This window comes from Bacillus sp. R45, from assembly GCF_021729365.1.
GTDB classification, from domain to species: Bacteria; Bacillota; Bacilli; order Bacillales; family Bacillaceae; genus Bacillus; species Bacillus velezensis.
The window spans coordinates 2,844,177-2,901,348 of the sequence record NZ_CP091421.1; the positions used below are offsets into that span (position 1 = coordinate 2,844,177).

Annotated in this window: 59 protein-coding genes, 1 pseudogene and 2 other annotated features (2 of these 62 only partly in view); of the genes and pseudogenes, 22 read left to right on the top strand and 38 right to left on the bottom strand. The window is 47.8% G+C overall.

From position 1 onward, the window contains the following. Together L3V45_RS13895 and L3V45_RS19535 are read left to right on the top strand one after the other, a co-directional pair. Positions 1-256: the 3' portion of a type 1 glutamine amidotransferase domain-containing protein gene (locus L3V45_RS13895; RefSeq protein WP_003152401.1), read on the top strand. The gene continues 254 nt to the left of window position 1, outside the view; only the last 256 of its 510 coding nucleotides appear in the window; its start codon lies off the left edge, out of view; it ends in the stop codon at positions 254-256. A gap of 146 nt (positions 257-402) precedes the next feature. After that, on the top strand, positions 403-531 hold the full coding sequence (locus tag L3V45_RS19535) for a hypothetical protein (protein ID WP_003152400.1): 129 nt from the start codon (positions 403-405) through the stop codon (positions 529-531). Positions 532-546: 15 nt separating this feature from the next. On the opposite strand, the gene L3V45_RS13900 is transcribed toward L3V45_RS19535, so the two are convergent. The 4 genes and pseudogenes from L3V45_RS13900 to L3V45_RS13910 form a co-directional block, all read right to left on the bottom strand. Continuing rightward, positions 547-1,299 (bottom strand): SGNH/GDSL hydrolase family protein, encoded by a 753-nt coding sequence (locus tag L3V45_RS13900; protein WP_024085691.1) that lies wholly within the window; start codon positions 1,297-1,299, stop codon positions 547-549. Between the two features lie 178 nt (positions 1,300-1,477). Continuing rightward, positions 1,478-1,723 carry a hypothetical protein gene (locus L3V45_RS13905; RefSeq protein ID WP_139886877.1) on the bottom strand — a complete coding sequence of 82 codons (246 nt, stop codon included), beginning with the start codon at positions 1,721-1,723 and terminating at the stop codon, positions 1,478-1,480. A 47-nt stretch (positions 1,724-1,770) separates the two neighbouring features. Then, positions 1,771-1,821, bottom strand: a pseudogene (locus L3V45_RS19680) (hypothetical protein); the annotation flags it as partial. A 170-nt stretch (positions 1,822-1,991) separates the two neighbouring features. Next, positions 1,992-2,861 carry a cation diffusion facilitator family transporter gene (locus L3V45_RS13910; protein WP_003152397.1) on the bottom strand — a complete coding sequence of 290 codons (870 nt, stop codon included), beginning with the start codon at positions 2,859-2,861 and terminating at the stop codon, positions 1,992-1,994. Between the two features lie 222 nt (positions 2,862-3,083). Here L3V45_RS13910 and L3V45_RS13915 point away from each other — a divergent pair, with 222 nt between their 5' ends. The 3 genes from L3V45_RS13915 (at position 3,084) to L3V45_RS13925 (ending at position 5,014) form a co-directional block, all read left to right on the top strand. After that, a complete protein-coding gene (locus L3V45_RS13915) occupies positions 3,084-3,890 on the top strand; it encodes a TrmB family transcriptional regulator (protein WP_003152396.1) in 807 nt (268 codons plus the stop codon). Positions 3,891-3,962: 72 nt separating this feature from the next. Then, complete coding sequence (locus L3V45_RS13920) at positions 3,963-4,694, top strand: AzlC family ABC transporter permease (protein WP_003152395.1); 732 nt, start codon at positions 3,963-3,965, stop codon at positions 4,692-4,694. Further along, positions 4,691-5,014, top strand: a complete 324-nt coding sequence (locus L3V45_RS13925; RefSeq protein WP_003152394.1) for an AzlD domain-containing protein — start codon at positions 4,691-4,693, stop codon at positions 5,012-5,014. The genes L3V45_RS13920 and L3V45_RS13925 overlap by 4 nt, the downstream gene beginning before the upstream one ends. Positions 5,015-5,054: 40 nt before the next feature. On the opposite strand, the gene sr7p is transcribed toward L3V45_RS13925, so the two are convergent. The 3 genes from sr7p to acsA all read right to left on the bottom strand — a co-directional run bounded on the left by sr7p (position 5,055) and on the right by acsA (position 8,614). Beyond that, entirely contained in the window at positions 5,055-5,174 is a 120-nt protein-coding gene (sr7p, locus tag L3V45_RS19685) for a small protein SR7P (protein WP_003152393.1), read from the bottom strand. A 119-nt stretch (positions 5,175-5,293) separates the two neighbouring features. Next, entirely contained in the window at positions 5,294-6,559 is a 1,266-nt protein-coding gene (tyrS, locus tag L3V45_RS13930) for a tyrosine--tRNA ligase (protein WP_025853300.1), read from the bottom strand. Between the two features lie 50 nt (positions 6,560-6,609). Next, positions 6,610-6,842: a binding site (T-box leader), on the bottom strand. Between the two features lie 53 nt (positions 6,843-6,895). Further along, the gene (gene acsA / locus L3V45_RS13935; protein ID WP_003152391.1) at positions 6,896-8,614 is read right to left on the bottom strand and encodes an acetate--CoA ligase; all 1,719 of its coding nucleotides are present in this window, start codon (positions 8,612-8,614) and stop codon (positions 6,896-6,898) included. A 158-nt stretch (positions 8,615-8,772) separates the two neighbouring features. On the opposite strand from acsA, the gene L3V45_RS13940 reads away from it, so the two are divergent. Genes L3V45_RS13940 through L3V45_RS13950 form a run of 3 tightly spaced genes read left to right on the top strand, consistent with a single transcriptional unit; the run spans position 8,773 to position 11,237 of the window. Then, positions 8,773-9,405, top strand: coding sequence for a GNAT family N-acetyltransferase (locus L3V45_RS13940; protein ID WP_003152390.1), 633 nt, complete (start codon positions 8,773-8,775; stop codon positions 9,403-9,405). A 24-nt stretch (positions 9,406-9,429) separates the two neighbouring features. After that, positions 9,430-10,074, top strand: a complete 645-nt coding sequence (locus L3V45_RS13945) for an acetoin utilization AcuB family protein (RefSeq protein WP_003152389.1) — start codon at positions 9,430-9,432, stop codon at positions 10,072-10,074. After that, positions 10,071-11,237: an acetoin utilization protein AcuC gene (locus L3V45_RS13950; RefSeq protein WP_032857321.1), complete on the top strand. Its 1,167-nt coding sequence runs from the start codon at positions 10,071-10,073 to the stop codon at positions 11,235-11,237. Before L3V45_RS13945 ends, L3V45_RS13950 begins: the two co-directional genes overlap by 4 nt. 9 nt (positions 11,238-11,246) lie before the next feature. Here the strand turns inward: L3V45_RS13950 and motS are convergent, their stop codons facing one another. The 12 genes from motS to L3V45_RS14010 all read right to left on the bottom strand — a co-directional run bounded on the left by motS (position 11,247) and on the right by L3V45_RS14010 (position 22,857). Then, a complete protein-coding gene (motS, locus tag L3V45_RS13955) occupies positions 11,247-11,936 on the bottom strand; it encodes a flagellar motor protein MotS (protein ID WP_058906287.1) in 690 nt (229 codons plus the stop codon). Continuing rightward, positions 11,926-12,741 (bottom strand): flagellar motor protein MotP, encoded by an 816-nt coding sequence (motP, locus tag L3V45_RS13960; protein ID WP_003152386.1) that lies wholly within the window; start codon positions 12,739-12,741, stop codon positions 11,926-11,928. Before motP ends, motS begins: the two co-directional genes overlap by 11 nt. 68 nt (positions 12,742-12,809) lie before the next feature. Beyond that, entirely contained in the window at positions 12,810-13,814 is a 1,005-nt protein-coding gene (ccpA, locus tag L3V45_RS13965; protein WP_003152385.1) for a catabolite control protein A, read from the bottom strand. Positions 13,815-14,093: 279 nt separating this feature from the next. Beyond that, on the bottom strand, positions 14,094-15,170 hold the full coding sequence (locus tag L3V45_RS13970) for a bifunctional 3-deoxy-7-phosphoheptulonate synthase/chorismate mutase (RefSeq protein ID WP_003152383.1): 1,077 nt from the start codon (positions 15,168-15,170) through the stop codon (positions 14,094-14,096). Between the two features lie 235 nt (positions 15,171-15,405). Continuing rightward, on the bottom strand, positions 15,406-15,732 hold the full coding sequence (gene ytxJ / locus L3V45_RS13975) for a bacillithiol system redox-active protein YtxJ (protein ID WP_003152382.1): 327 nt from the start codon (positions 15,730-15,732) through the stop codon (positions 15,406-15,408). Positions 15,733-15,757: 25 nt separating this feature from the next. After that, positions 15,758-16,171 carry a YtxH domain-containing protein gene (locus tag L3V45_RS13980; protein ID WP_003152380.1) on the bottom strand — a complete coding sequence of 138 codons (414 nt, stop codon included), beginning with the start codon at positions 16,169-16,171 and terminating at the stop codon, positions 15,758-15,760. A 32-nt stretch (positions 16,172-16,203) separates the two neighbouring features. Beyond that, positions 16,204-16,626: a DUF948 domain-containing protein gene (locus tag L3V45_RS13985; protein WP_003152378.1), complete on the bottom strand. Its 423-nt coding sequence runs from the start codon at positions 16,624-16,626 to the stop codon at positions 16,204-16,206. A 155-nt stretch (positions 16,627-16,781) separates the two neighbouring features. Beyond that, positions 16,782-18,080: a UDP-N-acetylmuramate--L-alanine ligase gene (gene murC, locus L3V45_RS13990; protein WP_003152377.1), complete on the bottom strand. Its 1,299-nt coding sequence runs from the start codon at positions 18,078-18,080 to the stop codon at positions 16,782-16,784. A 240-nt stretch (positions 18,081-18,320) separates the two neighbouring features. Continuing rightward, positions 18,321-20,921, bottom strand: coding sequence for a DNA translocase FtsK (locus L3V45_RS13995; RefSeq protein WP_236837041.1), 2,601 nt, complete (start codon positions 20,919-20,921; stop codon positions 18,321-18,323). Between the two features lie 167 nt (positions 20,922-21,088). Then, positions 21,089-21,694, bottom strand: coding sequence for a YtpR family tRNA-binding protein (gene ytpR, locus L3V45_RS14000; protein ID WP_003152375.1), 606 nt, complete (start codon positions 21,692-21,694; stop codon positions 21,089-21,091). A 14-nt stretch (positions 21,695-21,708) separates the two neighbouring features. Then, entirely contained in the window at positions 21,709-22,518 is an 810-nt protein-coding gene (locus tag L3V45_RS14005; protein ID WP_012118213.1) for a DUF1444 domain-containing protein, read from the bottom strand. 15 nt (positions 22,519-22,533) lie between these two features. Next, a complete protein-coding gene (locus L3V45_RS14010; protein ID WP_003152373.1) occupies positions 22,534-22,857 on the bottom strand; it encodes a thioredoxin family protein in 324 nt (107 codons plus the stop codon). Between the two features lie 197 nt (positions 22,858-23,054). Between L3V45_RS14010 and L3V45_RS14015 the strand changes: the two genes are divergently transcribed. Further along, positions 23,055-23,501 carry a YtoQ family protein gene (locus L3V45_RS14015; protein ID WP_003152372.1) on the top strand — a complete coding sequence of 149 codons (447 nt, stop codon included), beginning with the start codon at positions 23,055-23,057 and terminating at the stop codon, positions 23,499-23,501. Positions 23,502-23,908: 407 nt separating this feature from the next. On the opposite strand, the gene L3V45_RS14020 is transcribed toward L3V45_RS14015, so the two are convergent. Continuing rightward, complete coding sequence (locus L3V45_RS14020) at positions 23,909-24,982, bottom strand: M42 family metallopeptidase (protein ID WP_043867352.1); 1,074 nt, start codon at positions 24,980-24,982, stop codon at positions 23,909-23,911. Positions 24,983-25,140: 158 nt separating this feature from the next. Between L3V45_RS14020 and L3V45_RS14025 the strand changes: the two genes are divergently transcribed. After that, positions 25,141-25,458 (top strand): PepSY domain-containing protein, encoded by a 318-nt coding sequence (locus tag L3V45_RS14025; RefSeq protein ID WP_003152366.1) that lies wholly within the window; start codon positions 25,141-25,143, stop codon positions 25,456-25,458. Positions 25,459-25,513: 55 nt separating this feature from the next. Here L3V45_RS14025 and L3V45_RS14030 read toward each other — a convergent pair whose 3' ends face one another. The 3 genes from L3V45_RS14030 to trmB all read right to left on the bottom strand — a co-directional run bounded on the left by L3V45_RS14030 (position 25,514) and on the right by trmB (position 28,847). Beyond that, positions 25,514-27,211: an NAD-dependent malic enzyme gene (locus tag L3V45_RS14030; protein ID WP_003152363.1), complete on the bottom strand. Its 1,698-nt coding sequence runs from the start codon at positions 27,209-27,211 to the stop codon at positions 25,514-25,516. A gap of 78 nt (positions 27,212-27,289) precedes the next feature. Further along, positions 27,290-28,135, bottom strand: a complete 846-nt coding sequence (locus L3V45_RS14035; protein WP_003152361.1) for a YtnP family quorum-quenching lactonase — start codon at positions 28,133-28,135, stop codon at positions 27,290-27,292. A 58-nt stretch (positions 28,136-28,193) separates the two neighbouring features. Continuing rightward, on the bottom strand, positions 28,194-28,847 hold the full coding sequence (trmB, locus tag L3V45_RS14040) for a tRNA (guanosine(46)-N7)-methyltransferase TrmB (RefSeq protein ID WP_003152359.1): 654 nt from the start codon (positions 28,845-28,847) through the stop codon (positions 28,194-28,196). 185 nt (positions 28,848-29,032) lie between these two features. Here trmB and L3V45_RS14045 point away from each other — a divergent pair, with 185 nt between their 5' ends. Further along, positions 29,033-29,311 carry a YtzH-like family protein gene (locus L3V45_RS14045; RefSeq protein WP_003152357.1) on the top strand — a complete coding sequence of 93 codons (279 nt, stop codon included), beginning with the start codon at positions 29,033-29,035 and terminating at the stop codon, positions 29,309-29,311. Here the strand turns inward: L3V45_RS14045 and L3V45_RS14050 are convergent, their stop codons facing one another. The 4 genes from L3V45_RS14050 to thpR form a co-directional block, all read right to left on the bottom strand. After that, positions 29,312-30,109 (bottom strand): phosphotransferase family protein, encoded by a 798-nt coding sequence (locus L3V45_RS14050; protein ID WP_003152355.1) that lies wholly within the window; start codon positions 30,107-30,109, stop codon positions 29,312-29,314. Between the two features lie 271 nt (positions 30,110-30,380). Next, the gene (locus tag L3V45_RS14055) at positions 30,381-31,310 is read right to left on the bottom strand and encodes a YegS/Rv2252/BmrU family lipid kinase (RefSeq protein ID WP_003152353.1); all 930 of its coding nucleotides are present in this window, start codon (positions 31,308-31,310) and stop codon (positions 30,381-30,383) included. Positions 31,311-31,362: 52 nt separating this feature from the next. Next, positions 31,363-32,289 (bottom strand): hypothetical protein, encoded by a 927-nt coding sequence (locus L3V45_RS14060; protein WP_024085700.1) that lies wholly within the window; start codon positions 32,287-32,289, stop codon positions 31,363-31,365. Positions 32,290-32,315: 26 nt separating this feature from the next. Beyond that, positions 32,316-32,867 carry an RNA 2',3'-cyclic phosphodiesterase gene (gene thpR / locus L3V45_RS14065; protein WP_003152349.1) on the bottom strand — a complete coding sequence of 184 codons (552 nt, stop codon included), beginning with the start codon at positions 32,865-32,867 and terminating at the stop codon, positions 32,316-32,318. 89 nt (positions 32,868-32,956) lie between these two features. Between thpR and cysK the strand changes: the two genes are divergently transcribed. Continuing rightward, positions 32,957-33,928: a cysteine synthase A gene (gene cysK, locus L3V45_RS14070; RefSeq protein WP_014305602.1), complete on the top strand. Its 972-nt coding sequence runs from the start codon at positions 32,957-32,959 to the stop codon at positions 33,926-33,928. Between the two features lie 37 nt (positions 33,929-33,965). On the opposite strand, the gene pepV is transcribed toward cysK, so the two are convergent. Continuing rightward, the gene (pepV, locus tag L3V45_RS14075) at positions 33,966-35,357 is read right to left on the bottom strand and encodes a dipeptidase PepV (protein ID WP_014305603.1); all 1,392 of its coding nucleotides are present in this window, start codon (positions 35,355-35,357) and stop codon (positions 33,966-33,968) included. Between the two features lie 95 nt (positions 35,358-35,452). Between pepV and L3V45_RS14080 the strand changes: the two genes are divergently transcribed. Further along, entirely contained in the window at positions 35,453-36,757 is a 1,305-nt protein-coding gene (locus L3V45_RS14080; RefSeq protein ID WP_014305604.1) for an NCS2 family permease, read from the top strand. 32 nt (positions 36,758-36,789) lie between these two features. Here L3V45_RS14080 and L3V45_RS14085 read toward each other — a convergent pair whose 3' ends face one another. Then, the gene (locus L3V45_RS14085; RefSeq protein WP_015387835.1) at positions 36,790-37,950 is read right to left on the bottom strand and encodes an ABC transporter permease; all 1,161 of its coding nucleotides are present in this window, start codon (positions 37,948-37,950) and stop codon (positions 36,790-36,792) included. After that, positions 37,947-38,651, bottom strand: a complete 705-nt coding sequence (locus L3V45_RS14090) for an ABC transporter ATP-binding protein (protein ID WP_015387834.1) — start codon at positions 38,649-38,651, stop codon at positions 37,947-37,949. Before L3V45_RS14090 ends, L3V45_RS14085 begins: the two co-directional genes overlap by 4 nt. Before the next feature lie 282 nt (positions 38,652-38,933). On the opposite strand from L3V45_RS14090, the gene L3V45_RS14095 reads away from it, so the two are divergent. Then, positions 38,934-39,155 (top strand): DeoR family transcriptional regulator, encoded by a 222-nt coding sequence (locus L3V45_RS14095; RefSeq protein WP_003152337.1) that lies wholly within the window; start codon positions 38,934-38,936, stop codon positions 39,153-39,155. Positions 39,156-39,282: 127 nt separating this feature from the next. Here the strand turns inward: L3V45_RS14095 and L3V45_RS14100 are convergent, their stop codons facing one another. Next, the gene (locus L3V45_RS14100; protein ID WP_069013296.1) at positions 39,283-40,002 is read right to left on the bottom strand and encodes a pseudouridine synthase; all 720 of its coding nucleotides are present in this window, start codon (positions 40,000-40,002) and stop codon (positions 39,283-39,285) included. A 56-nt stretch (positions 40,003-40,058) separates the two neighbouring features. Continuing rightward, entirely contained in the window at positions 40,059-41,696 is a 1,638-nt protein-coding gene (locus L3V45_RS14105; RefSeq protein ID WP_003152313.1) for a putative polysaccharide biosynthesis protein, read from the bottom strand. Between the two features lie 205 nt (positions 41,697-41,901). On the opposite strand from L3V45_RS14105, the gene L3V45_RS14110 reads away from it, so the two are divergent. Together L3V45_RS14110 and opuD are read left to right on the top strand one after the other, a co-directional pair. After that, positions 41,902-43,167, top strand: coding sequence for a BaiN/RdsA family NAD(P)/FAD-dependent oxidoreductase (locus L3V45_RS14110; protein WP_003152311.1), 1,266 nt, complete (start codon positions 41,902-41,904; stop codon positions 43,165-43,167). A gap of 176 nt (positions 43,168-43,343) precedes the next feature. Then, positions 43,344-44,879 carry a glycine betaine transporter OpuD gene (gene opuD / locus L3V45_RS14115; protein WP_236837042.1) on the top strand — a complete coding sequence of 512 codons (1,536 nt, stop codon included), beginning with the start codon at positions 43,344-43,346 and terminating at the stop codon, positions 44,877-44,879. 35 nt (positions 44,880-44,914) lie between these two features. Here the strand turns inward: opuD and L3V45_RS14120 are convergent, their stop codons facing one another. Continuing rightward, entirely contained in the window at positions 44,915-45,097 is a 183-nt protein-coding gene (locus tag L3V45_RS14120) for a sporulation protein Cse60 (protein ID WP_003152309.1), read from the bottom strand. 200 nt (positions 45,098-45,297) lie between these two features. On the opposite strand from L3V45_RS14120, the gene L3V45_RS14125 reads away from it, so the two are divergent. The 5 genes from L3V45_RS14125 to melA are packed head-to-tail and all read left to right on the top strand — an operon-like array spanning position 45,298 to position 50,692. Further along, complete coding sequence (locus L3V45_RS14125) at positions 45,298-46,323, top strand: LacI family DNA-binding transcriptional regulator (RefSeq protein WP_015387832.1); 1,026 nt, start codon at positions 45,298-45,300, stop codon at positions 46,321-46,323. 41 nt (positions 46,324-46,364) lie between these two features. Continuing rightward, on the top strand, positions 46,365-47,642 hold the full coding sequence (locus L3V45_RS14130) for an ABC transporter substrate-binding protein (protein WP_015387831.1): 1,278 nt from the start codon (positions 46,365-46,367) through the stop codon (positions 47,640-47,642). Next, positions 47,639-48,553: a carbohydrate ABC transporter permease gene (locus L3V45_RS14135; protein WP_003152306.1), complete on the top strand. Its 915-nt coding sequence runs from the start codon at positions 47,639-47,641 to the stop codon at positions 48,551-48,553. The genes L3V45_RS14130 and L3V45_RS14135 overlap by 4 nt, the downstream gene beginning before the upstream one ends. Beyond that, the gene (locus L3V45_RS14140; RefSeq protein ID WP_025853350.1) at positions 48,550-49,371 is read left to right on the top strand and encodes a carbohydrate ABC transporter permease; all 822 of its coding nucleotides are present in this window, start codon (positions 48,550-48,552) and stop codon (positions 49,369-49,371) included. The genes L3V45_RS14135 and L3V45_RS14140 overlap by 4 nt, the downstream gene beginning before the upstream one ends. Before the next feature lie 22 nt (positions 49,372-49,393). Next, complete coding sequence (melA, locus tag L3V45_RS14145; RefSeq protein WP_003152304.1) at positions 49,394-50,692, top strand: alpha-galactosidase MelA; 1,299 nt, start codon at positions 49,394-49,396, stop codon at positions 50,690-50,692. Positions 50,693-50,728: 36 nt separating this feature from the next. Here the strand turns inward: melA and L3V45_RS14150 are convergent, their stop codons facing one another. The 4 genes from L3V45_RS14150 to L3V45_RS14165 all read right to left on the bottom strand — a co-directional run bounded on the left by L3V45_RS14150 (position 50,729) and on the right by L3V45_RS14165 (position 54,893). Continuing rightward, the gene (locus tag L3V45_RS14150) at positions 50,729-51,205 is read right to left on the bottom strand and encodes a GNAT family N-acetyltransferase (protein ID WP_079005010.1); all 477 of its coding nucleotides are present in this window, start codon (positions 51,203-51,205) and stop codon (positions 50,729-50,731) included. A gap of 84 nt (positions 51,206-51,289) precedes the next feature. Beyond that, positions 51,290-51,601, bottom strand: a complete 312-nt coding sequence (locus tag L3V45_RS14155) for a rhodanese-like domain-containing protein (RefSeq protein WP_003152299.1) — start codon at positions 51,599-51,601, stop codon at positions 51,290-51,292. Between the two features lie 116 nt (positions 51,602-51,717). Continuing rightward, positions 51,718-54,132 carry a leucine--tRNA ligase gene (leuS, locus tag L3V45_RS14160; RefSeq protein ID WP_025853355.1) on the bottom strand — a complete coding sequence of 805 codons (2,415 nt, stop codon included), beginning with the start codon at positions 54,130-54,132 and terminating at the stop codon, positions 51,718-51,720. Between the two features lie 109 nt (positions 54,133-54,241). After that, positions 54,242-54,455: a binding site (T-box leader), on the bottom strand. A gap of 102 nt (positions 54,456-54,557) precedes the next feature. Beyond that, the gene (locus L3V45_RS14165; RefSeq protein WP_015418038.1) at positions 54,558-54,893 is read right to left on the bottom strand and encodes a DUF4257 domain-containing protein; all 336 of its coding nucleotides are present in this window, start codon (positions 54,891-54,893) and stop codon (positions 54,558-54,560) included. Between the two features lie 389 nt (positions 54,894-55,282). On the opposite strand from L3V45_RS14165, the gene L3V45_RS14170 reads away from it, so the two are divergent. Further along, positions 55,283-56,068, top strand: coding sequence for a YtvA family blue-light photoreceptor (locus L3V45_RS14170; RefSeq protein ID WP_003152294.1), 786 nt, complete (start codon positions 55,283-55,285; stop codon positions 56,066-56,068). A 40-nt stretch (positions 56,069-56,108) separates the two neighbouring features. Here the strand turns inward: L3V45_RS14170 and L3V45_RS14175 are convergent, their stop codons facing one another. Further along, a protein-coding gene (locus L3V45_RS14175) for an MDR family MFS transporter (RefSeq protein WP_014305612.1) crosses the window boundary here: on the bottom strand, positions 56,109-57,172 show its 3' portion. The gene runs 121 nt beyond the window's last position; 1,064 of the gene's 1,185 nt are visible here — the last part of the coding sequence; its start codon lies off the right edge, out of view — the gene reads right to left on this strand; it ends in the stop codon at positions 56,109-56,111.

Below are 57,172 nucleotides of genomic sequence, written 5' to 3' on the forward strand. Positions count from 1 at the left end.
GGGTGAATTCACTAAATCATTCGTGGAAAATCAGAAACCCGTTTTCGCGATCTGCCACGGCCCGCAGCTGCTGATTGATACCGACCTTCTTAAAGGAAAAGATATCACGGGATTCCGCAGCATCCGCAAAGACTTAATCAATGCCGGCGCACATTATAAAGATGAAGAAGTCGTCGTGAGCCATAACATCGTAACGAGCAGAACGCCTGACGATTTGGAAGCCTTTAATCGTGAATCATTGAACCTGCTGAAATAAGCGAATAAAAATGCACAGACCCGTTCAGTCTGTGCATTTTTTTATGGATTGATAAAGAAACACCAATAGTTAGACCTATTCTCTTCCCCATCCATAATAAGTAAAATAAAGAGTGGGTTTTTCAACACTCGACGGGAGGTTCACTTATGTGGATGATCATTTTGCTGCTGATCATTTTAATCGGTTTTACCGGTAATATCATTTCGCTTTTGAGAGCGCAAAAACACGCATCTCAAAGAATAATTGAGCTTTTAGAAAAGCAAGGCCGAAAATAATCATGCAGCGCTGTGTTACCCGTAATAGTAATAATAATTCCGGCAGATTTCCTGAAAAATGATTTGATGCCCTTTCTCGTTCGGATGAAGACCTTCTGACATGCACATGCTGCGGAAAGCGGGATTATACGGGTCGATGAGATCTGTATCAAACAGGTCGGCATACGGTACAGAGAGGAGTGTGCAGGCTTCTTTTTGGGCTTTCACATAGTCAGCCAGCTTCAGGCCCAGTTTATTTTTATCAGTATCACGGCGGACGATTTTTCCTTTTGATATTTTTGCTTGTCTCGTTGGGGTCACCACAATGATGCTCGCGCCTTTATTTCCGCTTCGCAGCTGCTGAATCACTTGACAGAAGCCTCCGTAAAATGTGGTGATATCCTTTTCATCTGTGCCGATGGGAATGTGGTTGCACCAATCATCATCTGTTCCCTGGACAATGATGACATCATGTCCCTTTGTTTTAAGCGCTTGCTGATAAATGTTATCGCTTCCGTGGTTGCTCATATTAACGCCGCTGACAGACAGATTGGTTATTTCAGCGTCTGTCCGGTCTTTCAGAATGTCACCAAAGCCGTATTCCGCGCGCAGCCCCCGGGCGACGCTGTCACCTAAGATCGCGATTTTTGAAGCCTTCCGCAGCCTGCTTATGCTGATGAAGTCAATGCTGATATGCCCGCTGTCCGTGATATGCAAAAGCTTGCTGCTTATGTTTTGCGAAGAGACTGTCTTTCCTTCAGAGTCATAAAATTCCTCATTCAGCTTCATTCGGCGTCATCCCTTCCTTTTTATCCTCCGGCATCTTTTTTGACATAAAAAACGGACACGAACAAACAGCGCCATGTTGTCAGTTCAGTGTCCGCAGATGATGATACCGGATCTTTTATGCAGTTCTCTTGCCATTATAGCAGATCTCCATTACTTGTAATAGAGTCTGCTTCAGCATTTAAAACAGCGCTTGCGGGTACGTTTTTGATGTGACCGTCTGCTGCGGGAACGGTGTGTCCGGCGATGCGTCCGTCTTCTGCTGCGGGAACGGTGTGTCCGGTGATGCGTCCGTCTTCTGCTGCGGGAACGGTGTGTCCGGTGATGCGTCCGTCTTCTGCTGCGGGAGCGGTGTGTCCGGTGATGCGTCCGTCTTCTGCTGCGGGAACGGTGTGTCCGTTTTCTGCTGCGGGAACGGCGCGAACATTTTTTGGAAACCGGTTCTTGGTATAAATACTCCCCTAAACCTTCTCTTTCCGCAACGGCAACTCCATGTTCAATTTCTTTAACAGAAATAGCGTTCAATTCTGTTCACCTCCCTTTTTCTTTACAACATAACGTATGAAATGTACCCCTCACGTGTATAAGCTTCTCTCTCATATGAGCGAGAAATAGTCATTTATACAACAAAAAGACCCGTGGAAACGGGCCTTTTGCAGGCATTTTGCCGGGAACAAACGCAAACTTAAGATCGATTATTTCTTCCTCTCGCTCTCCGGCTCGGGGTGAATCATTACCTGTGCTTGTTTGAATTCATTCGTAATATCTCTTTCAATGCGGTCACACAGGTCGTGCACGTCTTTAATCGCCACGTGAGAGGCTACGACCAGGTGAAAATCAATATACTCCTGGGGGCCGGAGCGTCTTGTACGAAAATCGTGAATTTCAATAAATTCCTGTTGAAATGTTTCGATAATCTTTAAAATTGTTTTTTCTTCCTCTTCCGACAAACGGGTATCAATCAGCGGCGGGAATGCTTCTTTCATTAACTTAAACGCTTCATATATGATATACACCGCCAGCACCATACCTATAATGGGATCAAGTATGTACCACTCCGTTAAGGTAACGACCAAAAGGCTTGCCGCTACGCCTAATGATGTGTACACGTCAGTCAGTAAATGCAGGGCATTCGATTTCATTGCCACGGAATTAACCTTTTCGGCTTCTCTTTTTACGAACTTCGAAACGATCAAATTAATGAGAGCCCCCGCAAGCATCACAACGATTCCCAATACGGGCAGATGAACCGGAGCCGGGTTGACCAGTTTTTGAACGCATTCATATATCATCCAAATCCCTGCCGCAAAAATCAGCATCGTCTCGATGGTCCCCGACAGATTCTCGACTTTTCCATGACCGTACGGATGCCCTGTATCAGCCGGCTTTTTTGAAATCCTGACGGAGATAAAGGCGATGAAGGCGGCGATCAAATCTAAAAAAGAATGAATGGCTTCTGAAAGTATCGCGACAGATCCGGTTATTATCCCCACCACTATTTTGAGCATGACAACCAGGGAATTGCTTATAACCGATAAAAAAGCGATTTTAGAGGTGTTTTCCACCGTGATCCTCCTCTTTTTGACTTCTTGTATTTATCGTATCAAACGGCATTCGTGTGGGTCTACGGCAACGTTTTTCACAAAAGCCATACATGTAACTCACTATAAACTAAGTTGGAAAGCGACAAAACAGGCGAACCTTTCTTTCAGCACTCAAGTCCCATTGACAAGATATAACCGCTTACATTATAGTAGTTTCATGAATAACCACTACGGAGGATGTTTATGGATGATGTTCTGAAAGAATTACAGAAGTTTGGATTTTCTCAATATGAATGTAAAGCATATATCGGCTTGTTGAAACACTCGCCTGTTACCGGATATGAAATCAGCAAAAGGTCAGGCGTCCCCCGCTCAATGATCTATGAGGTATTGGGGAAATTAGTTGATAAAGGCGCTGTCCATATTGTGCCGTCTGATCCGGTTACATATGCCCCGCTGGCCGGAAAGGAATTAATCGACCGGCTCCGGCACGATTTCGAGAGCTCATTCGGCTACCTTGAGGAAAAGTTATTGGCGCTGGAAAGCGAGCAGGAGATGAATGTCATCCGCCGCATCAGCACGAATGATCATGTCATCAATGAGATGAAGGAAATGATTGAAAAAGCCGAGGAAGAGTTGTGGCTGTCTGTCTGGGAACAGCAGATTCCCTTTATTCAAGAAGCCGCTAATAAACGCGCCGCCGAACAATTGCCCGTCTTTTCGATTGTGTTCGGCCCTCCGGAAGTGAAGCTCGGAAATACGACAAATCATAATATGTCTCCTGAAGTGGCGGAGAAACGGATGGGCGGAAGATTAACGATAGCTGCCCGAGATAATAAAGAAGTCTTAATCGCCAATTTTTCTCCGCAGACGAATGCCTGGGCCATTAAATCAGAAGACCCCGCTCTCGTTCTCGTGGCCATGGAATATATGAGGCACGATCTGATGTTCGCGGAGCTTGTGAAAGAAGTCGGGGCTGAAAAAGTTGAAGGCCTGATGAAACAAAACCATTCGTTATTTCATGTCGTCACCGGAAATCGGTTCATATAAATGTGAACCGTATTTTCTTTGATTTTTTCATTAGTCGTTATCATTATAATCTCTATGAAAGGAGTATAAAAAATGATTAACACAGAAGTGCAAAAAACCGCCGTTTCCCGGGAAATGAACGATACGTTTTTACAGGGGGTGCGGGATTGTGTGCCTACGCTGCTGGGCTATATGAGCATCGGTTTTGCTTTCGGCATCGTCGGGGTTGCCTCTCATCTAAGCATTCTTGAAATCTGTTTGTTATCCTTGTGTGTCTATGCCGGCGCCGCCCAATTTATTATTTGCTCGCTCCTTGTTTCCGGGAGTCCGATTTCCGCCATTATTTTAACGACGTTTATCGTCAATCTGCGGCACCTTCTGCTGAGCCTGACTATCGCGCCGTATTTCACGAAATACTCTCTGGCGAAAAATATCGGCTTCGGGGCTCTGCTTACTGACGAATCTTTCGGAGTAGCGGTGAACAAAGCGGCTCAGAACGGCAGGTTATACGATAAGTGGATGAACGGCCTCAATATAACCGCTTACATGTGCTGGGTTATTTCCTGCGTGATGGGCGGGCTTCTCGGACAATGGATATCTGATCCTTACGCTCTCGGCCTGGACTTTGCTTTGCCCGCTATGTTTGCGGCGCTGCTTGTGCTGCAATTGCAGTCGTCCGCTTCGGAAAAGCTGAAGCACAGCCTCTCCTTAATTCTCTATATGATCATTTTTATGGTCTTGTTATCGTATTTCGTCCCGTCACACATCGCGGTCATCGTCTCAACCGTGATTGTGGCAACGATCGGGGTGGTGACGGACAAATGAGCATCAGCACACAAATGATCTGGATTATACTCGGCTGCATGATTGTTACACTTGTGCCGCGCATTGTTCCGTTTATATTTGTCCGGAACATTCAGATGCCTGAATTGGCTTTAAAATGGCTCTCCTTTATTCCGCTTTGCATTTTGACGGCTCTGGTAACGGAAAGCATGATTGTGAAAACAAACAGCGCTTTGACCTTTGATTGGAAAGCAATGATCGTTCTCATCCCGACATTGCTTTGCGCGATGCTGACAAAAAGCTTATCCATCACGGTCATCACGGGAGTCGTGCTGATGGCCGCCGTCAGGCTGATATGGTGACAATCAAAAGCCTCCATTCCATAGAATGGAGGCTTTACCTTTATGATGTCGGATTTTCTTCTTCCGTCTCTGATTCCTCGGCTTCGGCGTTTATGCTTTGCTGCTGTTCCCAATGATCCCGCTGCAATCTTTCTTTGGCGATGGTAAACATGAAATTCACGGCGCAGCACCCCTTCCCTGTTTTGCTTTTACTATGTACTGTACTCATTTCCCCGTGCAGTATTCACAAAACATAAAAAAGCAGCCTGCCGCATGGAGCGGCCGGACTGCTTTTTATTTTCAGTACGTGATCAGGAAGTATTTTTTCTTTCCGCGGCGCAGTACGGTAAATTGATCTTCAATGCGGTCTTCCGCAGTCAGAAGATGCCCGATGTCCGTCTGGCGCTCGCCGTTAATGTAAACAGCTCCGTTTTGAATGTCTTCGCGGGCCTGCCGTTTTGAAGGCGACAATTTAGATTCCACTAGCACGTCTACTAAAGACAGTTCTTCAGAGCGGTCTTTTTCAAACGAAGGTACATCTTTAAATCCTACCTTGACGTCTTGAGCGGAAAGCTCTTTAATATTGCCGCTGAACAGCGCCTGGGAGATATGAACGGCCTGCTCAAGCGCTTCACGACCGTGTACAAGAACCGTCACCTCTTCAGCGAGACGTTTCTGCGCTTCTCTTTTCTCAGGAGCCGTCTCCGTTTTTTCAGCATAAGCTTCGATTTCCTCTTTTGACAAGAAAGTAAAGTATTTTAAGTATTTGACGACGTCGCGGTCATCAGTATTGATCCAGAACTGGTAGAATTCGTACGGCGATGTTTTTTCTTTATCAAGCCAAATGGCGCCGCCTTCCGTTTTGCCGAATTTCGTGCCGTCAGCTTTTGTGACGAGCGGAATGGTAAGACCGAAAGCTTTCGCCCCTTCTTCTTCTGATTTTCTGATCAGTTCAAGACCGGCCGTGATGTTGCCCCACTGGTCACTGCCTCCGATTTGGAGTTTACAGTTCTTTTCTCTGTACAGATTCAGAAAATCGTAGGATTGCAGGATCATGTAGCTGAATTCCGTGTAAGAAATTCCGGTTTCAATTCTTGAGCTTACAGTATCTTTCGCAAGCATGTAGTTAATTCCGAAGTTCTTTCCGACGTCGCGGAGAAATTCAATGATGCTCAGCTTTCCGATCCAATCAAAGTTGTTCGCTATGACAGCGGGGTTTTCTCCCGCCTCGAAATCTAAAAATCGGGAAAGCTGATTTTTAATTTTTTGCGACCATTCGACAACGATATCCTGAGTGTTTAACGTACGCTCCGCTTTTTTTCCGCTCGGATCGCCGATCAGTCCCGTCGCGCCGCCTACAAGCGCAATCGGATGGTGGCCTGCAAGCTGGAAACGGCGCAGTGTCAATATCGGCAGAAGGTGTCCGATGTGCAGGCTGTCAGCCGTCGGGTCAAACCCTGAGTATAAACGGATTTTTTCTTCGCTCAGCTGTTTATTCAGTCCTTCTTCATCCGTCATTTGCTGGATTAAGCCGCGGAATGATAAATCCTCTAATAAGTTAGTCATTTTGTCTGCTCCTTTGTTTATGAAAATAAAAAACGCCCCTTCGTTTAAAACGAAGGGACGATATAATCGCGGTACCACCCTACTAATAAAAACATAAAAAAGCTTTTATCACTCTTTTTGATAACGGACCGTGTCCGTTCTTTCACTACTGAAAGCCTTGGAATAGCTTTGTTCGCAAAAGCGGTTCATGAGTGTATTCGGCATATCTTATGTGCTGATTTTCACCGGCCATCAGCTCTCTGGAACAATCAGATATCCTACTTGTCTCAATCAAAACCTTTTCGTATGAAGCTTACTCATTTTTAACATAAATAAAATACGATGTCAACGCCGTCTTTAATCTTCCATTGTTGACAGGTCGCCTGCCGGCAGGTTCAGCTCCCATGCCTTCAGCACACGTCTCATGATTTTTCCGCTCCGTGTTTTCGGAAGTTTATCTTTGAATTCAATTTCCCGCGGTGCGGCATGCGCGGCAAGCCCCTGTTTTACAAAGAGGCGAATGTCCTCCTTCAGCTGATCGGATGGCTCATGCCCTTCTCTGAGCGCGATAAACGCTTTAATAATTTCTCCCCGGACAGGGTCCGGCTTTCCGATGACGCCGGCTTCGGCAATCGCCGGATGTTCAACAAGTTTGCTTTCGACTTCAAACGGGCCGACGCGCTCGCCGGATGTCATGATGACATCATCGACTCTGCCTTGGAACCAAAAATAACCGTCTTCATCCATATAAGCAGAATCTCCGGAAACATACCAGCCGCCCGGCATAAAATAAGAATCATATTTCTCTTTGTTGTTCCAAATGGAATCCATCATCGACGGCCAGCCCTTTTTAATGGCGAGATTTCCCATTCGGTACGGCGGAAGCTCATTTCCCTGATTGTCAACGATCGCCGCTTCCACTCCCGGAATCGGTTTCCCCATTGAGCCCGGCTTGATCTCCATGCAAGGATAATTGCAGATGAGCTGTCCGCCCGTTTCTGTCATCCACCACGTGTCGTGGATGCGCTTGCCGAATACTTTATGTCCCCACTTGATGACCTCGGGGTTCAAAGGTTCTCCGACACTCAGGACGTGACGAAGTGAAGTAAGGTCAAATTTGGATGCCATTTCATCTCCGGCGCCCATAAGCATTCTGAAAGCCGTCGGAGCGCTGTACCAGACACTGACACCGAGCTTCTCAATCGTGCCGTACCAGTTTTCCGGACTGAATCTGCCGCCGACGATCACATTCGCCGCTCCGTTCAGCCACGGCGCAAATATCCCGTACACCGTCCCGGTCACCCAGCCCGGGTCCGCAGTGCACCAATAAATATCGTCTTCTTTAAGATCAAGCACCCACTTGCCGGTCTGGTATTGCTGAATCATGGCTTCATGAACGTGGAGCACACCTTTGGGCGTTCCGGTAGATCCTGATGTGTAGTGAAGCAGGTAGCCGTCTCTTCTGTCCATCCATTCAATATCAAGTCTCGTGCTTTCTCCCTCAGCCGCTTTATCATAATGAATGATTTTATCTCCCGCTTCTTTGCTGCCGCCGACAATGAAAATATGCTCGAGGTCGGGCAGGCTGTCCGCCGGAATCCGTTCGGCCAGTTCAGGTGTCGTCACGACAACCTTTGCCTGGCTGTTCAACAGGCGGTCTTTGACGGCGCCTTCCATAAACGCTTCAAATAAAGGGCCGGCGATCGCACCGATTTTAATTGCGCCGAGCATGATAAAGTACAGCTCCGGCGAACGCGGCATGAAAATAAAAACGCGGTCCCCTTTTTCCACGTTTCCATACCGTCTCAGTACATTTCCCGCCCGGTTCGATTCCTCCATCATTTCTTTAAATGTGTATTTTTCATTCCGATTTGCGTCCTTGTAATACAGCGCTACTTTGTTTTTTCGAAATGATTCGGCATGACGGTCAATTGCTTCGTACGCCGCATTCAGCTTCCCCGTCTGATGCCAGGAAAACTCCGCTTCGACCTCTTTCCAATCGAAGCTGCGGTACGTTTCCTCATAATTTCGCAGATGATAATTCCCCTTTTCCGCCGGCAACGCTTTCAAATTCATGCAACATCCCCCTTTGCTTATCTATAGACTAATTATAGTAGATGTTCACAGTTTTCTCAATTTTTAAAATATAAATTACAACACTATTGAAAACGCTTTATATTTTGTTATGCTTAAGAGAGATGTGTTTTTATTAAGAACCGACAGGCGGTGAATCAGTGAAACATCATAAAACGTACCATTCTTCATCAATTCAGACAGCAGCCGGCCCTCTATTGGTAGAAGGGCCCGTTCCTCCAAAGGACCTAGCACAGTATGAGTTTCATGAAGGCCTGACAGCCTTTCGCCTTCCTCATGAACAGCACAAAGCGTTAATCGAGATCGCCGGGCTTCCTGAAGGTCGGATCATTATCGCCAGGGACGGACAGACGATTATCGGCTATGTGACGTATTTATATCCTGATCCGCTTGAACGGTGGTCTGACGGCAATATGGAAGATCTCCTTGAGCTCGGGGCGATCGAGGTCGCTCCCGGCTACAGGGGCTGTTCTGTCGGAAAAACGTTGCTGACAGTCAGCATGATGGATGAACAGATGGAACGCTACATCATCATGACGACGGAATATTACTGGCATTGGGATTTAAAAGGAATGAAAAAAGATGTGTGGGAATACAGAAAGATCATGGAAAAGATGATGAATGCCGGGGGTCTTGTCTGGTTTGCAACGGATGAACCGGAAATCAGCTCTCATCCGGCCAATTGTCTGATGGCCCGCATCGGCAGGCACGTCAGTCAGGAGTCAATTGAACAGTTCGACAGGCTTCGTTTTTATCAGCGGTTTATGTATTGACTGACATACAAAGGGGATAAAAAGATGATTGCAGAACAAATCATGAAACGGGACGTCATCACCGTCTCAAAACACGACTCCATTGAAACAGCCGTCCGTAAAATGAAGGTATATCATATCCGCCATCTCCCTGTCATCGACGACGAGCTGCACGTCACCGGTATTGTCACAGACAGAGACATTAAACAGGCCGGCCCCGGCAGCTTCGAACAAAAGGAACGCGGCGCGTTTCTGACAAACAAAGTGGAGACCATTATGAAGCGGAATGTCATCTGCGCCCATCCGCTTGACTTTGTGGAAGAAATATCCGCTTCCTTTTATGAGCACGGCATCGGCTGTCTGCCGATTACGGTAAATCATAAGCTGACGGGCATTTTAACGAAAACCGACGTGCTACGGACTTTCGTCAGCCTGACAGGCGCGGCCCAGCCGGGATCACAGGTGGAAATCCTGGTGACGGATATGACAAAAAGCCTTGCTGATCTCAGCTGCATGTGCCGTGATCTTCAGCTGCAAATCCTGAGTGTGCTCGTCTATCCCCATGATTCCGCCGGGTCGAACATTCTCGTCTTCCGGGTGAAGACGATGAATCCGCTCCCTTTTATCCGTGCCGTTCATGAAGCCGGATACAATGTCTTATGGCCGAAACATTTGAGGGATCAGCCATGAGAGACAGCGTTTTTGTTTACTCGCCTTCTTATCAGACGTATCAATTTCATCAGGATCATCCGTTCAATCAGCAGCGCGTGCTTTTAACATACGATCTGCTTCAGGCGGCGGACGCGTTTGACGATGGAGACATCGTCAAACCGCGCACGGCCACTAAAGAAGAGCTGGCTCTCGTTCATACGGAGGATTATATACAGGCGGTGGAACTTGCTGGTGCGGGCCGGCTCCCTGCCGCAGAAGGAGAAAGCTACGGTCTCGGAACGGAAGACACCCCCGTTTTTGCCGGCATGCATGAAGCTGCGTCGCTTCTGGTGGGCGGCACCTTAACGGCGGCAGATTATGTCATGACGGGACAAGCCAGGCATGCCTGCAATTTAGGAGGAGGCCTTCACCACGGCTTCCGCGGCAGGGCGTCAGGCTTTTGTATCTATAATGACAGCGCCGTGGCCATCCAATACATCCAGAAGAACTACGGGGCAAAAGTGTTATACATTGATACAGACGCCCACCACGGCGACGGCGTTCAATTTACGTTTTACGACAGGTCTGATGTCTGCACTGTTTCTTTTCACGAGACCGGGCGTTATTTATTTCCCGGGACGGGACAAGTACTGGAAAAAGGAAGCGGGCAAGGCTACGGCTATTCTTTTAACATTCCGCTGGACGCTTTTACAGAGGACGATTCCTTTCTCCACGCTTACAAAACGGCCGCCTCTGAAATTGCGGCTTTTTTTAAGCCGGATGTGATTCTTACCCAAAACGGTGCGGACGCCCATTATTACGACCCATTGACACACCTGTCCAATACAATCTCCATTTATCAGGAGATCCCGCGGCTCGCTCATTCATTAGCCCATCAATATTGCAGCGGCAGATGGATCGCGGTCGGCGGCGGCGGATACGATATTTGGAGAGTCGTCCCGAGAGCATGGAGCCGCATTTGGCTTGAGATGAAAGGGATTGATCCCGGGGAGCGCATACCGCAGAAATGGATTGATAAATGGCAGAAGCATTCCCCCTGCACGCTGCCCGCTTTTTGGAGTGATCCTGAACAATTATATCCTCCGATTCCACGCAAAGAAGAAATTTCAGAAAAAAATGCCCAAACCGTGGAAAAAGCACTTTTTGCCATCCGGTCTGAGCAGCGGTATAAAACAAAATAAAAAACGACCTTATGAGGAGGTCGTTTTTTTGATCACGATTTCTACACGGCGGTTTTCTTTCATATGTCCGGGACTTTTGTTGTCCTTCACAGGTTTCGTATCCGCATACCCGGCAGAGATAAACCGTTTGGCGGAAAAGTCTTCATTCGCGGTAAAATACTGGATCACACTCGCCGCTCTTGCAGACGACAGCTCCCAGTTCGACGGGAATTGATAGGTGGAAATCCGGCGGCTGTCCGTATGGCCTTCTACCTGTATGTCATTCGGAATTGTTTTTAAAAGCACCGCGATCTGATGCAGAACCGGCTCGGCGTTTTTCAGCACATCCGCTTTTCCCGTCTGAAACAGAACGGCCTCCTGCAGCACAAGAACCACTCCGCGCTCATCGCGCTTCGCCGTCAATTTGGAACTCAAATGATGCGCTTTTATGTATGTCTTCACGTTTTGTAACAGCAAATCCTGTTCTTTATTTTCGTTTGCTTTGTCTGATGACGCCGGTTCACCTCCGCTGCCGTTTGTATGAATCGATGAAACGGCAGATTGAAATTTTTCCGCGTCTATTTGCGACATCGAAAAAAGCAAGATAAAGAACACGAGAATGAGCGTGATCAAGTCAGCGAACGTCACCATCCATCTCGGTGAACCGCCGGAATGTTCCGGTTTGTTTCTTCTTTCAAAACGCTCTTTTCTAAGCTTCATGGACAGCGCCCTTTTTCTTGTTCGCAGGCTGTCCTTTACGCCAGTCTTCTCTTGAGCTGAAGACGACGAGCTGACTTTCGAGGTTGCGGGGATTTTTGCCCGATTGGATGCCGACAACCCCTTCGATCATGACCTGTTTGATGAAAATTTCACTTTCCGTTTTTTCTTCAAGCTTTGCCGCGATTGGGATAAACACCAAATTGGCAAGCAGCGCTCCGTACAGCGTCGTCAATAGCGCAACGGCCATGTTCGGTCCGAGGGTATGCGGGTCATTTAAGTTTTTGAGCATGAGAACGAGTCCGACGAGCGTCCCGATCATTCCCCAGGCGGGTGCGAAATCACCAGCTTTTTCAAAAACGCGTCTTCCTTTTCTGTGTCTTTCTTCCATTGCGGCGATCTCAGAATCCATCACCAGCCGGATCGTTTCCTCGTCCCAGCCGTCAATCGCAAGCAAAAGCCCTTTTTTTAAAAACGGATCCTTGATCTCCCGCGCCTGGTCATCCAGAGACAGCAGCCCCTGCCTGCGCGCCTGCTCCGAAAGGCTGACAAATACTCTGACAAGCTCTTTCACATTGTCATCCTGACGGGAGAATACCTGTTTCAGAACAGAAGGGGTTTTCTTTAAATCCCTCGGCGGAAAGCTGATAAAGACCGCCGCGGCAAGGCCGCCTGTGACGATTAAAAAAGAAGTCAGATCCAAAAATGAACTGATTCCCGCCAGTCCCGTCCCTGACAGAATACCGATTGCGACAATAATACAGCCTAACATAAAGCCAACGGGCGTCAGATAATCAAAACGTTTCATATCTTCTCCTTACTCAAGTAAAAAAGCAAGATTCCACCCCTCAGAGTGAAGCTTGCTTTTCCGTTTTTTTATGACTTGGTTGATTGTCTTAATTCGATGCGGTGAGGCAATTCGACGATATGCTCTTCAACCGGCTCTTTGTTCATCAGTTTTGTCAAAAGTCTCATCGCCACGGCGCCGATATCGTACGTAGGCTGCACGACTGTTGAAAGCTGAGGGCGGACCATCAGGCTCAATCTCGTATTGTCAAAACCGATAATATCAAGATCATCAGGTATCGAAAGACCTTGATCTTGGGCCGCATGGATAATGCCGAGGGCCATTTCATCCGTCGCAGAAAGAATCGCCGTCGGTTTCCGGTCAAGGCCCATCAAGCTTTGAAGCGCCTCCATACCGGAATCATAAGTGTAATCGCCTTCCGCTACGAATTGCTCGTTAAACGGAATCGCCGCTTCTTCAAGCGCCCGTTTGTACCCTTGCAGTTTTTTCGAACGGTTGATCGGCTCTTGCATCGGTCCGGAGACGAATGCAATATCGCGATGCCCTTTATCAATGAAAAGCTTAACGGCATCATAAATCGCCTGTTCATAATCAATGGCGACAGAAGGCGTCTCGCCCTGTTCTTCCACTGATGCAGCCAAGACGATCGGCACAGGAGAGCGCTTAAATTCTTCGACATGCTCGTCCGTAATGTTGCCGCCCATAAATACGATACCGTCCACTTGTTTGCCGAGCATCGTATTTAACAGATGCAGTTCTTTCTCAAGATTTTGATCCGAGTTGCTTAAGATAATATTATATTTGTACATCGTCGCGATATCTTCAATTCCACGCGCAAGTTCCGAGTAGAAAATGCTTGAGATATCAGGGATGATGACGCCGACCGTTGTCGTTTTTTTGCTTGCAAGCCCTCTTGCCACCGCGTTCGGGCGGTAGCCGAGCCGGTCAATGGCTTCCAATACTTTTTTTCTGGTCGTCGGTTTTACATTCGGGTTGCCGTTCACGACGCGGGAAACAGTCGCCATACTGACATTTGCTTCTCTGGCCACATCGTATATCGTAATGTTGCTCACTGAAACCACTCCTTTTACTGGATACACTTATCCTTATCTATAGCATAAACACTTTATGTAAAGAAATGTCGTACGATTTCGCATTCTGTCGTTTATGATTGTAAGCGTAAGTCAGTAGTGTACATTATTTTTCATTATTCATCAAATTTAAATATCTCTCATGAAATTATACACGTTTTTCCCAATGATGAAAACGTTCACTTTCATTTTATAATTAAATAAAATGAAGATACGAAAAAAAAGCCGCGCGAGGCGGCCTTTAAAGAGCGGAACGTTGTATTATGCTTTTACTTTCAGCATCGGCTTTAATTCGTTCAGCCATTTCTCGAATTCAGGGATATCCATCTGCTGCGCAGAGTCTGAAAGGGCAACGGAAGGATCAGGGTGTACTTCGGCCATCACGCCGTCAGCGCCGATCGCAAGCGCCGCTTTTGCTGTCGGAAGCAGGAGATCGCGGCGGCCTGTTGAGTGTGTGACGTCAACAAACACCGGCAAGTGAGTTTCCTGTTTCAAAATCGGCACGGCAGAAATGTCGAGTGTGTTTCTCGTTGCCGTTTCGTACGTTCTGATTCCGCGCTCACAAAGAATGATTTGGTCGTTTCCTTGTGACATGATGTATTCAGCTGCATTGATGAACTCTGAAATTGTTGCGGCAAGACCGCGTTTTAACAATACCGGCTTTTTAACGGAACCGGCGGCTTTCAGCAATTCAAAGTTTTGCATGTTCCGCGCGCCGATCTGAATGACGTCAATGTAATCAATCGCTTGCTCAATGTGGGCGGGCGTTACGATTTCACTGATCACCGCGAGGTCATATTCATCAGCGACGCGTTTAAGAATTTGCAGGCCTTCTACGCCGAGACCTTGGAAATCATACGGACTTGTGCGGGGTTTAAACGCGCCCCCGCGCAGGATTTTAATGCCTTGTTTTTTCGCTGCGGCCGCGACTTCGGCAACCTGCTCATAGCTTTCTACGGCACAAGGTCCGACGATGAATCTCTGATCGCCGTCACCGATTTTTTCACCTTTAATGTCAACGATCGTATCTTCTGCTTTTTTCTTCCGGGAGACGAGCAACGCTTTGCTGTGATCCTCTTCTTGAAGTTCAAGTCCGGCTTTGAAAATTTCTTTGAAAATATGCTGGATCGTTGAGTTTTCAAATGGGCCGTCATTGCTTTCAATAATGCGGTTAAGCATTGTACGCTCTCTGACAGGGTCAAATCGGTTGACACCCTGTGCTTCCTTTGCTTTACCGATTTCTTTTACAACGGCTCCGCGTTCATTGATTAATTTAAGGATTTCTAAGTTTAGTGCGTCTGCCTGCTGTCTTAGACTCTCTAATTCCTTGTTGCTCATCTTTTTCATCCCTTCTATGCTATGTTTTATTTTAATGGTTAACATGCATCTTACTACAGTTATGCGAAAATAGGAATATGAAATAATAAATTTTTTCACATTCGACTTTATCACAAAAACGCTTTTAAGCTTTTATGCGTTGAAGCAGTATATATTGATATCCTACATGATCCGGCTGAAATGATCAATAGTTTTTTTCAAAAAAAAACCGCCGGTATCAACCGGCGGCCAGCAATTATGAAAGGTGCTGCTCTATTGCGTTTTTTGTGATTTGTGAATGAGACGCGTGCCATTTCACTTCGCCGTTTGTAATAACGAATACTTGCGGGCTTTCATGTTTCACGCCGTATGCCTCGGCGATATAGTTTGAAAGCGGCCGGCTGTCCTGCACATGCAGGTAATAAGAAGGTACTTCTGAATGCTCCGATGCAAAGGCGTCAAACTCCTGAAACGCGGCTTGGCTGATCGGGCAGGTTGTGCTGTGTTTTAAAAACACGAGCGTGTTTTCTTTCTCAGCGGCATTTTTGAACTCTTCTTCAGACGATATCAGCTGTTTTGTCATGTCGGTTATCTCTCCTTATTGAAGATCAGCGATTTGCCTGACCGGCTTTTTCCCCGGCGTCTTCCGCTTCGGCCTTGATGCTTTGGGCCGTGTCCTGCATTTCGCTTCTCGTCTCTTCGGCTTTCTCGGTTAGTGTGCTCTTAGAACGGTCTTTTAAATCCTTCACTTTATTCATAATCTGACCTGACTGATCAGCTACCAGCTGAGTGATATTAGATGTTTTGTCCTTGGCGATGCTGACATATTGAGAGCCTTTTTCTTTCGCGTCGGCCGTCATTCTGTCCGTCTTATCCTTTAACGCAGAAGCCTGACTGCCGAGATCGTCGCGCAGCTCCTTACCTGATTTAGGCGCCAGAAACAGCGCCGTTGTCGCGCCGATAATTCCCCCGATCAGTGTTCCGATTAAAAAATCCTTACTATTGATTCCATCTTTGCTCATTATGATTCCTCCTTAGTGGATTTTTCTTATGATTAAAGCGATGTTTTTTTCTTTTGCTTCCACTTGTCCCATATTTCCATAGCGGCCTGGCTCCAGGTGACAACCTGACTGATTTTATCCTGATTCTCTCTTACAGAGGCCGTAACAGAACCTGCTGCCTGCTTTATGGATGTATTAAACTGCTGGACGGAAGTTCCCACTTCCTGGACAGCATGGACAACCGTATTTAATTTCTCTGATTTTTCCTGAATGTCTTCCGCGAGACGGTTTGTCTTATGTAACAGCTCGGCTGTCTCTGCGGTAATGCCTTTCATCTGCCCTTCAAGGCCGTCTAAAGTCGAGGCTACGTTTGTTAAAGTCATCTGCACGGACTTTAATGTTTTGGACAGATAGATGACGAGGATGAGAAATGCAACGGCAATGAGTGCGACGCTTAAGTAAAGAATGATGATCATCTAATACCTCCTTAATGCAGGATATAGTGGTATATACCCAATTCTTAAAATGATAAACATATATGAAAGGTCTGTATGTATACTATTTCTCCGTTTATCGGTAAATCCCTTTGCAGCACGCGCAAAAAAGCAGTGAGAGCCCCACTGCTTTTTCGTTACGCTATGACGTTTTCATAGGCCCTCATATATTTTTGAATGTCTCCGGCGCCCATGAAGATCAGTACTGCGCCTTCATGCGCTTTTAACACGGAAGTGTCATTTTCTTCAATGAGTTCTGCGTTATCGATTTTTTCCTGAAGATCCGTGATCGTGAGCTTGCCGACGTTCTCACGGGCAGAGCCGAAAATGTCGCACAGATACACGCGGTCGGCCGCGCTTAAGCTTTCTGCGAATTCATCCAGGAATGATTGCGTCCGTGTAAACGTATGCGGCTGAAATACCGCGATGATTTCACGTTCGGGATATTTTTGGCGCGCAGCCTCAATCGTGACTTTGATTTCAGTCGGATGGTGGGCGTAGTCGTCGATCAGTACCTGGCTGCCGATCACTTTTTCATTGAATCTGCGTTTGACGCCGCCGAATGATTCAAGTCCGAGCTTAATCATGTTCACGTCTATCTCTTCATAGTGGCAGAGCGCAATGACCGCTAAGGAATTGAGGACATTGTGATGGCCGTATGCCGGGATGTAGAACGTATCGTAAAACGTATTGCGGACAAAGACGTCAAATGTCGTGCCTTCCGTATTTTTTACGATGTTTCTCGCTTGAAAATCGTTTTCTTCTCCCGTGCCGTAATAAACGACAGGCACATTGGCGTGAATTTTCGGCAGGTACTCGTCATCACCGCAGGCAATGATGCCTTTGTTGACTTGAAGCGCCATGTTTTGGAAAGCATCAAACACATCGTCAATGTTGGCGAAATAATCAGGGTGGTCAAAATCAATATTCGTCATAATCGCATAATCAGGCTGATAGCTTAAGAAATGACGGCGGTACTCGCAAGCTTCAAATACAAAGTATTCGCTGCTTTCATTTCCTCTGCCCGTTCCGTCCCCGATAAGAAACGAAGTCGGCTTCGCCTGCTGCATCACGTGTGCCAAGAGGCCCGTTGTGGACGTCTTGCCGTGTGCGCCCGTTACCGCGACACTTGTGTATTTTTTCATATATTCAGCTAAAAATTTATGATATCTGATGACAGGAATCCCTTCATCGAGCGCCTTTGCAATTTCCGGATGAGAATCAGGGAATGCGTTTCCGGCGATTACCGTTAAGCCGGGTTTGATGTTATCGGCGCTGAACGGATAGATCGGGATGTTTCTTTTTTCAAGGGCAGCCTGAGTGAAAATCTGCTTCTCGATATCCGATCCCTGCACCTGATACCCCGTATCATGCAGGATTTGAGCAAGCGGGCTCATACCTGTCCCTTTTATTCCAACAAAATGATAAACAGTCATAATCGTACCTCCAACAAACGTCTATCTGTTCCCCAGTATATGACGCTCATTTCATTTTGCGACCGCAGCGGGCGAAAAGCCCGCACAGCGGCGCTTCCATTTATTTTTACGTTATCGTCAGTATCTGTAACTTTCTATTTGATTAAACCTGCCGCATGATATTTCAGCGCGTGACAGTGATGCAGTTTTGATGGTCCATCCACTATCATACCATGTTTGTGAGAAAAATGAACGATATTCTTATTCTTGAGAAATGTCAGCGGCCGTAATCAGCACTTCACGCGGTTTGCTGCCCTTCGCTTCTGAGATCATGCCTTCGGCTTCCATCATGTCAATCAGCCTCGCGGCGCGGTTATAACCGATTCTGAACCTTCTTTGAAGGCTTGAGGTGCTGGCGCTGTTTTGCTCCACGACGAATTGGCACGCCTCAGGAAACAGTTCGTCTTCTTCCTTAAGGGCGGTTCCCTGCCTGATCAGTTCTTCCTGTTCAAACAAATAAGAAGGCGGCAGCTGCTTTCTGACATGAGAGACGACGCGGTCAATCTCTCTGTCGGATACAAAGTTGCCCTGCAGGCGCACCGGTTTTCCGGTACCGTTTTCCCAGTACAGCATGTCGCCTTTTCCGAGCAGCTTTTCCGCTCCCGCCATGTCGATGATCGTTCTGGAATCTACCTGGCTTGAGACGGAGAATGCAATCCTCGTCGGTATGTTCGCCTTGATCATTCCGGTAATGACATCTACAGACGGACGCTGTGTCGCGACAAGCAGATGAATGCCGCAGGCTCTCGCTTTCTGCGCGATTCTGGCGATGCTTTCTTCCACATCGTTCGGCGCGACCATCATTAAATCGGCAAGCTCATCAATGACCACTACGAGGTAAGGGAGCTTTTCGCCTGTCTTATGATCGGCCGTTAATTCATTAAAGCGTCCGATATCTCTCACACCCGAATGGGCAAACAGTTCATACCGCCGTTCCATCTCTTCCACAACCCATTTTAACGCGGCGGTCGCGGCTTTGGCGTCCGTGATGACGGGGCTGACCAAATGCGGAATTTGGTTATAAGGCGCAAGCTCGACCATTTTCGGATCAATCAGAAGCATTTTGACATCACTCGGATCCGCCTTATAAAGCAGACTGACCAAAATGGTATTGATGCAGACGCTTTTTCCCGATCCTGTCGCACCCGCTATCAACCCGTGCGGCATCTTTTTCAAATCAATGACGACCGGGTTTCCAGAAATATCGACACCGAGCGCGGCTGTAAGCGGAGACGGATTCGTCCTGAAAGCGGCGCTTCTGATCATCTGCCTTAAATCGACGACTTTGCTTACGCGGTTCGGAACTTCAATGCCGATCGTGTTTTTACCGGGGATCGGCGCCTCAATCCGAATATCCTTGGCAGACAGGCTCAGTTTAATATCATCTGCTAAGTTTGTAATTTTGTTTACTTTCACTCCGGGCTCAGGATGCACTTCAAAACGTGTGACGGACGGGCCTTGTGTGACATGAACGACTTGGGCGCGCACATTAAAGTTTTTCAGTGTAACGTTTAAAAGCTCGCGCTGTTCTTCAATCCACGATTGGTCGTCATGTCTTTGCGCCGGCGGTACGTCCAGAAGCGACAGATTCGGAAAGACATAGCTCGCTCCGCCCTCTGGCGTCTTCGTCTGCTTGTGTTTATCGCTTTTAAGCATCATGACGTTAAACGGAACATTGCGCTCTTTCGGCTGCTCCGCTTTTCTCACAGTCTGAGGCTGTCCGTGATGCTCCGTTTTTTCTTCGGCAGGCCGGGATGGGGCATCGGTCGTCTCAATGCTTACAGGTTCAGGCTCGGGGTCTGAATGCCGCTCTGCTTCATTGTACTCAGGCTGAGAGTCTGCTTCCTGTTTCGCGTCGGGTTCAGCTGATTCGGGCTTGTCTTCAGACTGCGGCTGAATTTCCTCGTATCCGGGTTCTGTGTATGTATACACCGGTTCTTCTGCGGTTTCAAAAGGCGGTGCTTTTTCCGGCTCAGGCTCCTGATGTTCCCCCTCCGGCGCCGCTTGTTCCTCTGTGTTTTCAGCCGTTCGGGATGCTTCAGACTCAGGCTCTCTTATAGGCTGCGGGCGGGTTTGTTCATGCTCTTGTTCTTCTGTAAAGCCGGAAGACTCCGCGCTTTCGGTGTGCTCCAGCTCTTCAGCCTGCTGCGGTTCTGGTGCTGCAAACACTTGCTCTTTTGCATTCTCAGCCTCCGTGTGAAGCTCCTCTTTTTTAACGGCCGGAATTTCTTCCGTTTCTTGTTTCGCAAACGGTTCTGGCCGGTCATTCGTCTGTTTTGTTATACCGGATGTTGTGAAGACGGGCTCTTTTTCCGTTTCCTGACCGGATTTTGGCGGAACAAATTGCTCCTCTGACAGCAATGTTACGTTCTCTTCACGCCGCTTTTCGGAAATAGGCGCTTTTTTGATGCTGTGCTGAGATTGAAAGCCGTAAACCGGTGAAGGAATGGATGACGGTTTAAAGGGCTTTTTCACCGTATCAGGCTCTTTATGTGTATGCTGTTTCCGCTCCGTTTGCTCCTTCCCGGCGGCATAACCCCGGGACGGCTGGCGGCGTTCGTGCCTTTCCCGCTGTCTTTGGTTTTGCTCCGTTCGCTTATAGCCGTCCGGAACGACCGGGAAGCGGAAATTCCCTTTCGGATATTCGTAATATATTTTAGGATCTTCCATGCGCGTTAATTTGCCTTCTGGCTGATCCGGTATGTGCTGTTTCTGGATTTGGGCATGCGTGTTCGGTTCACGTTCATGCTCTTCTTCTTTTTCACCTAAAAATAAGTCAAAAAATTTATTCAGCCAACTCATGTTTAATCACTCTCTAACTCCCTTTTTAGTAGTCTGGGACGATATTTAGTATACCATTGCCGGGCGGCTCAGAAAAGATTAAGCTCCCAACTGAAGAAAGCCGTTAAGCAGGCCTGCTTAACGGCTTTCTCTCACATCATTCGATTCTGTGCGCTTATTTATGGGAGTTAGAATTGAAATGCTTCGCCGGCCTCGCGGCTGTCTTCAAGAACAAGAATCCCTTTTTCCGCCGGCGCATCCGGCAAAGCGAGTTCTTTCGCGGAGCAGATCATGCCGCTTGACGGAACGCCTCTTAATTCAGCGTCTTTAATCACAAGTCCGCTCGGCATTACCGCACCGACTTTAGCGACGACGACTTTTTGCCCTTTGTCCACGTTCGGCGCGCCGCAAACGATTTGAAGGGTTTCCTCTCCGACATTCACTTGGCAGATATTCAGTTTATCCGCATTCGGATGTTTTTCTTTCGATTCAACGTGACCGACAACAAATTTCGGAGAAAGGTCAACCGTCAGCGTTTCTGAAACGCCGTTTCTGTTCAGTATTTCATTCACATCCTGTACGAAAGTCTCAGACAAAGCGACGGGGCCGTTGTCTTCAATCTGTAAGTAAGAAGACACGTTAAAAATGTTAAAGCCCGTCGTTTCTTTTGTTTCTTTGTTAAAGATTCTGACGACATCGCCTTCTCTTTCATAGCCGATTTCTTCGCGTGCTGCATCTTTAAGAGAGATCAGAAGCGTATCTCCCACACCTTCTTTATTGTAAAAAGCGTTCATAAGAAAAATCCTTTCTAATCCTTTTTCGGCCGGCTTTTCGCCATGATAAACACAGGTTCCAGTCTGCCTTCATTATACAGAAATGAAAGGGCCGTAATCGGCACCGTGCCGCTTGCAAAGAAGCTCATGGACATTTGCCCTAAAATATCATAACCCGATTCATTTCGAATGTCAGCAAGTATTAATACATCCTGATGCGGGACGGAAATCGCCAATTCGCCTTCAGCGGCCTGCTTATATTCATGAAGAATCGAATCATTGAGAATCCGGCTGGCGTCATAGCCGTCATTCGCCCTGAAAAAATAAAAATAATTATCCGCAACCGTATCCTGTTTCACGACCGAAGGAAGAGAGCGGAGATTGAATGACGCCGTCTCCCTGATCCGTTCTTTTGTCCAGTTTTCTTTCTCGAGCATACGGCTGTCAATTAGGCGGTACGTCTTGCCGAGGTCAAGCGCGTAGTAGATTCTCGTTTCGGCCGTATGGTCATCATACACGAGCGGAATGCCGTCGCTCGTTTGATCGGGAAATGACGTGGAGCGGATGACCGGATAGATTCCGGCTTCCTTTCCGGACATCTCCTGTCCGCTTCCTTCCATCGCCTCCATCGCTTCTGACACATAGTAGACGATTTCGTCGATCGCTTCTTCTTTTTTCGTCTCCCACTTCGCAATGATCGGCGGGAGCTCCAATGTGATGCCTTTTTTGGTCGTTTGATCCTCAACACGGAGGGTGTCTTTTTCTCTGTCAAAAAAGAAGGATCGGTTCTCGTGCTGCAGGCGCTGTTTTAATAAATCCGCCAGCTTCCTTGACGTCATTTTCAAAGCCCGTGGCCTCCTTTATGCTTTAGCAAGGGAATCGGTTAAAAATTGCTCAATTTCTTCTTTTGTTTTACGGTCTTTGCTGACGAAGCGGTTCACTTCTTTTCCTCCGTTAAACACAACAAAGCTCGGAATGCCGTAAATTTCCCATTCCGCGCATGTATCAATAAATTGATCGCGGTCTACGTAGTAATAAGTGAATTCAGGAAAGTCCGCTTCCAGCTCAGGGAGAAACGGCTCCACAAAGCGGCAGTCCGGGCACCAATCCGCTGAAAACATAAATACCGCCCAATCGTCTTGTACCGCTTTTTGCAATTCTTCCGTGCTTTCAATCTTTTTCATTGTCATTCCTCCATCTGGATTATGAGTTTTTTATATGCTGATGTTTGTCCAATTGGATCATACCAGACTGTTTACGGCAAGACCAACTATATGCAATATCATTATCATATTTCATTTGCATTATCAAGCAAGTTTCGTTTACCATTTTGCTTGTAGCCGTACGAAAATCTGAATATGTACATAAGGAGGGGCAAAAGATGCAGTTTGTCGTGTATTTAGCGGGTGAAATCCACAGTGATTGGCGGGATGAAATCAAACAAAAAGCAAAAGCGCTGAACCTGCCGATTACGTTTGTCGGTCCGATGGAAAACCATGAACGCTCAGACAATATCGGAGAAGAGATTATGGGCGTGCAGCCCGATTCTGTTTTAAAAGACGCCAGAGCTTCTGATATCAACAATTTCCGTACAGAGGTGCTGATGGAAAAAGCCGATTTTGTGATCGCCCTGTTTGGCGAGAAATATAAACAGTGGAATACCGCGATGGATGCTTCTTATGCCATCGCAAAAGGAAAGCCGCTCATTCTCATCCGTCCGAAAGAACTTCATCATCCGCTGAAAGAGCTTTCCGGAAAAGCGAATATCACGGTCGAAACCGTAAATCAAGCGATGAAAGCACTCTCTTATTTATTTGAAACAGAATAAGCAGGCCGCTTTTTGCGGTCCTGCTTACCTACACTCACCACTTCAGTATTAATCAGTTCAAGTGGAAAGTTTATATTTGTCTTTTTTGTCATAATCATACCTTCTTGCAGAACAAATAAAAATGCAAATGACTCGACTTTGTGAAATCGCTGCTCATCTCAATGCTTGCAGCATGTTTTTGATTTAAAAACGTTTATCATTGCAATAAAGGTTGGAAGGTTGTTTATCTGGATCGGAACCATTTTGATAATAATATTGAAAAATAATATGTGTTACCTAATTCTATTTACAATACGCTTTACACTTATATTCACAACAAAGAACTGTCTCGATCATGCGGCTTAAAACAGAATGTAAAAACAGCAGTCAATAAGTATTCAAAGGGACTTATTGACTGCTTATTTTTTTTACACATTTTCTCTGATCGTTTCGACCGTCTGTTTGTCACTCGCCATGACCAGCTTAATGAGCATTTCTTTCGCCGCGGCATAATCATCGACATGGATGATAGCGGCATTTGTATGAATGTATCTTGAACAAATGCCGATGACGGCAGACGGAACCCCGCTGTTTGATATGTGGACCCGTCCGGCATCCGTTCCTCCGCCTGAAGCGAAATATTGATAAGGGATATTGTGCGTTTCCGCCATATCAAGGACGAACTCTCTCATCCCGCGGTGCATGACCGTCGTTCTGTCGAGAATGCGAAGCAGCACCCCTTCGCCGAGACGGCCGAACAGCTCCTTATCGCCGCTCATATCATTTGCCGGGCTGGCATCAAGCGCGAAGAAGAGATCAGGCTGAATCATGTTGGCCGCTGTCTGCGCCCCTCTCAAGCCGACTTCCTCCTGAACGGTGGCCCCGGCGTACAGATTGTTCGGCAGGTCTTTTCCGTGCAGCTCTTTTAATAGTTCAATGCTTAACCCGCAGCCGTAGCGGTTATCCCACGCTTTGGACAATATTTTCTTCTCGTTGGCCATCGGGGTGAACGGGCAGACCGGCACGACCTGCTGTCCCGGTCTGATCCCCATTTTGGCCGCGTCCTCTCTGTCATCGGCACCGATATCAATCATCATATTTTTGATCTCCATCGGCTTTGCGCGCTGGGCATCCGTTAAAATGTGGGGCGGGATGCTTGAGATGACGCCGATAATCGGTCCGTTATCCGTCTGCACCTCGACGCGCTGGGCAAGCAGCACCTGACTCCACCAGCCGCCGAGCGTCTGAAATCTCAGCATGCCGTTATCCGTAATCTGTGTCACCATAAACCCGACTTCGTCCATATGCCCGGCTACCATAACGGTCGGCGCATCTTCAGCGCCGCGCCTTACTCCGAAAACACTTCCGAGTCTGTCCTGCACGATGTCATCCGCATATTTCGCAAGCTCCCGTTTCATAAAAGAGCGGACCTGATGTTCATTTCCCGGTGCGCCGGGAAGCTGCGTCAGCGTCCGGAAAAGCGTTTTCGTTTCCTCATTCATATTTTCCCCTCATTTCTATGTAATGCTTTTATTTTATTAGAAAAACAACCGTTTTCCAAGCGCTCAGATTGAATGGGCTGTAAAACCGCCGCTTTACTTAACACCGTCTGGCATCTTCTGTATAATAAAAACTACGACATAATTGGAGGTGCTTCATATTGAAATTACGTCATTTTCTCTTAGGTGCAGGAGTCGGATTATGCGCTGCCATCGCAGTGAAAAAGTATGCGATGAAACCTTATATCTCTTCAGAAAAAGCGCTCCGTATCGTGAAAGCGGCTTTTAAACAGCGCGGGCCGATAGACGGATCATGGATTTACACAGAGCCGGAGCCCTACCAGGTAAACGGAGAAACCATCCAGGTATACAAAACCGGCGTGACACGTTCGGCATTCGGCGAACTGGAGCAATATGAAGTTATGGTCAATGCAAAAACAGGCCAGATTGTCGATGTCATTGATTCTGTCGCCTCATAATTCGGACAAGCAAAAAATAAAGCCCAAAACCATCAGCGTTTTGGGCTTTATTCGGTTACATCGGCCGAATTCGTTTATATACGGGGTTCCACATCGCGTCCTGAACCGCTTGGATCAGATCCTCAGGTTCCGTTTCCGCTACACCGTCCTGAATCGCAGCTTTAGCTACAGCTACCGCCACGGTTGCCGATACCGTCCTGAGATCCTCCACTTTCGGAAGCATCGGCGCGCCCGGCTTGCCGACGTCCACCATACCGGCGATGGCATTCGCGCAGGCAACGAACATATTGTCCGTAATGAGCCTTGCTTTTGTCACAATCGTGCCGAGCCCGAGTCCAGGGAATACGAGCGCGTTGTTCGCCTGTCCGATATGGTAGGTAACGCCGTTATACGCAACAGGCGGGAACGGACTTCCCGTTGTGACAAGCGCGCGGCCTTCCGTCCATTTAATTAAATCTTCAGGTTTTGCTTCTGATAATGTCGTCGGATTTGACATAGGCAAAATAGCCGGCCGTTTGACATGTGAGGCCATTTCTTTGACGATTTCTTCCGTAAATGCGCCTGAGACGGTGGATGTGCCGATCAGGATCGTCGGCTTGGCCTGACGCACCGTCTCCGCCAGATCAATTGATCCGCCTTCACCGCTGCGGCCGTACTCTTTCACTTCATCAGCAGGGCGGGCGTACGGAACCTGAAAATCACGCAAGTCCTTCATATCATCCGTCAACAATCCGTTTCTGTCGATACACCAAAAGCGGCTGTATGATTCTTCTTCGCTTAATCCGTTATGCACCATAGCTTCGCGCAGCTGCTCAGCAATTCCGATACCGGCCGTTCCCGCGCCGAAGACGACGACTTTATGCTCTTTTAAAGGCACTTTTGATGCTTTCGCACACGCTAAAACAGCTGCAAGCGACACCGCGCCTGTTCCTTGAATGTCATCGTTAAACGTACAGACTTTATCTTTATACCGTTTTAATATGCCGCGGGCGTTAGCCGTGCCGAAATCCTCCCAATGAAGCAGCGCATTCGGGAATGTTTCCCGGGCAAGCGAGACATACTCATCAATAAAGCGGTCATATTTCTCGCCGCGCACTCTTGAATGCTGGTTTCCGACATACAGCGGGTCATTTAAGAGGCTTTCTTGATTTGTCCCCGCGTCCAAAACGACCGCAAGCACTCGTGACGGATCAATTCCGGCGGCCGCCGTATACACCGCGAGTTTTCCGACAGAAATGGCGATGCCGCCGACGCCCCAGTCACCGATTCCCAGAATGCCCTCCGCATCTGTCGCAACGATCAAGTCAATGTTTTCATTTTTTCCGAACTGCTGAAATGCGGCGCGCATTCCTTCTGGATCATCTATTGACAAATACAGACCGCGGGGTTTTCTGTACTCGTGGCTGTAACGCTGGATCGCGGTGCCGACGGTCGGCGTATATACGATCGGCAGCATTTCGCCTAAATGATCATTTAACAGCCTGTAAAATAATGTTTCATTCCGATCATGGAGAGCGGTCAAGTACACATTTTTGCTCAGCTCATCAGGCTGCGAACTGAATTGTTCGTAGGCCCGCCTCGCCTGCTCTTCGATTGTCAATACTTTCGGCGGCAGAAATCCCTCGAGCCCGAGTTCCTTTCTTTCCTCCTGTGTAAAGGCCACCCCTTTATTTAAAAAAGGCGTAGAAAGCACTTCTAATCCGCGCAGAGTTGTTTTGATTTCTCCATCTTTCGTCACTTGAAATTGATTCACCTGTCTCTTCCTTTCAAAGCAATTTGTCTTAGGTTTGCTTTTATTCCCGAAATTCATACAGGTAAATCATCGATCCGCTTATTTTCTCTCCCGTTTGACAGATGCAGCCACTTCGCCGTCTTCTCCCCATTTTACCGCTCTGTAAATCGCGTCGTGATAGAAAATCAGCCAGGCGCCTTTTTCTGCCGCGAACGTCTGCCATTTCTGCTTTTGCGGAATGGAGGTCATCGGATAATCATCATATGCCAGCACCCATAACGGATTTTTATGCGCATTCGTCGGCATCAGGTCGGCAAAATGCACAGCCGTCTCCCCGCCGTCTTCTAAGACGATGACACTGTGGCCGTCGCTGTGGCCGCCGGTGTGGTGCATCGTAATGCCTTCTGTCAGCTGATACTCGTTCTCAAAGGTTTCGACCTGATCTTGTACCGCCTCCCAATTTTCTCTCCAATATGTATTTTTCGATCTGATATTAGGGTTTCTCATTTCGCGCCACTCTGTTGCAGAAGTGATAATGCGGGCATTCGGGAAAACAGAGACAAGCTCCTCTCCGCTGTATTCCGTCAAGCCGCATGCATGGTCAAAATGAAGATGGGTCATCGCCGCAATATGAATGTCCTCACAGGAAAGCCCGAGTTCACGAAGAGAGTGTTTTAAATTGGATTCCTGTGTTACACCGTAATTCCTTTTTTGTTTATCAGAAAATTTCCCTCTGCCGATACCCGCGTCAACCAATATATTCAGGCCGTTTGTTCTGATCAGAATCGGGTCTGTTCTTAATTCAATCTGGTTTTTGTCATTTACGGGGTATTTTCTCGACCATAAAGGCTTCGGGACAACGCCGAACATCGCTCCGCCGTCCATATGCGTTACACCGCCGTCCAGCCATGTTAATGAAATATTCCCAATATTCAATGTCTCCATCTTGATCCCTCCTGATATAATGGTAGCAAATGGCGGCATAAAAAAACAGACTCCCGCATCAGAGTCTGTCTTTTGTTCTCCATTCAACTTCGGCCCGGTAAATCGGCTGGCCGAGTGCGGAGAATTTTTCTTCGTATTCTGTCATAATATTGCCCTTCGGATCGCTGTTGTGCAGATCTAGGCTGACTTCTGTCAGAAGCAGGCCGTATTCGGAAAAGCTTTTCAGAGAGTATTCGAATAAACCGCGGTTATCGGTTTTGAAATGAATCTCACCTGTTTCGCCCATCACTTCTTCGTATTTTTTCAAGAACGTTTTAAATGTTAAACGGCGCTTTTCGTGACGGTTTTTCGGCCACGGGTCAGAAAAGTTTAAATAAACGCGCTTGATTTCTCCCCGTTCAAATACGTCATTCAGTGTTTCCGCGTCTATATTTAACAAACGGACATTATGAGCCCCGCTGTCCTTTACTTTTTGGACGGCAGTGACGATGACGCTTTTAAACAGCTCAATTCCGATATAGTTGATATCCGGATTCTGCTTGGCCATTCCTGAAATGAACTGCCCTTTTCCCGTACCGACTTCAATATGGATCGGGTTGTCATTGCCAAAGACCGTATTCCACCGCCCTTTATACTGGGCCGGATCACTGATGGCGATGTCAGCGTTTTCTGCCAGAAAATCATTCGCCCAAGGTTTATGGCGCATTCTCATATGATTGACACCTCTATCTATAATTTCGAGTAACAACATACCATGAAACATAAAGAGCCGCAAGCGCCTTTTAAAGGCGCCGGCCGCATAAAAAAAGAGGCTCCCCGGTCCGGAACACTCATGTGATGCATAAAACCGCACCGCTTTGCACAATGTATGACACAGAAAGGATGTGTATATGAATCATGGGCTTAACAAGCGAACATCAGGTCCGGTTATTAAAGGACATATTGGCCGACCATCAATTGGATTGCTGCGGCACGGTTGCCGAGTATGAACAGCTGGAGCGCGTCATCAAATCACTGATGGCCAACACCGGGCTTGATTCAAATATAAAAAACGTGCTCGAGGATGTCTATCGCTACAGCCAGTCCGGCATCACGGCCGATTCCATCGACACGCATATTCAGGAGCACCAAAACCATTTGTCCCAATGGGTGGAGCAGATGGATTCGTACTCCTGACTACTTGACAATCCGCTTCATCAGGGCATGAAGCTCTTCCATGGCATCATGATACGCTTTGTCGTTTCCTTTTGATTTGTGCCAGGCGATGAAGGTGATGGTCTCCGATAACATGTACCATGCCATCCGCAGCCGAAGCCCTTCCGTGAGCTTCATGCCGTACATCCCAAGCCAGCTGTCCCACGCTGGCTCTTCGACGTAATGATACAATAAAGGGCCGAGATCCATGGCCGGATCGGCTATCATGGCGCCGTCCCAATCTATTAAATACAGCTGGTTGTCTTCAGACAGAAGCCAGTTATTATGATTCACATCACAATGGCAAACGACTTTTTCACCGAATTGCACCTGATCCACATGAGCTTCCAAATAAGCAAGGCCTTCCTGAATAAGCGGCGAAAATTGCCGCACGGCAAAGACGGCCTGCTTCAGCTGCGACAAAAGGGCGCCCGGATCAAGCGGTTCTTTTCCCAATCTTTTCAGCATGTCGAGCAAAGCTTTTGATGTGTGGATTTTGCGGAGCAGCTCAGCCACCGGGCGTCCGCTCATATCCTTTGCCTTCAGCTCCCTGCCCGCCATCCAATGCTGAGCCGTAATGACGTCTCCGTTTTCCATCCGTTTTGTCCAAACCAGCTTCGGAACAATGCCTTCGGCGGATAACACGGCTAAAAAGGGCGAGCTATTACGTTTTAAAAAAAGCTGTTGGCCGTTATGTTTCGCATAATATGCATCTCCTGTAGCTCCTCCGGCGGGGAAGATCTCCCAATCGCTACCTAGTAATTGTCCCAACCAGTTCATATCAATGTTCAACCCATCATTTCTTAAAATATTTTAGAATAGGCCTCCAGCCTTTCTCTATTGGCGGAGCGGCCTGTCATAAACAATTTCATGAGAATAAAAAAGACAGCTATTGAGAGTCTCATATGCTAATCAATAGCCGTCCTATAAATTTTAGCGCTACAGCACAAACTTCGTCAAGCAAAACTAGCAAGAACACCTGTGAATTCTGAAGATTTATGCCGCGAACCGCTCTGTTGCCGTGAAACAATTGACGGGTTTCATTTGTTTATTATGTTTTTATTTTCAATGGCGCACCGCCCGGCATAAGCCGAAACGGCGTCGTTCCGATCAGCTCGCCGTCAGCGTGAAACGGAATTTTCCCATCTGTTTCAAAAACGAATTCCTTCCCCTTTATCATCGTCACTCCGTCCATTTTGATATGCCGGCCGAAGCTCATCGCCCATAAAAAACGATACAGCGAAAAAAAGGACAGGTTTTCTGCAATGACAATATCAAAATAGTTTTGACGGGGATTTGCTGAAGGCGCCGCTTTCATGCCGCCTCCGTAATAAGGGTGATTAGCCGCAATAACAAACCAGACATTGCGGAATTCACGTCTCTGGCCGTCTGCCGTGCAAACAAATCTGAACGGCTGAAACCCCGAGGCCGTATGTAAATGCGCGAGCGGGTAAATCACAAAGCCGAGACGCAAAAACCGAAGAACGCGCGAAAACGGAAAATTCGCGGCTGCCTTCAAAACTGAGGCATCGAAGCCGACAGACAGGTGGTTAATAAAATAGAGTGATTGCGCTTTGTCATGAAAAAAGTTGATGTTTCCCGCAAAAAATTTCCGTGTGAGCGGGCGGTGCAGACTTTTGATTTCTTGGAGGAGCGCCGACTTCTTAATACCGAGCCCTTTGGAAAAGTCATTGTACGAACCGGCGGGCACAAAGGTCAGCTCAATCTGATCCGTTCCTTTCAGTCCGTTAATGACTTCATGCATCGTCCCGTCACCGCCGATGACGAACAGCCGCTTAAGCTTATGATCCTGCATCATTGAAATCTGTCTTGCCAGCACCTCCGCATGTCCGGGATGCCCGGTCAAAAAAGAGCGGTGGCTGACCCCGCGCCTGGTCAGCTCTTTTTGAACTGATTTCCAGACACGCCGGCCCCGCCCGCCTCCTGAGACCGGATTAATAATAAAAAACCATTGACTCATCGTTTGTTTTCACCTGCTTCATAGATGAAGAGACAGCCGGCAAACGTCCGCTTTAATCAAGCCATTCCTGTCTCCGGCTTGAATCGCTCAAGCCGTAAGACAAAAGAGCCTTCGCCGCCTTCAGCTGGTGGTGCTTGATCGGCGCCGTATTTTTCTGCTGCTTTTCCAGCCACCCTGCCGCAGTCCGTTTATCAGCTATTTCCAGCCCGTACGGCGGCTCCGGGTAATCAATATAAGACGTTCTGCTGAGCAAAAGCTTCCGCACGGGAATGTCGGCCTGCTTTTCTTTTACGATTTGCGAAACGACCGAGCCCGTCCGGTGCAGGCTGAGAGACGGATTCAATACTTGGCGCGTGCTGCCGGAGCCTCTTTCTTCCCAAAAACGGTGTTTTGATCCGATATATACACTGTCCTCTTCCGCTTCCATAAAAGCGGCGCAGAAAATCTCCAGCGGCGAGATGATGATAATGCTCAGTTCGACGGACGCCTGCTGAATTTGCAGAACCGGATGATACATCACAAAATAGGAATCGGGCAGTTTTTGAGCCAGCATTTTTAACATCCTGTCCCTTTTGACCGCCTGCGAAAGCTCAGACTTTTGAGAAAGCGTGGAGCTCGCCCATTTTAATTGAAAGTCATACAGCTGATCTTTGAAAAAAGGCGCGAGCTCAGACTTTTGAGACGGAAGATTCCCGAACAGCGCCTCTTCTCCCTCCGGTTCATCAAACCATTGGTGCCTCTTTTCATTTATATCGGCCGTATTTTCTTCTTTTCTCTTTTTTAAGGAAAATTTTTTCCTGGCCGGCGCTTGATCGGTTTCCCCGCCGGCAGCCGTTTCCGTTTCTTCCGTTATCCGGTCAAACGCTTCAAGAAGCGCCTCCCAGCGTTCTTTCTTCAGCCGGATAAACTGGTTCATATAATGGTATGGATCAAGTTCATATCTGGATATGCAGTCGTGAATTTTGATGATCTGTGCCATGTGATTTCTCCACTCCGAATATTTGTTTATGTCAATTGAAACTGTGCGATTTCTTCGTATTTAGGCGACCGGTCAAGATGGGTCTGAAACAGGGAAAACCTGCTGACGGCACTTTGCACCCTGCCGCTTTCAAACGGCACATCGTCAGAAAACGGCCGGTCTCCCGCCCACTTCCGCGCCATCGTCATATGAGGGTGATACGGCCGTTTTTCCACTTGAAAACCGGCTTTCAAAACAGCCTGTTTTGTTTTTTCCCGCAAATCAAAGAGCAGTTCATTCCGTTCGGGCTCAAGGTGAAGCACTCTCGGCTGTCTGCGGTCGCCGAAAATATCCAGATGCTGAAACTGTACGGTAAACGGCTGCGCTGCCGACGCAGCATCTGCGAGCAGAGACGATAATTTCGCAAGCCGTTCTTCATCCGCGGCTCCGAGAAAAATGAGCGTAATATGATAGTCATGCGGGTGCACCCATTTTTTGAATGATAACGCCGGCTCCTTTTTGGCTGCTTCCCAAATCGGTTCAGCAATGTCAGCCGGAATCGGAATGCCGATAAAATAATGCGGCAATGAAGCTTTCATACGAGGATCTCCCCCTCTTTGGTTATGGTGTTATTATAAAACGGATAAGCGGAGAGGAGAACCCTGTCCGCTCATTATGATAGGATATTATGTACCGAACGTTTTATACAGAAAGGAATGAGCCGGCCTTGAAAATCGTAAACAGCACGGCGGAGCTGATCGGCGGCACACCGATCGTAAAGCTCAATCGCCTTCAGCCAGAACATGCAGCACAGGTCTATTTAAAATTAGAATCGTTTAACCCGAGCGGCAGTGTCAAAGACAGAGCGGCTTACAATATGATCATTGAAGCGGAAAACAGCGGGCATTTAAAACCCGGCTCTGTCATCATCGAACCGACAAGCGGCAACACAGGCATCGGCCTGGCGATGAACGCGGCGGCGCGCGGCTACAAGGCAATCCTCGTCATGCCTGACACGATGACGAAAGAACGCATCAACCTCCTGAAAGCGTACGGCGCGGAGGTTGTGTTAACACCGGGGGCGGAAAGAATGCCCGGCAGCATCAAAAAAGCGAAAGAACTCGCCGAACAGATTCCGGGAAGTTTTATCCCGATGCAATTCGATAACGGCGCAAATCCAGATGCCCACCGAAAAACGACCGCCATTGAAATCTATCAGGCCGTTCAGCAGCTCAACAGACCGCTCGGTGCTTTTGTGGCAACGGCGGGAACGGGCGGGACCATTACCGGAACCGGAGAAACGCTGAAAGAGCTTTTCCCGGATATGATTGTTCATGTCGCCGAGCCTGCGGGATCTCCCGTCCTGTCTGGCGGAAAACCCGGCGCTCATAAGCTTGTCGGGACAAGCCCCGGATTTATTCCCGGCATACTGAATCAGGACGTTTACGATGAAATCATGAAAATATCTGATGAAGATGCGTATACGACAACACGTCGTCTGGCCCGGGAAGAAGGCATACTCGTCGGCCCGTCTTCAGGCGCCGCCTGCTTCGCCGCCATTGAAACCGCCAAACGCCTCCCTCCCGAACAGATCGTCATCTGTATGACGGCCGATACGGGAGAACGTTATTTATCCACGGATTTATGGTCATTTGAATGATAAAAAGGGATGCCGCTTTCGGCGTCCCTTTTTATTATCACTTGGCAAGTTCATAAATGGCTTCGGCATATAAAGCCGTTGACCTGAGAAGGTCATCGATTTCAATGTACTCATCCTTTTGATGCGCGCTGTCAGGCCGGCCGGGGAACAGCGGACCGAACGCGACGCCCGCCGAAAGGGATCTCGCATACGTTCCTCCGCCGATTGAAATCAGATCCGCTTTCTTTCCCGTCTGTCCTTCGTAAACCTTTTGAAGCGTCTTTACGAGCGGATGATCGGCAGAAACGTGGTGCGGTTTGCTGTCTTTAAATTCTTCAAGCCGGAATTCTTCAGCAGACGTAAAAGCATCACGGATGACTTTGCTGTCTGAAGTGACGGGATAACGGATGTTGATGCCGAGTTCTCCATCCTCACCCTTTCTGTATGTAAAGGTGCCGACATTCAATGTAAGCTCTCCGCTGATGTCATCCCTGCAATCAATTTTCAGCTTTTTGCCTCGTGTATCATTTAAAAAATAGTCACTGACGGTTTTGACAAAGTGCTTTCCGGCTCCATCCAGCTCTGTTCCGTTAAGGCATTCAGCAAGCTTTAAGCCGGCATTGATACCATTATCCGGTTCCATCGCGTGGCATGATTTCCCGTATACCCGAAGCGTCAGTTTTCCATTTTCCGAAACTGCTTCACCTTGTGTTTTTGACTGCTCAAGCCATTTGCTGAAATATGCGTGCACGGCATCAATACCGTTCCCTTCAATAACCGCTTCAGCCGCATCCGGCACCATGTTCAAGCGCAGTCCTGAACGGAATGACAGAAGCACGTTTTTTGCGTCTTTGTCAGAAGCGTTTTTTACAATGCGCAGTGACGCATCTATAATTCCTTTTTCCGCGTTAATGATCGGAAAATCTGCGTCAGGAGCAAAGCCGATGTCAGGCATTTTTTCGTGTTTGAAGTAGTGATCCACGCATCTCCAATCACTTTCTTCATCCGTTCCGATGATGATTCTCACGCGTTTGGATAAAGGAAGCTGCATGTCTTTGACGATTTTCAGCGCATAAAACGCCGCCATTGTCGGCCCTTTATCATCAATGGCGCCTCTGGCATATATCCGGCCGTCCCTGATATCGGCTGAAAACGGATCGCTCGTCCAGCCGTCTCCGGGCGGAACGACATCGACGTGGCACAAAACACCGACGATTTCGTCACCCGTTCCCCATTCAATATGGCCCGCATAGCCGTCAAGATTCTTTACGGTGAAGCCTTCTTTTTTACCGAATTCCAGCAGTGACGCCAGGCTGGCATTGACGCCTTCTCCAAACGGCCGGCCGGGACCGGCTGTTGATTCGTCCATTACGCTGTTGATCTGCAAAAACTTCTGCGTGTCACGGATCAGATCTTCTTTGTTTCTGATGACTTCAACTTCCCAGTTCATCACAAATCCCCTTTCTTGATAAAGACTTGCAAAATGTCGATAAAACGAATAATATAGATGATGTTTTGAAAAAATGTTCGTCATTGGAGGTACTTATGTTTCATCTCGACAAGCATCAAACGACAATAAAAAGAGAAATTACCGCGGGATTGACCACCTTTTTCACAATGGTGTATATCATTGTCGTCAATCCGGTGATCCTTTCCAATGCGGGAATTCCGTTTGACCAGGTGTTCACCGCGACGATTATCGCTTCCATTGTCGGAACTTTATGGATGGCTCTCGCTGCGAATTTTCCGATCGCCATTGCCCCCGGCATGGGCTTAAACGCGTATCTCGCCTTTCACGTTGTCGGCACAGGCAGCGGCATTACGTATCAGACGGCTTTCAGCGCCGTTTTTATCGCGGGAGTCATCTTTATTATTTTATCGTTAACGCCTTTAAGAAAACAACTTATAGAAGCGATTCCGGACAATTTAAAATACGGAATTACGACCGGCATCGGCTTATTTATCGCTTTTATCGGCTTACGCCAATCCGGAATCATCACGGCTGATAAATCCAATCTGGTCGCACTCGGCGATCTTCATTCGCCCGCCGTCATTTTAACGCTTATCGGACTTATCATCAGTATCGTGCTGATGGTGCTGAATGTAAACGGCGCTCTGTTCATCGGAATGGCGCTGACCGCCGTCATTGCCTTTTTGACCGGACAGATCCATTTTGCGAAAGGGTTCATTTCATTTCCGCGCCTGCCGGAGGGGCTTTTAATCACAAATCCGTTCGGTGCCCTCGGGGATGTCGTGCATCACGGTCTGTACGCCGTTGTGTTTTCTTTTCTTCTCGTTACGATTTTTGACACGACCGGCACCATGATCGGTGTCGCTGAACAAGCGGGATTGATCAAAAACAATCAGCTGCCGAATGCCAGAAGAGCGCTGTTGGCTGATTCAACGGCTACGACGGTGGGAAGCATCTTCGGCACCAGCCCGACGACCGCGTTCGTTGAATCTTCAGCAGGTGTGGCCGCCGGCGGAAGAACAGGTCTGACGGCGCTGACGATTGCCGTTATGTTTGCCGTTTCCATGTTTTTCAGCCCGCTTGTCAGCGTCTTATCGGAAGTGTCCGCGATTACGTCACCGGCTCTGATTATTGTCGGCAGCCTGATGATGGGTGCTGTGTCGAATATCCGCTGGAATGAGCTTGACGAAGCGTTCCCGGCCTTTCTCGTCATTTTGGCGATGCCTTTAACGTCCAGTATTTCAACCGGAATCGCACTCGGCTTCATTTCATATCCGCTTGTTAAAGCAGCTAAGAAAAAATGGCGCGAAATCCATCCTCTAGTCCTCATCTTCGCCGTGCTGTTTTTTATTCAGCTTTTTATTTTGAACGGACATTAAGAAAAATCCCTTTCCTTTTCGGAAAGGGATTTTTACATATAAAGAACGGAAAGAATCGCGGCAATGAGACACCAGGCGGAACAGATGATTTGAATGACGGTTAATGCACTGTTTCGCGCCCGGAAATAGTCATCACTGTCTCTCTTGATACCGCTTAAAACCGGTTTATCCGTGATCCGGTCAAATAAAAGTGACGCGGCATAGCGGCTGACGATCGCAAATAAAATAAGGACTGCCGGCTTCACTAAGAGCGGAAGAACGAGAATAAGAGCCGTAAAAGCCGCGGTTAAAAGGTAAAGCTGCCGGAGATACCCGCCGTTTCGGATCAGCACTTTAAAAAACAATTCTTTCCACGCCGTATACGCCGACCGTTTTGTAAAGATGTGCTTTGAGCCGGGATATAAAAACGGCTTGCTCCGCCCTTTATTTTTACCATTCGGGAGCTGCACATCATGGCTGAGCATCAAAACTGAGGCGGCGAGTGAAAGCTTCCGCCTGTTCTCCTCAAGCACTTCTTCCTCAAAGGCTGATAATGTCTCCGTCCCTTTCCAAGTCAAAAAAGCGGAACAGATGAACAATATACATCCCGCCGGCCAAAGCCAATACCATTCGGCGGCAAAGGTGATCATAAAAAACGCACCCGCCGTCAGAACCATCACTTTCAGCCAGCCCGCCGCCTGATTCCCGAATGTCCGCCTGCTGTTTTTTCTGTGCCGGTGCACCGCTAATATCGCGGTATGGAAGCCGAACAGACAGCAAAACATACCTGAATATGCCGGTAAGGTACAGTCACCGTACTGGCGCCATAAGGGAAATAACAATACGGCAAGCGCACCCCATTTGATAAGGGAAAGGAACATCGAATACAAAAGCGCGTACCGTTTCAGCTTTTGCATCAGATGTTTTGCATGCACCAAAAACACGTGATCCGCTTCCAGCAAAAAGGTATGAATAAAACCCGTGCACAACAGCAAGGCACTGAATACATACAGCCAGCCCCATCCTAATACTCCTGCCGCTCCATTAAGAAGCCCCCTGCCGTTCAGCCATTCAGCATATTGATAAACGGCAAATGCGGCAGCGGGAAGAACGATGTACAGCGCGACCGTCCAATCAATGACCGTCTGAAACACCTTCCATTGATACCGCCAATAATGAAACAGCCTTTGAAAAAACAAAGCCCGCCCGGTCATCGCTGACTGCTCCGAACCGCTGAATAAAAGCAATCCAGCAGTGAACGGCTCCCCGTTTTTTCCTGAAGCTCCTCTAACGTGCCTTGAAGAAGCAGAGCGCCCTGATCCAGCAAATAAAACCGGTCGCAGATTTTTTCCGCCGTATCCAGAACATGCGTGCACATCAAAATTCCCGCGCCCCTTTCTTTCTCAGCAATCAGCATGTCGGTAAACAGCTTCGTTGAGATCGGATCAAGTCCGATAAAAGGCTCATCAATGATGTAAATATCCGGCTTCGCCAAAAATGCCTGTATAAGCATCATCTTTTGCTGCATCCCTTTTGAAAAACCGGAAGGCAAATCATGTTTTACAGACGTCAGCGAAAACTCTTCAAGCAGCCGCCCTGCCCGCTCACGGCACTCTTCCCCTTCTATACCCCGCAATGACCCGGTCAGCTCGAGGTGCTCCCAAAGCGTCAGTTCATCGTAAAAACTCGGCCGCTCCGGTATGTAAGCATAAGATGAATCATTCCACTCAATACCGCCTTCAATATCCCGGGACAGCCCGAGAACCGCCTTTATCACTGTACTTTTCCCCGCGCCGTTCGCTCCGATTAAACCGGCAATTTCACCAGCGTTGACTGACAGAGATACATCGGAAATCACCTTCGGCCTGTCAGCATAACCGGCGCAGACAATGTTTGCATTCAATAATTCTCCCAAACTTCTCACTCCCCCGCTTTCATACGGACATGTATAAAAAAAGTTTCAGTTTCCATAATATTAAAAGCGGTCCGGACATAGTAATGCACCAAGGCTGCACCCATTTGGAAAAAATTATCTGCGCTTATTCCTAGATTCATGTCGTCCATATCGTGTATAATGGAGGCAGTTAAAAGAGAAAAAAAACAGAATGTCATCCTTTGTTGCTTATTCGTACGAAGTTTTAGAGTCGAAAGTTGTGGTATATCAAGTCCATCCGATCTTATGATAGGGAGTGGTTTTTTGAAACCTTCAACAAATCGTATGCTGACTCGGATTAAATCAGTTTACATGTTCATCCAGGAAAAAGGCCTTGTGACAACACAGGAACTGGTTGATGAATTCGGCATTACACCTAGAACCATTCAGCGAGACTTAAATGTGTTAGCATACAATGATCTTGTTCATAGTCCTAGCCGAGGCAAGTGGGAGACAACACGAAAAAAAGTGAAAATTACATCTTAAGCGAACAATTACATAAGGCCCTTTTCGGCCTGACATGCTGCAAGGCAAAGCAGCGTCTTTGCCTTGTTTTTTGTTCCTCTATATAAAAAGCCCAAAACAAATCTGTTTTGGGCTTTTCTGATATCGATTACACTTCAGCGCCTCTCAGCGTTTCGAGCTCCTCTTCAGTCAGCTCGCGGAATTCTCCCGGTTTAAGATCCGGGTCAAGAGAAACAGCCCCCATCGAAAGCCGCTTCAAATAAGCCACTTCATTTCCGACAGCCTTTGCCATCAGCTTCACCTGATGATATTTGCCTTCTGTAATGGTCAAGTGAATCACCGTTTCATCCGGGTTTTCTGTAATGATTTCAACGGCTGCCGGCTTCGTCTTATAGCCTCCTTCAATGACGACGCCTCTTTCCAGATGAACGATGTCTTCCGATGCCAGAGGTGAAGTTAACCGGACCTCATATGTTTTAGGCACATGCTTTTTCGGAGAAAGCAGGCGATGAGCGAGCTGCCCGTCATTGGTGAGAAGCAAAAAGCCTTCCGTATCCTTATCAAGACGTCCCGCCGGAAACGGTTCAAATCGCTGTTCTTCAGGCGTCAGCAGATCAACCACCGTTTGCTGGCGGCTGTCTTCTGTAGCGGACAGCACTCCTTGCGGCTTATTCATCATGACATAAATAAATTCACGATAGTCTGCCGGCTCTCCGTATACCGTGATGTCCTGTTTTTCCGGATCGACATGGGTTTTCACATCTTTCGCCGGCTCTCCGTCAATCATGACAGCCCCGGCCTTGACGATTTTTTTCACATCTTTTCTTGAGCCGAATCCGCTGTTGGCAAGCAGCTTATCAAGTCTCATCCTGATCCTCTCCTTTAAAAAGAAAAGCCCGCGATAAGCGGACTATTCATTATTTCTCAATGGGCGGAATGCCTGCCTCTCCTCAAAACGCGGGGCAGACGGTTTCCAAACATTTTCTGTAAAAATCCGATTCGGTACGCGGCAAACATGTACACCGCACCGCCGACAGCGGCGCAGACAAAGACGACAATCGCCGCATGCACCTGGCCGCTTTGGTATGTTACAAAGAAACTGAGCAGCCATTGAGTCAGCTTGACCGCGACTCCCATCACGACGGACAGGACTGCGATTAAAATGACCCGTTTTATAAGTACCGTATACGAATAGCCCGCATGGCGCTTAATCATGATAAAACCGTACAGAAGAGAAGCGATATAACCGAGCGCCGTTGCCAAGATGGCCCCGTCTCCCTGAAACAGCTTGATCAGCGGCACGTTCAGCACCACTTTTATAATGACGCCGATGAAAAGGCTCACGACAGCAAATTTCTGCTTATTAATCCCTTGCAGGATCGCGGCGTTTACGGTAAACAGAGAAAACAGAATCGCGACAGGCGCGTACCAGAACAATATATCCTGTCCGATATCCGGGCGAAGACTTTCAGAGCCGTAGAAGAACGTATAGGCCGGACCCGATAACACGGACATCCCGACAACGGCGGGAATAACCAAAAACAGAATAATTTGCATCGTCTGGTTAATCTGCTGATTCAAAAGCTTATAATTCCTGCTCGTAAACGATTCAGTAATCGTCGGAATCAGCGTCAGACCGAAAGCGGTCGCCAGAGAAACCGGGATCATCACAAGCTTCGGCACATAAAGGGTGACAATCGCAAGCATGTCCTGGCTGATATCCTTATGGCCCGCCGCAATCATCGCTTTATTAAACGTATTCGTATCGATATATGAATACAAAGGAATCGCCAGTCCGACAAATACGTAAGGAGCGGCATAACTGAAAAGCTCAATGAACATTTTTTTATAACTTAAGTTCGCAGACGGGACGAGATTCGGCTTCATCGCCAGAAGATCGCCCTTCCGCTTATTCCAGTAAATATAAAGGACGACAAGCCCTCCGAATGATCCGATCAGCGCCGCGAAAGTCGCGTATCCGACTGCGATGACAAGGCCGCCGTTGATCACTCTTAAAATCAAATACGTTGCGCCCAATAAAAAGATGATCCGGGCAAGCTGCTCCACAACCTGTGAAACGGCTGTGGGCCCCATCATCTGATGACCTTGGAAAAAACCGCGCACAAGGCTCATAATCGGCACGACCAAAAGTGCCAGACTGACCATCCGGATGACATAAACGACGTGGTCAATCGTAAGTCCGTTGTTACTCGTGCCGCCGAGAGATGTTTCCGCAAAAAACGGCGCCGAAATATAAAGAATTGAAAAAGCGATCATCCCGGTTACGAGCATAACCGACATTCCCGCTCTCAGCATCCGCCTGCTCGTCTCATAGTCTCCTTTGGAGTTATATTTCGAGACAAATTTTGAAACCGCGGCGGGAAATCCCATCGTGGCAATGTTTAAAAACAGTGTATATTGATTATATCCGTATTGAAACAAAGCTCCGCCCGTCGCTCCGACCATCGCTCCGAACGGGATCAGATAAATCATCCCTAAAATCCGCGATATATAGGTGCCGAGCGTCAGCACGAACGTGCCCCTTAACAATTTGCTTGACATGTTTCCTCATCACCATTTTCTACGAAGATTCAACTTTTCTATTTTAACACAACTGGGCAATTAGACGGTAATAATTACAGCGGGAAACTTTTTGGGAAAGCTCTTAAAAACAAAATACGTTTAAGGAATCCCCTTCTTTCGCTATAATAGCAGGAAGCGGACATTTCCGCCTATTATACGTGAAAAAGAAAGTTGTTGATGAAATATGAAACATTATGACGTAATTGTGATCGGCGGCGGCCCGTCCGGTTTAATGGCTGCGATTGCGGCAGGCGAAGAAGGGGCGGACGTATTATTAATCGATAAAGGAAACAAGCTGGGACGGAAGCTGGCGATTTCCGGCGGCGGGCGCTGCAACGTGACCAACCGCCTCCCTGTTGAAGAGATCATTAAACACATCCCCGGCAACGGCCGCTTTTTATACAGCGCGTTTTCCGAATTTAATAATGAAGATATCATCGCCTTTTTTGAAAAACTCGGCATTCAGCTGAAAGAAGAAGACCACGGGCGCATGTTCCCGGTGACGGACAAAGCCCAAAGCGTTGTCGATGCGCTTTTGAACCGATTAAAACAACTGAATGTCACCATCCGCACAAATGAAAAAATCAAAGAGGTGCGGTACGAGAACGGCAGGACAGCGGGCATTACGACAAACAATGACGAACACATTAACGCAGACGCCGTCATTATCGCGGTCGGCGGAAAATCAGTCCCGCATACCGGCAGCACCGGAGACGGCTATGCATGGGCAGAAGCGGCCGGTCATACCGTGACCGAACTCTTTCCGACGGAAGTGCCGGTTACGTCGTCAGAACCGTTTATTAAACAAAAAACACTTCAGGGGCTGTCCCTTAGAAACGCGGCCGTCAGCGTCCTGAATAAAAAAGGCAAACCTATTGTCACACACGTGATGGACATGCTGTTTACCCATTTCGGCTTGTCAGGCCCCGCCATTCTCCGCTGCAGCCAGTTTGTCGTCAAAGAACTGAAAAAGCAGCCCGATGTCAAATTACGCATCGATCTGTTTCCCGGCATCAACGAGGAAGAGTTATTTCAAAAGATGCACAAGGAACTGAAAGACGCACCGAAAAAAGCGCTCAAAAACGCACTGAAGCCGTGGATGCAGGAACGGTATCTGCTTTTTCTTCTGGAACGGAACGGTCTTGATCCGCAGACAAGCTTTACGGAACTGCCGAAGGATCAATTCAGGGCTTTTGTCAAAGACTGCAAACAATTTACGGTTGCCGCTGACGGAACGCTTTCTTTGGACAAAGCGTTTGTCACAGGCGGAGGTGTTTCCGTAAAAGAGATTGAGCCGAAACAAATGGCGTCTAAAAAAATGGAAGGCTTATATTTTTGCGGAGAAATACTCGACATTCACGGTTATACCGGGGGCTACAATATCACTTCAGCCTTTGTCACGGGGCGTCTCGCCGGTTTGAATGCAGGACGTTTCTCACGCTCGCTGTAAATGGTTTAAAGCGCATTTACCTGAGCGTCCCCGTTGATAATTGACCAAAAACATGATACAGTTTTCTGCGTTTTGTTTCACCTGATTGAGGGAACAGGAAGAAAGGAATGATCTGCAATTGTGCGACCATACTAAAAAATGGCGTATTGAAAAAAATAGTCAGAGGGTGAGAACGTTTGAAGAAGAACATCTCCAGTGTTTTTTGGATTGTGATTGTCATCACAGCAGCTGCGGTTTTATGGGGGGCCATTTCTCCTGACAGCCTGCAGCAAGTCACTGATACGGCACAAAAATTTATTACGGATTCTTTCGGCTGGTATTATCTGCTGGTCGTTTCTATATTTGTCGGTTTCTGTCTCTTTCTCATTGTGAGTCCGATCGGCACAATAAAACTCGGAAAACCCGGGGAAAAACCGGAATTCGGCTTATTATCATGGTTTGCCATGCTTTTCAGCGCGGGCATGGGAATCGGTTTGGTATTTTACGGGGCTGCGGAACCGATCAGCCATTACGCCATCAGCTCTCCCTCAGGTGAAACAGAAACACCCCAAGCATTTCGTGATGCGCTCCGGTACACGTTTTTCCACTGGGGACTGCACGCTTGGGCCATCTATGCGGTCGTCGCTTTATGTATCGCTTATTTTCAATTCAGAAAAGACGCGCCCGGTTTGATCAGCAGCACTCTGACACCGCTTTTGGGCGATAAAGTAAACGGCCCGATCGGCAAAGCAATTGACTGTATCGCGGTGTTTGCGACCGTTGTCGGTGTGTCGACAAGCTTAGGGCTCGGAGCGACTCAGATCAACGGCGGTCTGCATTATTTATTCGGCATTCCGAAAACATTTTCCATTCAGCTGATCCTGATCGCTGTCGTGACCGTGTTATTTTTGATTTCTGCGTGGAGCGGAATCGGCAAAGGGATTAAATACTTAAGCAATACCAACATGGCGCTCGCGGGTATTTTAATGATCTTTATGCTCATTGCAGGCCCGACAGTGCTGATTATGAACTCATTTACCGATTCTATCGGCCAATACATCCAAAATATCGTGCAGATGAGCTTTCGCTTGTCTCCGAATGATCCCCAAAAACGCGAATGGATTAACAGCTGGACCATTTTCTATTGGGCCTGGTGGATATCCTGGTCGCCGTTTGTCGGCATTTTTATCGCCCGTGTATCAAGGGGCCGGACGATCCGGGAATTTTTAATCGGGGTGTTGGTGACACCTTGTATATTGGCTTTCTTATGGTTTGCGATTTTCGGTGTATCCGCGATGGATCTTCAGCAGAAAGGCGTATTCAATGTCGCGGGAATGTCAACGGATACGATGCTGTTCGGCGCACTCAGCCACTATCCGCTGACAATGGTGACATCCGTATTAACGCTTATTCTGATTGCTGTATTCTTTATTACATCAGCGGATTCAGCGACATTTGTGCTTGGAATGCAAACGTCTTACGGCTCTTTGGACCCGTCAAACCGGGTGAAAATCATCTGGGGCGTCATCCAGTCCGCCGTGGCAGCTGTATTATTATATTCCGGCGGTCTGGCCGCACTGCAAAACACGGCCATTCTCGCCGCGGTTCCGTTTTCAGTCGTGATCCTTCTGATGATCGTGTCTCTGTACAAGTCATTAGCGAGCGAAAGAAAAGGAATCAAACAAGCGGAGAAATACCAAAAACCGAGAAGTCCCCGCGTCAAAAAAGCATAATGCATAAAAAAGCCCGGTATTTCATCCGGGCTTTTTTATTTTCGGTATAAAATGAGAGCGGAAAAACAATAAAGCTGCTCACCTTCAGGATCACAGGCCGCCGCTACCGTATATTTAATATCAACGAGCTGTTCATCAGAAATCCCCTTTAAAAATGTATTGACTTCAGTCTGCAGATCCTTTTCATGCTCCTCATCAAAAACAGCTATCTTCAGCACATCACCCTCTCCTTTCTCTATCAATTTATTCCGGTTCAATTGAAATATGATAGAGAAAAACAGATTTTCTTTTTTACTGATTTTTACTAAAAGTAACCAAAAATAGTTATTGAAAACGCTTACTAATATATGATAATATCATTTTAACAATAACCAGGTCATTTCTGTTTAGTAAATATTTAGTAAAAAGGAGATACGAAATGGTCCGTCTCAAAGATATTGCCTTACAGGCATCTGTATCCAGCGCGACAGTATCGAGAATTTTGAATAAGGATGACTCTTTGGCCGTGACTGATGAAACAAGAGAAAAAGTTCTGAGGATCGCCGATGAGCTGGGCTATCAGCCGTCGGCAAAAAAACGGAAGAACCGCAGCCGCAGCGATTCAGCCCCCCTGATCGGCGTTGTCAGCTGCCTGTCACCGGAAGAAGAACGGCAGGATCCTTATTTTTCAGCGATCCGAAAAGGCATTGAGGAAGAATGCTTTCGGCAAAAAGTTTTTATCACATCTTCTATCCATCTCGGGTCTTTTCAAGAGCATATGTTTCACGATCTGGACGGCGTGATCGTAATCGGCAGCCTGCAAGACGAGGCGCTTACGAATATCAGCGCCGCTTTCAGGCACGCGGTATTTGTTAACGGCACCCCCGATCCCGCCCGCTACGATTCTGTCAGCGTGGATTTTTATGCCGCAGCGCAAAAGGCGATCGAACATCTTCTGTCGCTCGGTTACCAGCGGCTCGGTTATATCGGCGGCCGGGAACGGGAGCATACCGTCATAGACGGTGTAAACAGCAATAAAACGATTGAGGATAAGCGTCTGACCGCTTTCTTACAAATGGCCGGAGCCGGGCCGGAGCATGTACTGATCGGCGAATACAGCATGCACGAAGGGTTCCGGCTGATGAATGAAGCCATCAAAGGCGGAAGTCTCCCCGATGCCTTTTTTATCGCAAGTGATTCGATGGCTGTCGGCGCTTTAAAAGCCTTGCAGGAAGCCGGCCTTCAAGTCCCGCGCGATACGGCAATTGTCAGCTTCAACGGAATTGATGAGGCAGAATACGCCAGCACGCCGTTATCAACGGTAAAAGTATACACGGAAGAGATGGGCCGGACGGGTGTCAAATTGCTTCTCGACCGTTTAAACGGCAGAACCGTCCCGCTGGCCGTGACGCTCCCCACTTCATTGATTGTCAGACAAAGCTGCGGCTCACAAGAAAGGAGGTGACATGTCCCGCAGCGTTTATATCATATTTAAAGGAGGAAAAGATGAAACGCTTACTGGCTTTGTTTCTTTCTTTTACTTGCATGATACTACCCGGCTGCTCGGCAGAACAGAGCGGCGCCGGAGAAAAGCAGAAAACATTGACAGTCTATTCCACAATATCCTCAGACAGCGAACGCGCCGTATTCAGAAAGTTGGCTGATTCATTCCAAAAAGAACATCCGGACATTCAAGTAAACGTTCATTTCCCAGGCAATGACTACGAAAATATGATGAGGGTCAGAATGGCAGCCGGTGACATGCCCGATCTTTTCGACACACACGGCTGGGCTAAAATCCGCTACGGAGAATATACCGCCGACCTCAGCGGCATGTCTTGGACGAAGCGGCTCGATCCGAATTTAAACAGCATGCTCAAAGACGCCAAAGGCAGAATATACGCCTTCCCTCTGAATCAGGCAAAGGACGGACTGGCCTACAACCGCACAATGTTGGAAAAATACAGAATCAAACCGCCGGAAACAATGGATGATTTTATGAAGGCACTGAGACAGATTAAAGAAAAAAGCGGCGGAACAGTCACCCCCTTCTGGTTTGCCGGCTATGAGAAAAGCTCATTTGCCCAATATTACGATCAATTCGCCGCACCGCTTCTCATCACAGATCCCGCACACCGTTACAAAAAACAGCTGTTAAACGGAACCTTCCGCTGGACACACTTCACCTATTTATCTGACAAACTGAAAGAGATGCAAAAGGAAAGCCTGCTCAATATAGATGCCGTGACGGCAAAACGGTCCCAGCTCATTGAACTGATGGCGCAAAACAAAATCGCCTTTACGCTGCAGGGCGGCACCCTCGGCCAAGACGTCGCTCAAATCAATCCGAAGGTAAAAGTCGGCATCATACCGACCCCGGCCGTCCACAAGGGAGACGCGCCGGTTTGGATCGGAGGCGAACGTTACACGCTGGCGGCATTCAAGGATTCCCCGCGGCTTGAAGAAGCGAAACAGTTCATCGCATTTATGGCCCGTCCCGAGCATGCGAAATCAATTGCCGAAGCGACCTCGCTTCCGGCCGGATTAGTGAATGTGCAAACGGACATTTTCTACGCAAATGACTATAAGCGCTATCAGCATATTAAGGTGCAGCCTTATTTTGACCGCCTTTATTTGCCGAACGGAATGTGGGATGTGATGGGGACAGCCGGGCAGGAGCTGACGGCCGATATCTTAACCCCCGCGGAAGTTTCGGCGAAACTCGGCAGGGAATATAAGCGGCTCCGTCTTCAATCTGATTCACAAGGAGCTGACAAAGAATGAGTGATCTTGCAAGAGAAACCCAAGGATTTCAGCATCAAAAGCCGGTAAAACCCGCGTCACTGTGGTGGATGTACGTTCCCGCTCTTGCCACGGTTTTTATTTTCATGATTTTTCCCTTTGTCAAAGGCGCTTTTATCACATTCACAAACTGGAACGGCTTCTCACAGACGTATCAATGGGTGGGGGTCACTCAATATAAAAGGCTTTTTACAGATCCGGACACGTGGCTTATTGTGAAAAACACTTTGCTTTACGGCATCGGAAGCACTTTTTTTCAGAATATGCTCGGACTTTTATATGCGCTGCTTTTGAATCAGAGCTTAAAAATGAAGGCGCTCACAAGAACGATCGTCTACCTGCCCGTCATTATCAGTCCGCTGATTATGGGATACATTTGGTATTTTATTTTCTCATATGACGGGGGTGCGCTGAATGATGTACTGGGCGCACTGGGAATCGGACCTGTCAACGCCTTGGCAAGCCCTGCGGCAAACCCGTGGATTATCGTCATGATTAACACGTATCAATACGCAGGCATTGCGATGATTGTATATTTGGCGGGGCTGCAAAGCATTCCGAAAGATTATTATGAAGCTGCAAAAATGGATGGCGCGGGAGGTCTTCAGCCGTTTTTCACCATCACCCTGCCATTATTGATGCCGGCTGTCACCATCAACATGGTCATCAATATCATCGGCGGGCTGAAGCTGTTTGATGTCATTTTCGCTCTGACCGCAGGCGGGCCGGGCAATTCCTCTCAATCGATGTCGACGTTTATGTATGATTTATATTTTAAACGGCAGGATGCGGGATATGCCGCCGCCCAAGGCGTGTTTATGTCCGTTATTATTCTTGTCATCAGCTTTTCGGCTCTCGTGTATTTCAAGCGAAAGGAGACGGAAATGTCATGAAAACAGCCCGAATGCGGATTTTTACGCTGTTGGCTGCCGTTATCTCGTGCGTTCATATTGTCCCCTTTTATATTTTGCTGACCACGTCATTAAAAGCAAAAGGAGACTACAGTTCAAAATGGTCGCTGCCATCCGCCTTTTCATTTCAGAATTTTCGTGAAGCATGGGAGCGTGCCTCTCTCGGGCAATCCTTTCTGAACACGATCATTATTACAGCCGTTTCCGCCGCCTTGCTAATTTTCATGGGTTCGCTTGCCGCATACCCGCTCGCTAGAAGAAATACAAAGCTGAACAAAATCGTCTTCGGCCTTTTGATTTCCATCATGATTATCCCGCCTTTGACTTCCATGGTTCCTTTATACAAGATGGTCGCTGATGCGGGGCTGGTCAATACGCATGCCGCAGCCATTCTCATTAATACGGCTGCATATATGCCGCTGACCGTTTTCTTATATTCAGGGTTTATCCGCTCTTCCATTCCGAAAGAACTTGAGGAAGCCGCCAAGATGGACGGCGCGGGATTGATCAGGACTTTTTATACAATCGTGTTTCCTTTGTTGAAACCGATTACCGCAACGGTCTGCATTATTTCCTGCGTGTTTATCTGGAACGATTACCAATTTGCGATTTTCTTTTTACAAGATCAAAAGGTGCAGACATTGACCGTGGCCATGGCGGGGTTCTTCGGCGAAAACGCGAACAATCTTCACTTAGTCGCCGCAGCCGCAATTATGGCGATGCTGCCGATGGTCGTATTGTTTTTGGCGCTTCAAAAATATTTTATCTCAGGGCTGTCCTCCGGGGCGGTCAAAGGCTGAGAAGAAAAGGGAGGAATTTCTGTTGAAGAAAATTACGTTTATCGGAGCGGGGAGCACGATTTTCGCAAAAAATGTATTGGGGGACTGTTTACTGACTGAAGCATTAAACGGATTTGAATTCGCGCTTTATGATATTGACGCTGTACGGCTGAAAGAATCTCAGCTCATGCTGGAAAACATGAGAGACCGCTACAATCCGAGTATATCCATCATCTCCTACGATGACCGAAAACAGGCGCTTACACACGCCGGCTATGTGATAAACGCCATTCAGGTCGGAGGCTATAAACCCGCGACGGTCATTGACTTTGACATCCCGAAGCGGTACGGTCTCCGCCAGACGATTGCCGATACCGTCGGAATAGGCGGCATTTTCCGTTCCCTCCGCACCATCCCCGTTTTATTTGACATTGCAAAAGACATGGAAGAGGTCTGCCCGGATGCGTGGCTGTTAAACTATACAAATCCGATGGCCTCTCTGACCGGAGCGATGCTCAGACATACAAATGTCAAAACGGTCGGCCTGTGCCACAGCGTCCAGGTCTGTACCAAAGATCTGTTCGACTCACTCGGCATGGATCACGAAGGTACGGAAGAACGCATTGCCGGCATCAACCATATGGCTTGGCTTTTGGAGATTAAAAAAGACGGAATTGATTTATATCCGGAAATTAAAAGACGGGCACGCGAAAAACAAAAGACGAAACATAAGGACATGGTGCGGTTTGAGCTGATGGATAAATTCGGCTGCTACGTGACGGAATCATCTGAGCATAATGCCGAATATCACCCGTATTTTATAAAAAGCCGGTATCCGGAGCTGATAGATGAACTCCAAATTCCGCTTGATGAATATCCGAGGAGATGCGCGGAACAAATCAAAAACTGGGAAACGATGAGAGACGGGATCATCAACAACCAAAACCTGACGCATGAACGCTCGAAAGAATACGGTTCGAGAATTATAGAAGCGATGGAGACGGGCCGTCCGTTCACATTCGGCGGCAATGTGCTGAATACCGGGCTGATACCGAATCTGCCGGCGAAAGCGGTCGTTGAAGTGCCGTGCGCCGCCGTTAAAAACCAAATTATGCCGTGCTATTCCGGCGAACTTCCGGAGCAGCTCGCGGCGCTCAACAGAACAAACATCAACACACAGCTTTTAACCATCGAAGCGGCCGTTACATTAAAAAAGGAAGCCGTATATCAAGCGGCCATGCTTGATCCGCATACGAGCGCCGAGCTTTCCATGAATGACATCATCTCTTTGTGCGATGACTTATTTGAAGCGCACAAAGACCGGCTTCCGGCTTATCACTGATCATTCGCGATCCGGTCCCGGGCGGGCTGGATCGCTTTATATGTTCAGCACCAGTTTGACCGTCTGTAAGGTGTGTCCTTTAAAATCCTCTTCAAATTCACATACCCTTTGAAACCCTTTCGCTTGATAAAAGGATAAGGCGATACGGTTCTCTTTTTCTGCATGGACATAAAGCTTTTTTACCCCGCCGGACTGCCTGATGCATTCTTTAAGAAGTGCCGTGCCTATCCCGCTTCCCTGGCAATCCGGATCAATATAGATGGCGGTCAGCTCCGCATTTCCGTCTTTTTGAACCGGGGTGGCATTTGCAAAACCGAGCACTCGCCCCTCTTCTTCCGCCACAAAGAATAAAGAATGCAAGAGCCGGCGTTCCATCATCTCATCCTGATAGGCGGATTCGAGAAACTGATCCTGAATGTGTCTGGGAATAATCCCTTCATACGTATGATGCCAGCTGCGTTCTGCGACTTGCCGGACCTGTTTGATATCGTTTGTTTTCATCGCGCGGATCATCGGTTTCACCTGATTCGCCTCCCGTTTTTTTATAAAAAAAGAAGAAAAAGACGCACGTCCCTTTTCTTCTTTCACTTCAAAGCGTTATTTCTTCGGCTTTGTTTCGCCTTCCCACTCCAGCATGCCGCCTTCAACATTAACTGTACGGAAGCCCTGCTCATGTAAATACATACAAACGTTCATGCTTCTTTTTCCGGAACGGCAGATAAATACATATTCCTTGTCCTTGTCTAACGCATCCATCTTCTCAGGGATGTCCCCCATGCGGATATGAACGGCCTCCGGAATCATTCCTTCGGCAACTTCTTCGTCTTCTCTGACATCAATCAGATACAGCTCTTCTCCCGCTTTTAATTTTTCTTCCAGTGCGGCTGTGCTGATTTCATTTATTTTCAATGCGTGACACTCCCATTCATCTTTATGGTGTTAAGTATACCAAAGCCCGCGGTGCAATTTCTATGATAGAGGCCTGATAAAAAAGCCCCTCTCTGTAGGAGAGGGGCTTCGTCCGGTCAGTTTGCCACGATATTGACAAGCTTGCCCGGTACGGCAATAATTTTTCGGATCGTTTTTCCTTCAAGCTGCTCTTTTACTTTTTCGTCAGCTTGTGCGAGCTGTTCTAACGCTGCTTTATCAGCATCAGCCGGAACCATTAATTTCGCTTTTACTTTTCCGTTCAGCTGGACGACGATTTCCACTTCATCGTCCACCAGTTTTGATTCGTCATAAGCAGGCCAAGCCTCGTATGCAATCGAACCTTCGTGGCCGAGTTTTTCCCACAGTTCTTCCGCCAAATGCGGCGCAACAGGAGAAAGCAGCTTCACAAAACCTTCGATATATTCTCTCGGCAGTTCATTCGCTTTGTAAGCTTCATTAATGAACACCATCAGCTGAGAAATGCCCGTGTTAAAACGAAGGGCTTCGAAGTTTTCTGTCACTTTCATGACCGTTTCATGATAGACGCGCTCAAGAGTTTCGCCCGCGCCTTCTGTCACTTTGCCCGTCAGCTCGCCGTTTTCCTCGATAAACAAACGCCATACGCGGTCAAGGAAGCGGCGCGCTCCGTCAAGGCCTGATTCAGACCAGGCGATAGATGCGTCAAGCGGCCCCATAAACATTTCGTACAGGCGAAGCGTATCTGCTCCGTGAGACGCCACAATTTCATCCGGATTGACGACGTTTCCGCGGGATTTACTCATTTTTTCATTGTTTTCCCCGAGAATCATCCCTTGGTTATACAGCTTTTGGAACGGTTCTTTCGTCGGCACGACACCGATATCATAGAGGAATTTATGCCAGAAACGAGCGTACAGAAGGTGAAGCACGGCATGCTCCGCTCCTCCGATGTAAATATCAACGGGCAGCCATTTATCCAGTTTCTCAGGTGAAGCGAGCTGATCCGGATTTTTCGGGTCGATAAAGCGGAGGAAATACCAGCAGCTTCCCGCCCATTGCGGCATCGTGTTCGTTTCTCTTCTGCCTTTTCTGCCCGTTTCAGGATCAGTGACTTCCACCCACTCTTTAATGTTGGCAAGCGGTGATTCACCTGTTCCGCTCGGTTTGATCTCATCGGTTTTCGGCAGAATCAGCGGCAGCTCTTCCGCCGGAACGGCTGTTGACGTGCCGTCTTCCCAATGAATGACCGGAATCGGCTCGCCCCAATAGCGCTGGCGGCTGAACAGCCAATCACGCAGACGGTATGTCACTTTTTTCTCACCGTTTTTCGTTTCTTCAAGCCAGGCGATCATTTTTTCAATCGCTTCCGCTTTATTCAGTCCGTTCAGAAAGCCGGAATTGACATGTTCTCCGTCTCCCGTGTACGCTTCTTCTTCCGTGTTTCCGCCTTTTACGACTTCTTTGACAGGCAGGCTGAACACTTTGGCGAATTCAAAATCACGTTCGTCATGCGCCGGCACGGCCATTACAGCGCCCGTTCCGTAAGAGGCGAGGACATAATCCGCTATCCAGATCGGCAGCTTTTCCCCGTTTGCAGGGTTTACGGCATATGCACCTGTGAAGACGCCCGTTTTTGTTTTCGCAAGATCCGTCCGTTCCAGGTCACTTTTCGCCTGAACTTCTTTAACATAAGCGTCTACCGCTTCTTTTTGTTCAGGCGTCGTGATGGCCTCCACAAGCTCATGCTCAGGAGCCAGTACGGCATAAGCCGCGCCGAACAGCGTGTCCGGTCTTGTCGTAAACACCGTAAACGTGTCATCAGTGCCGTCGATCGCGAAATGCACGTTTGCGCCTTCTGAGCGTCCGATCCAGTTGCGCTGCATGTCTTTAATGCTTTCCGGCCAGTCAAGTTCTTCTAAATCTTCAAGAAGCCTGTCCGCATAAGCGGTGATTTTCAGCATCCATTGTCTCATCGGGCGGCGTTCAACCGGATGGCCGCCCCGCTCGCTTTTGCCGTCAATGACTTCTTCGTTCGCAAGCACCGTTCCGAGCGCCGGGCACCAGTTGACCGGCACTTCGTCTACGTATGCGAGCCCTTTTTCGTACAGCTTGGTGAAGATCCACTGCGTCCACTTGTAATAGTCCGGATCAGTCGTATTGATTTCACGACCCCAATCATAAGAAAATCCGAGTGATTGGATCTGGCGGCGGAAATTATCTATATTTTGTTTTGTGAACTCAGCCGGATCATTCCCCGTGTCAAGCGCGTATTGCTCGGCAGGAAGCCCGAACGCGTCCCATCCCATCGGATGAAGCACATTGTACCCTTGCATGCGTCTCATGCGAGAAAGGATATCGGTTGCCGTATAGCCTTCCGGATGTCCGACATGAAGGCCGGCTCCTGAAGGATACGGAAACATGTCAAGCGCGTAAAACTTCGGCTTGTCATTCTCTTCACTGACGGCGAACGTTTTATGATCCAACCAGTAATTCTGCCATTTCTTTTCTATTTTTTCGTGCTGAAAACTCAACGTAAAAACCTCCTTCTGATTGAATACGGCGTATGTAGTCCAAGTATTGACGGGATGAGGAAGATTATATTCAGATTATTCTAAAACTAAAAAAAACTCCCTCATCCCTAAAAGGGACGAGAGATTTTTGTTTCCCGCGGTACCACCCTCGTTAGCGCGGTTTTAAGCCGCACTCACTTGATACTTTTAACGCAGTTATGCGTCAGCGGTTTTGCCGCTGCAACTCTGAGGCGAGTTCGGAAACAGACTTGATTGACTTGCACCGGCCGTCAATTCTCTGAGTGCGAAATCTGCTTCTTACTGCTCCTCTTCACTGTTCTTATCGCTACCGTAATCTTACCTGTATTTTATAGAATTCTGTTCATAAGTGCAAGCAGGTTTGTATACAATGGGAATGTACCCGGAACGGGTCGTGAGCGGGGATATTATTTTGATGGAGGATTTTTTTGCTGGTGTGGTTTTGCTTCGGCCGAATCACTGTTTTGTTCTCTGACAAAATCAAAGCTCCTGAGAACAGCTTCTCCGCCGTAGCCTGCGATTATGGATAAGATGACGAGTTGAATTCCTGAATCGGGGTCAGCGGATAAGACAAGTAAGATGGAAGCAGCCATTCCGATAAAACCATCTTCCAAAAAACCGAGATAGATAAACCGCTTTGTCATTCTGGGTTTCTCCAGCCTGCCTCTCTTTTTCACATGACCGAGAACCCCCATGATGCCTCCAATTACACAAGCAATTATTACCTGATGCAGCATCTTCATCACCTTCCTAAAGCCCTTATTTAGTAAAGCGACTTCAGGCCATCCAGCCCCCTTACGAATACGATGATTTTCGATATCTACATACCGGCGATTGAGCAGGAAAGTAAAAAGCTTGTTTCTTCCATTATATGTGAACACATGATCGGTAAGCTTGATGCATTAGATTCATTTTTCACCCAGTGACAATGACCTAGTCACTTACTTAGCGATGATGTGCCTTCCCCTTATATATTCAGTGTATATGAGGACAAGCCCGAATGACAAATTGCAAACTTCGGCTGCTTGAATCAGAACATATGTTATGCTACGGTTACTGTAGATTCATTTAAAAAGGGGAGAAACAACGGCTGAAAAAAGCGTGCAGCTTTACGGCCAAAAGGGGGTTTTACATGGCTGACTCAAATGTATCCGGAAAACTGGAGCAGCTGGAGCTTATCAAAAAGGCGCTTGATCACGCACGCATCGGCGTGGTGATTACAGACCCCTCTCTTGAGGACAATCCCATCATATATACAAATCAGGGATTTATGGATATGACAGGCTACGCTTCCGAAGAGATATTAGGTAAGAACTGCAGATTTCTGCAAAGCAAAGAAACCGACCGTCAACAAGTCGCGAAAATAAGAAAGAGCTTAAACCAGAAAGAAAAGATCACGGTGCGGCTGAAAAATGTCAAAAAAGACGGCACCCCGTTTTGGAATGAACTCAACATTGATCCTCTGTATGTTGAAGACAAGCTCTATTTTGTCGGTTTTCAAAAAGACATTACAGAGCAGAAAGAATACGAAAAGCTCCTGGAGGATTCCCTCACAGAAATCACGACGCTGTCAACACCGATTGTTCCGATCCGAAACGGCATCTCCGCCTTGCCGTTAGTGGGAAACTTAACGGAAGAACGATTTGATTCAATTGTGACAACTTTGACGGACATATTAACCGCATCTAAAGATGATTACTTAATTATAGACTTATCAGGTTTGGCCGAGGTAAACGAACAGACGGCAGACCAGATTTTCAAATTGCACCACCTGCTTAAATTAATCGGCACAGAACTGATTATCACCGGGATCAAGCCTTCCCTCGCCATGAGAATGAATCAGCTTGATGCCAGCTTTTCTTCATTAAAGACGTATTTAAACGTTAAGGACGCCGTCAACGTGCTTCCGGTCGTATAAACAAAAAAATCCCGCCGAAACAGCGGGATTTTTTATGTCGTCATCGCACTTGGACGTTTTGTTTATTAACGGTTTTCAGGCGTTTGTCGTACAGCACCGTCGCTGCGATGCTGACAACAAGAAGCACCATCAGGATCAACAGCAGCACGCTCATGCCGTACTGATCAACCAGCACGCCGCCAAGGAGCGGCCCGATCATTCTGCCGCCCGTCGCCGCACTGTTGACGAATCCTTGGTAAAACCCTTCTTTCCCCTTAGGCGCAAGCTGATTGGCAATGGTAGGAACGGCAGGCCAGACAAGCATTTCTCCGACGGTTAAAATCACCATTGCGGTGAGGTACATCGGAAATTGCTTGGCGCTAAGAAGCACGCCGAACGAAACGATAAAAATACAAAAGCCGATGACCATCTGCGTTTTTAACGCGCCGGACCATTTTTTCAGAACAGCTCCTATGAGAGGCTGTCCGGCGACAATTAATATTCCGTTTACGGTCCAGAGCACACTGTATAATGAAAGCGGCATACCGATGCTTTGAGTATGTGACGCAACGGTTGTGGACCACTGCGAATAGGCAATCCACCCGAGAACATACCCGCCGCTCAATATGAGAAGCGCCGTAAATTTCGTTCTGCTGCTGACAGGCTCGTAGTCCAGAACAGAAACCTGGCTCGCATTTCCGGTTTTGATATTTCGAAACCCGAAAAATACGATAAGGAAAAACAGCACATACAGCAAAGCATTGGCTAAAAACACGTACGTAAACGAGTACGCCGCAACCATCCCGCCGAGTGCCGAGCCCACGGCGACACCTGCGTTCTGAGCTACATAAATCGCATTAAAAGCTCTCCGCCCGCCTTCTTTCCATACCGCTCCCGCCATGGCGTAACTGGCCGGAAACACGATACCGGAACCGAAGCCGACAATGATGAGCAGCCAAATATAAACGGGCCATTGGTGAAACAGAACGAGTCCGAGAAGACTTGCCAATGTGATCATAATGCCTAGCATAATGGATTTGAATCCGCCGATTTTATCAAACAAAAATCCGCCGCATAAATTCCCCGCCACACTGGCCCCGGAATTCAGCATCAGAACAATCCCCG

Coding starts and splice junctions, on each gene's coding strand:
- L3V45_RS13980 (WP_003152380.1), bottom strand. CDS start 16,171: ATGAGCAAAGATGGAATCAATAGTAAGGATTTTTTAATCGGAACACTG.
- L3V45_RS14110 (WP_003152311.1), top strand. CDS start 41,902: ATGAAACATTATGACGTAATTGTGATCGGCGGCGGCCCGTCCGGTTTA.
- L3V45_RS14045 (WP_003152357.1), top strand. CDS start 29,033: ATGGGCTTAACAAGCGAACATCAGGTCCGGTTATTAAAGGACATATTG.
- L3V45_RS14105 (WP_003152313.1), bottom strand. CDS start 41,696: ATGTCAAGCAAATTGTTAAGGGGCACGTTCGTGCTGACGCTCGGCACC.
- L3V45_RS14130 (WP_015387831.1), top strand. CDS start 46,365: ATGAAACGCTTACTGGCTTTGTTTCTTTCTTTTACTTGCATGATACTA.
- L3V45_RS13950 (WP_032857321.1), top strand. CDS start 10,071: ATGAGAGACAGCGTTTTTGTTTACTCGCCTTCTTATCAGACGTATCAA.
- L3V45_RS13985 (WP_003152378.1), bottom strand. CDS start 16,626: ATGATCATCATTCTTTACTTAAGCGTCGCACTCATTGCCGTTGCATTT.
- pepV (WP_014305603.1), bottom strand. CDS start 35,357: ATGAACTGGGAAGTTGAAGTCATCAGAAACAAAGAAGATCTGATCCGT.
- L3V45_RS19535 (WP_003152400.1), top strand. CDS start 403: ATGTGGATGATCATTTTGCTGCTGATCATTTTAATCGGTTTTACCGGT.
- L3V45_RS13925 (WP_003152394.1), top strand. CDS start 4,691: ATGAGCATCAGCACACAAATGATCTGGATTATACTCGGCTGCATGATT.
- L3V45_RS14010 (WP_003152373.1), bottom strand. CDS start 22,857: ATGAAAAAGATTGAAAGCACGGAAGAATTGCAAAAAGCGGTACAAGAC.
- L3V45_RS14170 (WP_003152294.1), top strand. CDS start 55,283: ATGGCTGACTCAAATGTATCCGGAAAACTGGAGCAGCTGGAGCTTATC.
- murC (WP_003152377.1), bottom strand. CDS start 18,080: ATGACTGTTTATCATTTTGTTGGAATAAAAGGGACAGGTATGAGCCCG.
- L3V45_RS14165 (WP_015418038.1), bottom strand. CDS start 54,893: ATGAAGATGCTGCATCAGGTAATAATTGCTTGTGTAATTGGAGGCATC.
- L3V45_RS13945 (WP_003152389.1), top strand. CDS start 9,430: ATGATTGCAGAACAAATCATGAAACGGGACGTCATCACCGTCTCAAAA.
- ytxJ (WP_003152382.1), bottom strand. CDS start 15,732: ATGACAAAACAGCTGATATCGTCTGAAGAAGAGTTCAAAAATGCCGCT.
- ytpR (WP_003152375.1), bottom strand. CDS start 21,694: ATGAACGCTTTTTACAATAAAGAAGGTGTGGGAGATACGCTTCTGATC.
- L3V45_RS13915 (WP_003152396.1), top strand. CDS start 3,084: ATGGATGATGTTCTGAAAGAATTACAGAAGTTTGGATTTTCTCAATAT.
- L3V45_RS14015 (WP_003152372.1), top strand. CDS start 23,055: ATGCAGTTTGTCGTGTATTTAGCGGGTGAAATCCACAGTGATTGGCGG.
- L3V45_RS13995 (WP_236837041.1), bottom strand. CDS start 20,921: ATGAGTTGGCTGAATAAATTTTTTGACTTATTTTTAGGTGAAAAAGAA.
- L3V45_RS14050 (WP_003152355.1), bottom strand. CDS start 30,109: ATGAACTGGTTGGGACAATTACTAGGTAGCGATTGGGAGATCTTCCCC.
- L3V45_RS14150 (WP_079005010.1), bottom strand. CDS start 51,205: ATGATCCGCGCGATGAAAACAAACGATATCAAACAGGTCCGGCAAGTC.
- L3V45_RS13905 (WP_139886877.1), bottom strand. CDS start 1,723: ATGTTCGCGCCGTTCCCGCAGCAGAAAACGGACACACCGTTCCCGCAG.
- thpR (WP_003152349.1), bottom strand. CDS start 32,867: ATGAAAGCTTCATTGCCGCATTATTTTATCGGCATTCCGATTCCGGCT.
- trmB (WP_003152359.1), bottom strand. CDS start 28,847: ATGAGAATGCGCCATAAACCTTGGGCGAATGATTTTCTGGCAGAAAAC.
- motP (WP_003152386.1), bottom strand. CDS start 12,741: ATGAAACGTTTTGATTATCTGACGCCCGTTGGCTTTATGTTAGGCTGT.
- L3V45_RS14085 (WP_015387835.1), bottom strand. CDS start 37,950: ATGACCGGGCGGGCTTTGTTTTTTCAAAGGCTGTTTCATTATTGGCGG.
- L3V45_RS14060 (WP_024085700.1), bottom strand. CDS start 32,289: ATGGCACAGATCATCAAAATTCACGACTGCATATCCAGATATGAACTT.
- tyrS (WP_025853300.1), bottom strand. CDS start 6,559: ATGACTAACTTATTAGAGGATTTATCATTCCGCGGCTTAATCCAGCAA.
- L3V45_RS13920 (WP_003152395.1), top strand. CDS start 3,963: ATGATTAACACAGAAGTGCAAAAAACCGCCGTTTCCCGGGAAATGAAC.
- L3V45_RS13900 (WP_024085691.1), bottom strand. CDS start 1,299: ATGAAGCTGAATGAGGAATTTTATGACTCTGAAGGAAAGACAGTCTCT.
- L3V45_RS14100 (WP_069013296.1), bottom strand. CDS start 40,002: ATGAGACTTGATAAGCTGCTTGCCAACAGCGGATTCGGCTCAAGAAAA.
- L3V45_RS13970 (WP_003152383.1), bottom strand. CDS start 15,170: ATGAGCAACAAGGAATTAGAGAGTCTAAGACAGCAGGCAGACGCACTA.
- L3V45_RS14140 (WP_025853350.1), top strand. CDS start 48,550: ATGAAAACAGCCCGAATGCGGATTTTTACGCTGTTGGCTGCCGTTATC.
- L3V45_RS14080 (WP_014305604.1), top strand. CDS start 35,453: ATGTTTCATCTCGACAAGCATCAAACGACAATAAAAAGAGAAATTACC.
- L3V45_RS14125 (WP_015387832.1), top strand. CDS start 45,298: ATGGTCCGTCTCAAAGATATTGCCTTACAGGCATCTGTATCCAGCGCG.
- L3V45_RS14035 (WP_003152361.1), bottom strand. CDS start 28,135: ATGGAGACATTGAATATTGGGAATATTTCATTAACATGGCTGGACGGC.
- L3V45_RS14135 (WP_003152306.1), top strand. CDS start 47,639: ATGAGTGATCTTGCAAGAGAAACCCAAGGATTTCAGCATCAAAAGCCG.
- L3V45_RS14055 (WP_003152353.1), bottom strand. CDS start 31,310: ATGAGTCAATGGTTTTTTATTATTAATCCGGTCTCAGGAGGCGGGCGG.
- L3V45_RS14020 (WP_043867352.1), bottom strand. CDS start 24,982: ATGAATGAGGAAACGAAAACGCTTTTCCGGACGCTGACGCAGCTTCCC.
- cysK (WP_014305602.1), top strand. CDS start 32,957: ATGTACCGAACGTTTTATACAGAAAGGAATGAGCCGGCCTTGAAAATC.
- acsA (WP_003152391.1), bottom strand. CDS start 8,614: ATGAATTTGAAAGCGTTGCCGGCGGAAAAGGGGAATTATCATCTGCGA.
- motS (WP_058906287.1), bottom strand. CDS start 11,936: ATGAAGCTTAGAAAAGAGCGTTTTGAAAGAAGAAACAAACCGGAACAT.